This window comes from Saccharopolyspora erythraea (assembly GCF_018141105.1).
GTDB lineage: Bacteria > Actinomycetota > Actinomycetes > Mycobacteriales > Pseudonocardiaceae > Saccharopolyspora_D > Saccharopolyspora_D erythraea_A.
This window is the reverse complement of the sequence record NZ_CP054839.1, coordinates 1,997,719-2,054,311: the sequence shown is the minus strand read 5'-3', so window position 1 is coordinate 2,054,311 and position 56,593 is coordinate 1,997,719. Positions and strand designations below refer to the sequence as shown.

Below are 56,593 nucleotides of genomic sequence, written 5' to 3'. Positions count from 1 at the left end.
GTCCCGCACGGCGGCACCGCCGCGTACCCGGCCGACCTCGACGCAGTCGGTGTGCCTTGCCGAGTGGGAGGACTTCCGCCAACCGGTGGGGCGCAACGTCATTCGCGATTCTCCATTTCCTCTGCACACGCACCGAGCACCTGAAGTGACTCGGGTTGGCTCATCGCCACGGTGCGGAGGTTATCGCGAGCCTGTTGGTAGGCCTGCACATCCCTTGCGCCATACAGAAAGGCGGCGGAACTGTAATGCTCCAGATGGACTATCGGAGCCGCTTTCGGGAATTCGAAGAGGACGAACGGCCCGGCGTGACCGGCGTGCAGCGAACGCGCCCCGGAGGGCAGTACCCGGACCTCGACGTTGGGCCTGCGGGCCATCTCGGCGACGAACCCGAGCTGCTCGGCCATGACCCCGGGGCCGCCGATCGGCTCGCGTAACGCCGCCTCCAGCACGAACGCGGTCAGCCGCGGGGCGTCGCCGCGGGTTAGCACGTCGCGACGGCCGACGCGCAGCATCACGCGCTTCTCGACCTCGCCAGGCGGCAGGTCGGTCATCAGCGCGCGGGCGTAGTCGGCGGTCTGCAGCAGCCCCGGGATCAGCATGGGGGACAGGTTGGTGATCTCGGTGGCGGTGCGCTCGAACTCGATCAGCGTCGTCAGCTCCGGCCGCACCCCGGGCACCCGGCAGGTCAGCCAGCTCGGTTCGCCGACCTCGCGGGCCAGCCGCAGGATGCGTTCGCGCTCGCCGCCCTTGACACCGGCGGCGGTGAGGTAGCCGGCCACCTCGTCGGCCGCGGGCACGCTGGTTCCGCTCTCGTAGCGGGCGACCCGCACGTGCGCGATGCCCAGCCGCCGCGCCAGCGCACGCACGGTCATGCCGGCCTTGTCCCGGCATTCCCGCAGTTCAGCCCCGAGCGCTCGAGCTTTCGGGCTCCCGGCGCCACTTCTGACCATGCAGGAATCTTAGAAAGGGTTCCCCCGCCCGGGCATCACCCGTAGCGGTAATTGACCAATGTTTCATGAAACGGCAGAGTGAGAATCGTTCCACGGAACAAGGCGAAATCACGGTCCGTTCAGTTCTGCGTACCAGCGCGCCCGCAGTCGGTGCGCCGGTCGGTTCTGCCGGTACCGATCCAGGCTCGCGTGCAGGCGGTGATCGAGCGTGCCCCACCCGTTCCATTGGCAACCAGGCGACGGGCTGCGCCATGCGACTCTCCAGAGCCGCCCCCGCGGCGGGTTCACCGACGAAACGCGCGTCAACACCCTGTGCGGCACGTCCATCAAAGTGGACGATTCCGAGCACGCCTGGCTGTGGAACACCTGCCGCGAGTGCAACAAGGTCGCCCGCGTCCTCGCCGGCATCCAATGACCCACGCGCTCGCGTGGGTCGAATGACCCGCGCGCTCGTACGCACCCGGTGACCGGCGAGCTCGCCGGCATCCGGCGTCCGCGCACCTGATCCGGCACATCACCGCCGCACCGGTCCATTTCGGACCCGCCGCCCCGGAATCCGCGATGTGCGACGGTCTTGGCTTTCCGGTGTCCTCCTGCGTACTGTGACGACGCTCATCAGTTCGATGTTCGTCGTCGGATCGGCGACGACGCTCGGAGGCCCCCATGCCCGAGTACGCGACCGCCCAGGCCGAGCGCCACCGGCTTCCGATGCGCAAGCTCGTCGCGGCGAGCATCGGCAATGCGATCGAGTGGTACGACTGGACCGTCTACACGGCGTTCAGCGTGTACTTCGCCGCCGCGTTCTTCCCCGGCGAACTCGCGCTGATCAACACGCTGGCGACCTTCGCGCTCGCGTTCTTCTTCCGCCCGCTGGGTGGCTGGCTGCTCGGCCGGTTCGCCGACCTGCGAGGGCGCAAACCGGCCATGCTGCTGACCATCGGCCTGATGGCCGGCGGCTCGCTGATCATCGGGCTGCTGCCGAGCTTCCACGTGATCGGGTGGGCGGCGCCGATCCTGCTGGTGCTGGCCAGGATCGGGCAGGGCGTCTCGCTCGGGGGCGAGGTCTCCAACGCCTCGGCCTACCTCGCCGAGATCGCGCCGCCGGACCGCCGCGGCCGCTACTCGTCGTTCTTCTACATCTCCACCGGCACCGCGCTGCTGGTGGCCTCGCTGCTGGGCTACCTGCTGACCAGCGTGCTCACCGAGCAGCAGCTCACCGAGTTCGGGTGGCGCATCCCGTTCGTGCTCGGCGGTGTTCTCGGACTGGTCGGGATGTGGCTGCGCGGCGCGCTGGAGGAGACCGAGCAGTTCGAGGTGAACCAGCCCAAGGCCAAGGCGCTGAAGAACCCGCTGCTGCTGACGCTGACCGAGCACCCGAAGGCTGTCGGCCAGCTCATCGGGTTCAGCATGCTCTCGACGCTGTGCTACTACACGTTCTTCAGCGCGCTCACCCCGTTCGCGGTCAAGACCCGGCACGCCGACGCGACCGACGTTTTCCTCGCGCTCTCGGTGGCGACCGTGCTGTTCGTCGCGTTGCAGTACCCGATGGGCGTGCTCTCCGACCGCTACGGCCGCAAGCCGCAGCTGCTGGTGTGGTCGGCGGCCACCGCCGTGCTGATCGTGCCGCTGTCCACGCTGGTGCGGCCCGGGCTCGGTGGTCTGCTCGTCGTCTTCTGCGTCGGGATCGGGCTCTACACCGCGATGACCTCGATCGCGCCGGCGATCATGTCCGAGCTGTTCCCCACCGAGCTGCGCGGGCTGGGCATCGGCGCCTGGTACAACCTGACCGTGGCGATCTTCGGCGGCACCGCGCCGCTGGTGATCCAGGCGTTCGCGGCGTTCGACGCGTCCACCCTGTTCTTCTGGTACATCGCGACCGGTGCCGCGGTGGCGTTCCTGGTGATCCTCACCCTGCCGGAGACCCGCGGCACCGAGCTGCGCTGAGCGCTCACACCGCGAGCGAGCCACCGGGCACGGGCTTCCCGCGGCGGCCGACGTACGGGCTGCGCCGCACCACCCACGCGGCGCCCCGCACGATGGTCTCCTTGTAGCGGGCCGCGGTCCGGCCGGTGAGCACCGCGTTGCGCGGGGTGTCGTCGCCGTGCACGAACTGGATCAGGCCGTCCCGGCGCCCCAGGCTCATGCACAGGTTGTAGTAGCGGAAGCGCAGCGGTTTCGGGGTGTCGCCGGTCAGCTCGGCGATGATCGACCGGGCCGCCCGGCCCGCCATCGGCAGCCCCGCCGCGCACGACATCCGCAGCTCGGGTCCGCCGTGCGCCCGCGCCCTCGCCGCGTCGCCGACGGCGTAGACGTCGGGGTGCGAGACCGAGCGCATCGAGGCGTCGACCCGGATCCGGCCGCTGCCGTCGCATTCCAGACCGGCCTCGGTCGCGAACCCGGGAACGCGGAAGCCCGCGCTCCACAGCGTCGCGTCGACGTCGACGTCCGAGCCGTCGGCGAGCACGATCCGGTCCTCGCGGACCTCCGAAACCAGCGCGCCAGGCGTGGATTCGATGCCCAGCCGGTCGAACACCCGGCGCACGTGCGCCCTGCCCTTCGGCGACAACCAGCCCAGCGGTTCCGGTCCCGCCAGCAACCGGACCCGCAGGTCCGGATAGGTCTCGGCGAGTTCGGTGGCGGCCTCGATCCCGGTCGAGCCACCACCGACGATGCCGAGAACGCCACCGCGGGCGGCGAGCTCGGCCGCCCGCAGCCGGAGTTCCGCGGCGTCGGTCGCGGTCGCCACCGCCAGAGCGTGCCGCGCGACTCCGGGCACGCTCTCGACGTCCGCGTGGCTGCCCAGCGCGTAGACCAGCTTGTCGTAGCCGAGGACGTGGCCTCCGTCGACCACGACCTCGCGCCGCTCCGCGTCGACGCCGGTGACCCGGCCCACGACCAGCTCGATTCCCGCCTCGCGCACGATGTCTTCCAGCGGCCAGCGGTTCAGCCGCTGTCCGGCGGCGGCCTGGTGCAGGCGCACCCGTTCCACGAACTCGTCGGCGGCGTTGACCAGCGTGACCCGCGCGTCGACGCCGTCGGCGATCCGGCGGGCGGCCAGCAGTCCCGCGTAACCCGCGCCCAGCACCACGATCCGGTGAGTCATCGTCCATCCCCGTTCTGCCCAGTCGATGTCACTCCCTGAACCGGGCAGCACGCAGTTCCATGACGGAACCGGACGTGTCCTCGATCACCTGCCTCCAGTTGCGCGCGACCAGCCCGCACTGCGCGGCGAGGAACCGCAGCTTGTCGGGGTTGAGGACGTTGTAGATGCGTCGCACGCGGTCATCGCCGGCCTCGACGACCGTCACGCTGATCAAGGCGTCGCCGACCACGGCGAGCATTCCCGGCTGGCCGTTGAGCTCCACGACCCGCAACTCCAGCCCAGGCAGCGGCACGTCCAGCAAACCGGCGAAGTAGCGCGCGACCCGGCTCGCGCCGCGGATGGCGTTGCGCGCCGCGCCCGCCACGCCACCGCCGTCGGCGGAGGACACGACGTCGTCGGCGAGCAGGCGTTCCAGCGCCGGTAGGTCGCCACCGCGGGCGGCGTCGAGGAACAGTTCGGCGATCCGGCGCTGCTGATCGCCCGAGGCGTCGAAGCGCGGCCGCTCCCGCAGGTGCGCCTGTGCACGGCGGTGGACCTGCTGCGAGTTCGACTCGGTGATGTCGAGGATCTCGGCGATCTCGCGGTGCCGGTAGCCGAACGCCTCGCGCAGCACGAAGACCGCGCGTTCGGCCGGGGTCAGCTTCTCCAGCAGCACCAGCATCGCCAGCGACACCGACTCGCGCCGCTCAGCGGTGTCCAGTGGGCCGAGCGCGGAGTCGTCGGTCATGACCGGCTCCGGGAGCCAGATCCCGATGTAGTCCTCGCGCCGGGACCGCGCCGACGCGAGCCGGTTGAGGCACAGGTTGGTCAGCACCTTCGTCAGCCACGCCGCGGGCGTGCGGATGACGTCGCGATCGGCGTCGTTCCAGCGCAGGAAGGTCTCCTGCACCAGGTCCTCGGCCTCGGCCGCCGACCCGAGCAGGCGGTAGCCGACAGCGAAAAGCCTCGGCCGGTGCGCTTCGAACTCCGCGACGTGATCGCTGGCCATGGCCAGAGCATACGGAGCGCGGGCGGGCCACCGGCCGGCGTCGCGGCCGGGTCTCAGCGCAACGGCACCAGGTCGTCGGCGTGCACGACCTCGCGGCGCTGTTCGGGAGGCAGCTCGTGGCTGGAGCGCCCGATCAGCGCGGGCAGTTCCTCGGCGTCGTAGGCAACCACGCCCCTGGCCGTCACCGTCCCCGACGGATCGACCAGCTCGACGACGTCACCGCCGTCGAACGCGCCCTCGACGGCGGTGATGCCCGCCGCCAGCAGCGACCGGCGCCGCTTGACCACCGCCGACACCGCGCCGTCGTCCAGCCACAGCCTGCCGCTGGCGTCGGCGGCGTGGGCCAGCCAGAAGCGGCGGGCCGACAGCCGCGAACCCGTCGCGGCGAAGGCGGTTCCCACGTCGGCGTCGCCGAGCGCGCGGTCGGCCAGCGCCGCGGAGGTCAGCAGCACCGGGATGCCCGCGGACGACGCCACCCGCGCGGCCTCGACCTTCGAGGCCATCCCACCGGTGCCCAGCCCGGACGAGCCGGTGCTGCCCGCCTCCACGCCCAGCATGTCCTCGGCGCCGTTGACCTCCAGGATCGCCGACGCGCCGCCCCGGCGGGGATCTCCGTCGTAGAGGGCGTCCACATCGGACAGCAGGACCAGGGCGTCGGCGCCGACCAGGTGCGAGACCAGCGCGGCGAGGCGGTCGTTGTCGCCGAAGCGGATCTCGGTGGTGGCCACCGTGTCGTTCTCGTTGACCACCGGCACCGCGCCCAGCGTGAGCAGCCGGTTCAGGGTGCGCTGCGCGTTGCGGTAGTGCGAGCGCCGGACCACGTCGTCGGCGGTGAGCAGGACCTGGCCCACGGTCAGCGAGTAGCGGGCGAAGGACTCGGCGTAGGCGTGGGCCAGCGCCTGCTGCCCGACGCTGGCAGCGGCCTGCTGGCTGGCCAGGTCGCGGGGTCTGCGGCCCAGGCCGAGCGGGGTGATGCCGGCGGCGATGGCCCCGGAGGAGACCAGCACCACCTGTCCCCCGGCACAGACCCGCCGCGCCACCGTGTCGACCAGCCCGGCCAGCCTGGCGTGGTCGAGGCCACCCTTCGCCCTGGTCAGCGAGGACGAGCCGACCTTCACCACGATGCGCTGCGCCGCAGCGATCAACCGCCTGGTCGGCGACAGCTCACTCACCGACGTAGCCGCCCTCCTCGTCGAGCGAGGTCCGGCGCGCCTTCTTGGCCGCCTTGCGCTCGTGGGCCGAGATCCGCTCGTCCTGGTCCAGCCGCAGGTCGCTTCCGCGTCCGCCCAGCACACCGGCGACCCCGGCCGGCGTCGAGGGCTCCCAGTCGAAGGTCACCGCGCCGATGGTGACCTGGCTGCCGGGCTTGGCGCCCTGCTTGGCCAGCGCCTCCTCCACGCCCAGCTTCGCCAGCCGGTCGGCGAGGAAGCCCACCGCCTCGTCGTTGTCGAACTGGGTCTGGCGCACCCACCGCTCGGGTTTTTCCCCCCTCACGATGAAGGCGTCCTCGAAGTCCGGGTCGGGCTCGACGGTGAAGCCGGTGTCGCCGACGCCCAACGGCCGCACGATCGTGCGGGCCGGTTCCGGTTCCGGCTGCTCGGCCCGGTACTCCTCGACCGCCTCGGCCAGCGCGAAACGCAGCTCGCGCAGGCCCTCGTGGCTGGCGGTGGAGACCTCGAAGACCGGCCAGCCGCGCTGCGCCAGCTCGGGCCGGACCAGCTCGGCCAGCTCCCTGGCCTCGGGCACGTCCATCTTGTTGAGCACCACCAGGCGCGGCCGGGACTCCAGGTCTCCGGCGCCGTGCTCGGTCTTCAGCGCGGGCGTGTAGCGCGCGAGCTCCTCCTCCAGCGCGTCCACATCGGACAGCGGGTCGCGGCCGGGTTCCTGGGTGGCGCAGTCCACGACGTGCACCAGAACCGCGCAGCGCTCGATGTGGCGCAGGAAGTCAAGCCCTAGACCGCGCCCCTCACTGGCACCGGGGATGAGCCCCGGCACGTCGGCGACGGTGAACACGGTGTCACCGGCGGTGACCACGCCGAGGTTGGGCACCAGGGTGGTGAAGGGGTAGTCGGCGATCTTCGGCTTGGCCGCCGACAGCACCGAGATCAGCGACGACTTGCCCGCCGAGGGGAAGCCGACCAGGCCGGCGTCGGCGACCGACTTCAGCTCCAGGACCAGGTCGTGCTCCCCGCCCGGCTCACCGAGCAGCGCGAAACCGGGCGCCCTGCGGGCCTTGGACGACAGCGCCGCGTTGCCGAGGCCGCCACGTCCGCCCTCCGCCGCCACGAAGGTCGTGCCCGCGCCCACCAGGTCGGCAAGGACCTCGCCGTCCGGGGTGAGCACCACGGTGCCCTCCGGCACCGACAGCACGAGGTCCTCGCCGATCGCACCGTTGCGCATGCTCCCCCGGCCCTGCTTGCCGTTGGAGGCACGCGCGTGCGGGCGGTGGTGGAAGTCCAGCAGCGTGTGCACGCCCGGGTCGACGACCAGCCGGACGTCACCGCCCCGGCCGCCGTTGCCGCCGTCGGGTCCGCCGAGCGGTTTGTACTTCTCCCGATGCACCGATGCGCAACCGTTACCGCCGTCGCCAGCGGCGACGTGGATGGTCACGCGGTCGACGAACCGCGACACGAATGCCTCCAAGGACAAGAAAACGAGGGGCAGGACCGGCTAGGCCGGACCCGCCCCTCGTCGGGAAAAACGTGTGCCGAGAGCCGGGTCAGGCCTCGGCCGGCACGATGCTGACGGTCTTGCGGTTGCGCGTGCTACCGAACTCGACGGTGCCCGCGGAAAGCGCGAAGAGGGTGTCGTCCCCACCGCGGCCGACGTTCAGGCCCGGGTGGAACTTGGTGCCGCGCTGGCGGACGATGATCTCACCGGCCTTGACGACCTGACCACCGAATCGCTTGACCCCGAGGTACTTCGGGTTCGAGTCGCGGCCGTTCCGAGAGCTGGATGCGCCCTTCTTGTGTGCCATGACTAGTCAGGTCCTCACTTGGTGATGCCGGTGACCTCAACGCGGGTCAGCTTCTGCCGGTGACCCTGGCGCTTGTGGTAGCCGGTCTTGTTCTTGAACTTGTGGATGCGGATCTTGGGGCCCTTGGTCTGCTCGACCAGCTTGCCGGTCACCGAAACCTTCGCCAGCGCGTCGGCGTCGGCGGTGACATCGGAGCCGTCGACGAGCAGAAGCGCCGGGAAGGTGACATCGGTGCCCGGCTCGCCTTCGAGCTTCTCGACCTCGACGACATCCCCGACAGCCACCTTGTACTGCTTGCCGCCGGTCTTGACGATCGCGTACATGAGTCGGAAGTCTCCTGCTGCTCGGTTTCCCTGTTGACGCCCTCTCCGACCAAGCCGGAGATTCCTACCACCCGGCGGCGCCGGATCTCGGTGGGTTCCCGCTTCGTCGCCCCGGTCCCCCAGCTGAGGTCGCACTCGGGCTCTGCGGGCGTTTATCCTCTCCGCCCGTCCGGCGGCGAGAAGTTCCCACCCATCATACAGACAGGCACGAAAGGCCCGATCGACAGGCCCCCGCGCCGACGGCGAGGGGTGGACTCCGCATCGCATCCGGATCACGCGGAGGAAGTCCGGCTCGTCCGCGGACGAGCCGAGCCAGGCTAAATGGGCGTTTCCAGCACGGTCAAATCGGAGCCCGGGAGGGGCGAAGATCACCCGTGGAAAAGTTTCGCCAATCCCGCGGAACCGCCGATCAGCGCCCCGACCGCTTGCTACCGTGAGTCGCCGCTCCAAGGTGAGAGTCTTTCGCCTCCACCGGCGGCCGCCCGGCTCGCAGGCGGCCCGGAGCCGCCCGCGCCGGCCGGAGACCGGCAGCTCGACACGGGGTGCCTGCCCGGAGCAGGTCCGCAGGAACACGGGGAACTCAGCGTGACCGACATCGCACCGGACGCCGGCTCGCGGCGGGACGGTAGCGCGCCCGAGGAGGAGCGCGCGTCCGAGCACCAGCCCGAAGCCGCACGGCCCGGTCCGCTGCGGCGGCTGCGCGATGGGCGGCTCGGCCCGGTGCTGCTCGGCCTGCTGTCGGTCGTGCCGCCGCTGATGATGCTGCGCGAGGTGCTGCGGTACCCGCAGATGCACTTCTTCGACTACTGGTGGGTGCTGCTCGACATCACCCGCGACGACGGCTCGCTGCGGCCGGAGGCGCTGTTCGGGTTCCGCAACGAGCACCCCTTCGTGCTGCCGAGCCTGCTGTTCTGGCTCAGCGCCCGCTACGGCCACGGCCTCAACCAGCCGCTGGGCCTGCTGATCATCGCCTTCGGCGCCGGCTGCGTGCTGCTCGTGTGGGCGATGCTGCCGAGGTCGCTGGGCAGGTGGCAGCGGGCGGCGCTGGTCGTGGCGGCCTCGACGCTGGTGTTCAACCCGCACGGCATCCACAACTACGTGCGTTCGATGAGCGGGGCGTCCTGGATCCTGGCGCTGTTGCTGGTCCTCGGGGCGCTGCTGGCGATGCAGCGCGGGCGCCCGGTGCCCGCTGTCGTCGCCGGGCTGCTCGCCTCGATCAGCTACGGGACGTCGTTCGCGGTGTGGCCCGCGCTGGCGCTGGTCGCCTGGATGCGCGGCGACCGGCGGGCCCGGGTGGTGACGCCGCTGGTCGTCGGATTCGCCGTGGTCGCGGCGTGGCTGGTGCTGCGGGGCCCGCAGGGCGGTGGCGGCGGTTCGCCGACCGACGACCCGGCGCAGGCGATGCTGGCAGGCCTGAGCATGCTCGGCATGGTCTGGACGGGCACCGAGCCCGCGATGGCGCTGCTGGCGGGCGTGGCCGGGCTCGCCGTCCTGGCCCTGCACGCCCGGGTGGCACCGGAGCACCGCGCGGCCAGTGCGGGGTGGTGGGGGCTGGCGGTCTACGCGGTCGGCTGCGCGGTGATGATCTCCGGTTCGCGCGCGGCCTTCGGCGAGTCGGCCGGCCTGCAGAGCCGGTACAACAGCATGACCGCGGCCCTGTGGATCGCGGTGCTGGTCATCGTGGTCGCCTGGGGCCGGTGGCCGAACCTGCGCAACGTCGTGGTGGGCGTCACGGTGCTGGCCACCGTCGCGCTCGGCGCCCCGATGGCCCAGTCGGTGCGCGACGACGCGCCGAACCAGCGGCTGCTCGCGGTGGCCGCACGCGTCGGCGCGCCCGACGCCTTCACCGATCGCTTCCCGGAGCCCGGGCGGCTCATCCCCCGGCTCCAGGCGCTGGGCCACTACCCCTTCTCGCCGGAGTTCACGCTGGGCTGCGGCGGAGGCGTGGAAATCGGTTCGCGGGTGGACACCTCGACCTGGCGGACACCCAGCATCGGCAGCTTCCGCGAACCGCGACCGCAGGGCTGGGACGTGATCCTCAACGTCGAGACCGACCAGGTCACCGGCGGCGCCCGGATGCTCAAGGGCTGGGCGATCTCCGGCATCGAGCGCGCCAGGTGCGTCGCGGTGCTCGACCAGAACGGGACCGTCGTGGGCGGCGGGGTGGTCGACATCCCGCGCGCGGACGCCGAGTCCCAGACGGTCGGCATCGAGATCGGCCTGGGCTTCCGCGCGGTCGCCCCGGCGGCGCCCGGGCCGCTGCGGGTCGCGTTCGGCTTCCCCGACGGCTGGTGGATCCGGCCCCTCACGGAAAGTCCGCAGAAGTCATGAGCGAGCGCCGGCCCTCCGCGCCCGAGGTGTCACTGCTGGCCCCGGCCAAGAACGAGGCCGAGAGCCTGCCCCTGCTGTTCGCCGAGATCCGCACCGCGATGGAGTCCCAGCACCGCACGTGGGAGCTGCTGGTCGTCGACGACGGCAGCACCGACGAGAGCTGGCGGGTGATCGCCGAGCAGGCCGCGGCCGACCCCCGCTTCCGGGGCATCCGGCTGCGCCGCAACTTCGGCAAGGCCGCCGCGCTGGCGGCCGGGGTCGCCGAGGTCCGGGGCGCGCTGCTGGTGACCATCGACGCCGACCTGCAGGACGACCCGGCCGAGATTCCGCGGCTGCTCGACGAGCTCGACGACGGCGCCGACCTGGTCAGCGGGCACAAGGCGCAGCGCAAGGACCCGCTGGGCAAGCGGCTGCCGTCGAAGTTCTTCAACTGGATGACCGGGATGATCACCGGCCTACGGCTGGCGGACCACAACTGCGGCCTCAAGGCCGCGCGCACCGAGGTCTACCGGCGGGTGCCGCTTTACGGCGAGCTGCACCGCTACATCCCGGCGCTCGCGTACCAGCTCGGCTACCGGGTGCGGGAGCGCGCGGTGAACCACCGGCCGAGGCTGCACGGCAGGTCCAAGTACGGCTTCGAGCGCTACGTCCGCGGCGCGCTGGACCTGCTGACGGTCGTGGCGCTCACCCGCTACGGGCGCAGGCCCGCCCACCTGTTCGGCGGGCTGGGCCTGCTCCTCGGCACGATCGGCACGCTGATCCTGCTGTACCTGACCGGTGTGTGGGTCTTCACCGAGCAGTCCATCGGGACCCGTCCGCTGCTGACGCTGGGGATGCTGCTGGAGATCTTCGCGGTGCAGATGGTCTCGCTCGGGCTGCTCGCCGAACTCGTGCTGCACCGCACCGGCCGCGACCGCGACGTCACCGTGCTGGTCGCCGACCACACCCACGACCAGTCCCGGGTGGCATGAGAAGGCTCAGCCGACGACGTGTCTGATCCCGGGGAGCCGCAGGTAGAGCTGGCTGCCCACGTTGAGCAGGACGACCGCGCCGATCCACATGGCGGTGGTGACGGCCGGGACGACGTCGACGGGCAGCGTGTAGGCCATCACGACCTTCACCGCCGCGAACACGATCAGCGCGACGCCCCACGCGAGCGTGAGCACCCGCCACACCCGCCGGAACGACGCCGAACACCGCCACCGGTCGTCCCAGTCCGCGGCGCTGTGGCCGGAGCGGGCCAAGAGCATCCGGCCGAGGGTGAACACGACCGGCCTGCGCCACAGCGTCACGAGGGCGGCCGCCCCGCACGCGGCCATCAGCCACCCGTCCCTGGCCAGCAGCGCGCGCGGGCTCCCGCTGACCAGGAACAGCACCAGGCTCACCAGCACCATCGCCAGCACGAAGACCGCGACGGGGTCGACGCGCCGCCGGGCCACGAGGCCGTAGCCGACGCGCGCCACGGGGACCACCGCGCATGCGAGCAGCGCCGGGACCTCGCCGATCCCGGCCGAACGCAGTCCGTAGTAGATGACCAGCGGCAGGACCAGGTCGGCCAGCGCGGAGATCAGCAGGTTCACCGCAGCTTCTCCCAGAAGTCCAGGCGGTGCCCGGCGGCGAAGTCGGTCCGGCCGGTCCGCCCGGGTGCCAGCGCCTGCACGTACGGGTCGGCGGGGTCGAAGCGGCCCCACGCCGGCAGGTCCGGCGAGCCGGGATCGCCGCTGCGCGCGAAGTTCGCCCAGTAGGCGTTGATCTGCTCGGCGAGACGCCACTGCTCGCTGCTCAGCGCCGCGGGCTCGCCGAGGTCGAACTGGTAGGCCACCTCGGCCGAGTGGTGCGCCCCGGGCGGGAAGCCCTCCGGGAACGGCACGATCGGCGGAGCGTCGCGGTCGGCGAACTCGTAGCAGTAGGTCGGTGTGTGCGCCGCGAGCGCGTGCGCGAGGTCCCAGGTGGCCCGCGCCCACGCCCGGTCCTCGGCGACCTGCGCCCACGCCAGGCTCGGGGTGTCGTAGTCGCTCAGCGGGTACTCACGCTCGACCTGCGCGGCCTGCCCTCCGAACGCCTCGCCGAGCAGTTGTGCGTAGCGCTCGGCGGTGACCGGCTGTCCCGCGAGGTCGAAGAACAGCGCGACGAACAGCCTGGCCTCGTCGCGGGTGCCGCCGACCACGGTCGGGACCCGGTTGAACCGGCCCGCCCGCACGGCCTCGTCCGGGGACTCCGGCAGCACGGCGTTGCCGTACGCGGGGCGGGTGAAGTACGGCGACAGCTCCAGCAGCTCGCCGACCGGGACGCGCCGCAGCTGCTCGACGGCGGTCAACTCGCGGCCCGCGTCCAGCCAGCCGCTCTGCTCGACGAAGTGCGCCGCGAGCCCGTCCAGCTCGGCGGTGGACAACCACATCGTCGGCAGGGCGGGAGTACCGGGCATCCAGGTGCCGGCCGGCGCGTCCATCAGGGTGAAGCCGCTCTGCACGACGGCGCGGTGGAACAGCCCACTCGACGACGGCGACGCCAGGTGCGCGCCGATGTTGAACGCTCCGTAGGACTCGCCGAACAGCGTGACGTTGCCCGGGTCGCCGCCGAAGGCCGCGATGTTGCGGCGCACCCAGCGCAGCGCGGCCTGCTGGTCCTCGATGCCGAAGCCGCCGCTGCCCTCCAGTCCGGGGTAGCCGAAGTAGCCGAAGATGCCCAGCCGCGAGTTCGGCGTCACCACGACGACGTCCTCCCGCACCGCGAGGCGGTGGGCGTCGAAGATCGCGCCCTCGCCGTTGGCCCCGCCACCGCCGTGCAGCCACACCATGACCGGTTTGGGGCCGGGGGTGTCCGGTGTCGTGACGTTGAGGTTCAGGCAGTCCTCGTCCAGGCTCTCGATCGCGGCGAAGACCTGCGCCGTCTGCGGGCACGGGCTGCCCGGCTCGGTGGCGTCCAGGACGTCGGCCCACGGCTGCACGGGCTGCGGCGAGCGCCAGCGCAGGCCGCCGACCGGCGGCGCCGCGTACGGGATGCCCTGGAACACCCGGTGGTCGTCGAGCACGCGGCCGCGCGCACGCCCGGAGTCCAGTTCCACGATCGCGTCGTTCATCGGCTTTCCTTCCTCGTGGCCAGGTCGAACAGGGTCACCAGCTCGCCGGCGTAGACGTCCGGGTCGGTGCCGGGCTCGACGCCGAGGTGCAGCGCCACGCCGTCGAGCGCGTGCCGCAGCGCCACCGCCATCACCCGCGGGGAGAAGTCCCGGAAGTCGCCGGCACGCTGGCCTTCGCGGAACATCTCCTCGAGCGATTCCAGCTCCTGCCGGTGCGGAGGCGCGGTGCTCTCGTCCTCGCCGCGACTGCCGAGCCACACCTCGGTCAGCGCGCGCATGTGACGGTGGTGGGTGCGGTAGAACTCGACGCTTCCCTCGATGAAGGCGCGGAGCTGCGCGGGCGGGTCGCCTGCCTGGTCGATCCGGGAGCCGACCACCTCCAGCGCGACCGCGTAGACGTCGCTGACGACCTGCCGCATCAGCTCTGCCTTGTTGCGGAAGTGGTAGGAGATCATCCCGGTGCTGCTCAGACCGGCCCTCTTGGCGATCTGCCCGAACGAGGTCTTGGCGTAACCGAGCTCGACGATGGTGTCGATCGCCGCGTCGACGATCTGCGCCCTGCGGCGCTCCTCCGTGAACGACCGCTCTTGCTTGGTCGAGCTGCCTTTTGCTCGCATGAGCAAAACCTAGCACAGACGAGCAAGGACTGTCGGCGCGATGGCGCATCATGGGTCCCGTGCAGCGCTACCTGGAACGTGCTCCCCGGCCCGAGCTCGCCGGGCTCCTGCACTGCGTCTGGACGCTGGAGTCCACCGAGGGCCGCCTCCAGCGGGTCATCCCGGACGGCTGCATCGACCTGATCTGGATCAACGGCGAGCTCCAGATGGTCGGGCCGGACACCGCGGCCAGGGTGGTGGAGCTGCCGCCCGGCACCGGCGTGGCCGGGGTCCGGATGCTGCCCGGAGCGGCCCGGCTGCTGCTCGGGGAGGTCCCGACCTCGGAACTGCTCGACCTGCAGGTTTCGCTGCCGCAGCTGTGGGGCCGGCACGGGAGGGTGTTGGCCGACCGGCTTGCCGAGGCGGAGTCACCGGCCGACACGGCCCTGCGCCTGGAGCGTTTCGCGGTGGACATGCTGCCCGGTTTCGAACGCGACCGGGCCATCGAAGCGGCGGTCGCCGCGCTCGACGGCCCGCGGCCGCCTTCGGTGCCCGAGCTGGCCGACGCGCTCGGGCTGTCCGAGCGGCACCTCCGGCGCCGCTTCACATCGGTCGTCGGCTACGGGCCGAAGACGCTGGCCGGGGTGTTGCGGATGCGGCGGGCGATGCGGCTGGACACCGGCGCCCCGGGCGGGCTGGCGGGGGTCGCCGGGGCCGTCGGCTACGCCGACCAGGCCCACATGAACCGGGAGTTCCGCCGGTTGTCCGGCCTGACCCCCGCCGACCTCCTGGGCAGCTGAGAGCCTGCTTCGACCTTCGAAGCGTCGCGGCCGCTTGGCCCACCGCCGCCACCGGCACCGCCACGCAAGGTGAGTCAAAGCGCTCAGTCGTGGGCCCGCAACGTGAGCAGGGCTTCGATGGCAACGCGCGGCCGGGCCTCGAGGTGCGCGCCGGGCGCCCACTCCCGCCACCGGACGGGCCAGCCGCCGTCCTCCTCCTGCTGGTCGGCGAGGTGGTCCAGGCCCCGCGCCAGCTCGGCGCCGGAGAACCACGAGCAGCCCAGGCTCTCCGGTGTCCTGGCGTAGTCGTACACGTGGTGCAGTTCGCCGGGTGCGTATCCCGGAGCGACCCGCGCGTCCTCGGGGCGGGCGGGGTCCAGCACGACGAGTCGCTGCTCGCGGACCAGCGTGCCGAGGCGCTGGGCAGCCGATGCCGCGCGCTGCCGTTCCGGCACGTGGTCGAGGAAGTGCAAGGCGGCCTGCACCTCGTACGGGTGCGTCTCACCGAGCGCGTCGATCCGGTCCCAGCAGAACGCCCCGGCGCGGTCCAGCCACGGGTGCTCGATCTTGTTCCGGTGCAGCGTCCCGGCGAGCAGCGCCGTCGTCAGCAGCGCGCCCGGCGGCTCGTCGTCGATGGGCATCCACGGTGCGTGCGGGTACGGGCGCAGGCTCGGGTCCACACCCGGCACGCCACCGTCCGGCCGGGTGATCGACACCAGGTAGTCGATGGCGCCGGACACCACCGGGCCCTCAGCGGCATCGATCTCGGTGAGCATCTCCAGCGCGGTCCAGGTGTGCAGTGGCTGGCTCACCGGACCCCGCGAGTCCGGCTCCAGCGCGTAGCCGAACCCGCCGTCCGCGCAGCGGTAGGGGTCGAGGGCGGCGCGCACGGCTTCCGCGCTGCCCTCGGCGAACAGGTACTCGAAGCGGCGCTGCTCGACGACCCGGGCGGTCAGCCAGACCAGCCGCGCGGTCGCGGCGACGCGATCAGCGGTGAAGCGGTTCATGCGGCGACCGTAAAGCGGAATGGCCGATCCGTTCTTGAACGAATCGGCCATTCCGCACCGGTCTACGGCTCAGGACGTCAGCTCTCGGCGGACGCTCCCGTGCTCTCGCCGCTCTCCTCCGACGTGCTCGCGGCACCGTCGGCCGCGGCGTCGGACTGCTGGCTCTGGCCGCCGTCGACAGGCGGCCCGGCCGGACGCGACGCCGCACGGCCCCGGCGCCGCGACACCGCCGCCGCGGCCGGCGGCGGCGTGCTCGGCACACCGTTGTCCTGGGAATCGGCAGGCTTCGCCGGCACGGACACCACCACCGGCGCCGCCGGTGCGCCCGCGCTGCCCGCGGGCCTGCTCACCTTGCGCCGACGTGAGCGGCCGTTGACGGCGGGCTCCGACGGCTCCGCCGCGGCCGGCTCGGGCTCCGAAGCGGGGGCCGACTCGGCAGCAGGCGTGGCCGGCTCGGGCTGCGAAGCGCTGACCGGCTCAGCGGCAGGCACGACCGCCTCGGGCTGCTCGACGACCTTCGGCGCGGCCGCCGTCACCTGCTCAGCAGGCTCCGCAGGCCGCTCGGCCTCGACGGGCTGCTCCGCCTTCGCCGGTTCGGCGGCCTTGCCAGCCTGAACCGGCTGCTTCGGCTGCTCCGACGTGGCGGCCGGTTCGCGCTCCGGCTTCTCGTGCTTCTGCGGCTTTTCCCGCTTCTCCTGCTTCGGCGCCTCGGCGGCCGGCTCGGCCTTCGCCTCCGGCTCGGCGGCGGGGGCAGTCTCCACGACCGGCGTCTCCGGCTCCTGCGACCTGCCCCGGTGGCGGTTGCGACGGCCACCGCCACCGCCACCGCCGCCACCGCTGCCGTTGGTGTGGGCGTGGGTGACCGGGTCGGTCGACACCAGCAGCCCGCGCCCGCGGCAGTGCTCGCAGGTGCTGCTGTAGGCCTCCAGCAGGCCGGTGCCGACCCGCTTGCGGGTCATCTGCACCAGGCCCAGCGAGGTCACCTCGGCGACCTGGTGCCGGGTGCGGTCGCGGCCCAGGCACTCGGTCAGCCTGCGCAGCACCAGGTCGCGGTTGGACTCCAGCACCATGTCGATGAAGTCGATGACGATGATGCCGCCGATGTCGCGCAACCGGAGCTGGCGCACGATCTCCTCGGCCGCCTCCAGGTTGTTGCGGGTGACCGTCTCCTCCAGGTTGCCCCCGGAACCGGTGAACTTGCCGGTGTTGACGTCGATCACCGTCATCGCCTCGGTGCGGTCGATGACCAGGTAGCCGCCGGAGGGCAGCCAGACCTTGCGGTCCAGCGCCTTGGCGATCTGCTCGTTGATCCGCTGCTCGGTGAACACGTCGTTCTTGGCGACGTGCTTGCTGAGCCGTCCGGCCAGGTCGGGCGCGACGTGCTTGACGTAGGCCTCGATGGTTTCCCATGCCTCGTTGCCCTGCACCGTCATGGCCGAGAAGTCCTCGGTGAACAGGTCGCGGACGACCTTGATCAGCAGGTCGGGCTCCTCGTAGAGCAGCTGCGGGGCCTGCGCCTTCGGCGAGTCGGCCTTCTCCTTGATGACCTCCCACTGGGCCTGCAGGCGGCGGACGTCGCGGTCCAGCGCCTCCTCGCTGGTGCCCTCGGAGGCGGTCCGGATGATCACGCCTGCGTTCTCCGGCACGATCCGCTTGAGGATCTCCTTGAGGCGCTTGCGCTCGTTGTCGGGCAGCTTGCGGCTGATGCCGGTGGCGCCGCCGCCCGGCACGTAGACCAGGAAGCGCCCGGGCAGGCTGATCTGCGTGGTCAGCCGCGCGCCCTTGTGGCCGACCGGGTCCTTGGTGACCTGCACCAGCACGCTGTCACCGGTGGACAGCGCCTGCTCGATGCGGCGCGCCTTGCCCGCCAGGCCGGCCGCGTCCCAGTCGACCTCACCGGCGTAGAGCACGGCGTTGCGGCCGCGGCCGATGTCGACGAAGGCCGCCTCCATGCTGGGCAGCACGTTCTGCACGCGGCCCAGGTAGACGTTGCCGACCAGGGAGCCGCTGCCCGAGGAGGTCACGAAGTTCTCGACGAGGACGTTGTCCTCCAGCACCGCGATCTGGGTCTGGTCGCCGTTCTCGCGGACGACCATCCTGCGGTCCACCGACTCACGGCGGGCCAGGAACTCCGACTCCGACAGCACCGGGGCGCGCCTGCGGCCGGCCTCCCGGCCGTCCCGGCGGCGCTGGCGCTTGGCCTCCAGCCGCGTCGACCCCTTGACCGCGCGCACCTCGTCGTCGCTGCTGTCCTGGCGGCCCTCGGGCGCGGACTCGCGGACGTGCACGACGGTGTTCGGCGGGTCGTCGTCGCGGGCACCGCTCTCGTCGTCCCCGGAGCCCTTGCGGCGGCGGCGACGGCGACGGCGGCGGTTGCCCTCCGCGGAGTCACCCTCGGTATCGGCGTCCTCGGCGGCTTCGTCGGCCTGCTGCTCGGTCGCCGGCTCGGTCTGCTCGGCCTTGCCGTCCTGGTCGGTGGTGTCGGACTCGGACGCGTCGCCCTGCTCGCCCTCGGCCCCGCGGCCACGGCCCCGGCCGCGGCGGCCGCGGCGGCGACGGCGGCGGCCACCCTGGTCGCCGTCGTCCTCGCCGGTGTCGGCGGACTCGGACTGCTGGGGCGCCTCGGTCTCGGTCTCCTGCTGCTCCTCGGCCTGGGCCTGCTTCTGCTCAGGCTGGGTCTGCTTCTGCTCAGGCTGGGCCTGCTTCTGCTCCGGCTCGGGCTTGGCGGGCGCGGTCTGCGGATCCGGGGCCAGGAACATCGCCTGCGGCGCGGCGAACACCGGGGTCAGGCCGGGTGCGCCGCTGCGGGTGGGCTCGGGGTCCTGGGCGGCGAGGAAGCCCGGGGCAGGCGCCTTGACCGGCGCGGCCCCGGCCGACTCGTCCCCGGCGGACTTGGTCTCAGCGGACTTGCTCTCGGCGGCAGTTCCCGCGGCCTTGCCTTCGCCGGACTCCTCCTGGCGCGCGGGCTGGGCCTGCTGCTTCTCGGACTCGGCTCCCGCCTGCGCCTGCTGCCCGGCGGCAGCCTGGGCGGGCTCCTCCGGCTTGCCGGTGGCCTTCTGCCGGGGAGTCTCCTCGGACTCCTCCGCGGCACCCCCGGCGTCCTGCTCCGGCTCGGCGATCTGTTCGGGATGCAGGGTCCGGACGACCTGCATCGCGACCTCGCGGGTGATGTTCGACTGCGCGCTTCGCACCGACTCGCCGAGCGACTCCAGCGTCGTGATGATCTCGCGGCTGCTCGCTCCGAGCAGCTTGGCCAGCGCGTGCACCCGCAGCTTCGCGGGCAGTTCGAAGGTCCCCTGATCTTCCTGGGTAGGTGTGGGCGATGGCCCGCTGGCGCTTCCAGCGGGCGTATCCATGTTCAACATCCAGCTCCTCCGCCCCCGGGCGCGTCCCGCGACGCGGCCGCACAGAGGCATGTGCGATCTTTTCGTTTCCGCCGCCCTCGGGCGACGGCAATTCTGTTGGTCCCCCCGCCCCGGATCTCGGTGAGCCGGGAAGTCACACGGCGGGTCCGACGACGTCCGCGCCGTCCGTCACCCCGCCGCGGGCTCCCCCGCTGGACTCCGGTCGCCGCCTGAGTCCTTGGCCAACGGGTCGGCAAGCCCTCCGGAGTCGTCGAGCCTGCCTTGCGCCAGCCGGGTCGCTCTCGCGGCGGCCGACGGCGTCAGACCGGCGACGACCTGAAGGGCGCTCAGTACGTCGTCGGGTCGTACGACCGGTGTTGTCTGCCGCACGACCGTTACAAGTATCCCATACGGTCCGGGCGCGCTCGGCCAATCGTCCACCTGGGCGGTGACGGAACGAATCCGGTCACTCAGCGCAGTCGGATCGGAACGGTCCAGCACCGCGGCGTCGATCAGCGCGGCCCGTGCGTCGATGCTGCGGCGGCCGTCCTTGGTCATCCGCTCCACCTCGACGCTGTCGGCCGCGAGCAGCTTCGCCGCCGCCTCCCGCAGCTCGTCATCGCCAACCCCGGGTACCTCGATCAGCCAGCGGCTGACCTCCAGCCGCTCCGCGAGCGGACCGGGCGCCGCCTCGACCGCCTCCAGCAGGTCGACGCCGTCGGGCAGCGCCGCGTCCAGCTCGCGACGCAGCAGCTCGGGGTCGACCTGGCGGACGAGCTGGAGCTCGACGTACTCGGCCTCGCTCGACACGCCGGTGGGCACCGCGCCGGCCCACGACACCTTGGGGTGCGGGCTGAAGCCCTGGGAGTAGGCCATCGGCACGCCCGCGCGCCGCAGCGCGCGCTCGAAGGCCCTGGCCAGGTCGCGGTGCGAGGTGAAGCGCAGCCTGCCGCGCTTGGCGTAGCGCAGCCGCAGCTTCTGCACCGGCGGCGCAGAGGGGTTGGGATGATCTCGTCGACTCAGAATGCCCTCCCGCGCGTGTCGCCTACGGCCCTGGTTGGTCGTGGTCGGTGGTTGCCTTGACAACCGCAAGTGTGACAAGCCGCCCCTGCCTCGGGCCAGCAAGGTGGCGGGTGCCCAGGTCGGGCCGGGTTGGCTTGTGGGTCGAGCCCGGGCTGGCTAGCGTCCCGCCCGGGTCGGAGTGCGGGTGACCACGACCGGGGAGCACCGATGGGGGTCAGCAGGGCTGGGCGGGCGCTGCGGGGCGCGTGCCGGCTCCTCGTCGCCGCGATGCTGGCCGTGCTGTGCGCGCCGCCCGCGGCAGCCGCGCCTGACTGCGCGGAGCAGGGCCCCGCGTTGCGCTACGTGGTGCTGTTCGAGCCCGGGACCGCTGTCGGCACCGCCGGGCGGGATATGAGCGATCGCTGCGGGACGCTGGCGGCCTACTACCCGGCCATCGGCGTGGGCGTCGTCGACTCCGCCGACCCCCGCTTCGAGCAGCTCGTCGGCACCGACCGCGCCTACAGCGCGGAGGGCGAGCAGCGCGAGCGCGCGGCCGCCGACGGGCAGAGCACGGCCCCGCTCCCCGGCCCGGCGAACGCCCAGACCTGGCAAAGCCTGAGCGCACCGCTGGTCACCGCGATGGCGGGCACCGCAGGATCGGCCGCCGCAGCACCAAGCGCCGCAACACCGGTCACCCCGGCACCAGGCACCACGGGACCGGCCCCCGCTCCCGCCGGCGGCTGGAACACGGCGGCGGTGCGAGCCCCCGAGGCGCATGCGATCACCACGGTCGGCGCCGACATCGTCGTCGGGGTGCTCGACACGGGCGTGGACGGCACGCACCCCGAGCTCGCCGCGGCCTTCGACCCGTCCCGCTCCGCCGACTGCCTCTCCCCCGCCCGACCCGACCGCTCCCCCGGCGCCAGGAGCTCACCGCACGGCACCCACGTCGCGGGCATCGTCGCGGCGGCCGACGACGGGGCGGGCACCACCGGGGTCGCCCCGGGTGTGCGGGTCGCGTCGGTGCGGGTCGTGGACGAGGCCGGCTACGTCAACCCCGAGTACGCGGTTTGCGGATTCATGTGGGCTGCCGAGCACGGCATCCGCGTCGTCAACAGCAGCTTCCTCGTCGGCTCCGCGGCGCAGGGTTGCACCGGCGAGGGCTCCGCCGTCCCCCGCGAGGCAGTGCGCCGCGCCGTCGAGCACGCCACCTCGCGCGGTGTGCTGACCGTCGCCGCAGTGGGCAACGAGCGCCTCGACCTCTCCGCCGCCCGGCGCCCCGACTGCGACGCGGTGCCGGTCGGCCTGGACGACGTCGTCGCGGTCTCCGCCGTGGGACACGACGGGGTCAAGGCCGGATACAGCTCCTACGGCCTGGGCGAGGTCGACATCACAGCGCCCGGTGGCGAGAGCCGCGTCCCGGGCCGCGCGGGCTGCGTGCTGTCGACCGTGCCCGGCGCCGGCTACGACCGGGCCTGCGGCACGTCGATGGCCGCGCCGCACGTCTCGGGCGTGGCCGCCCTGCTGGCGTCGCGGCACCCGGACGCCGGGCCGCGCGAGCTCACCCGGATGCTGCTCGCGAGCACGACTCCGATGGGGTGCCCGAGCGACTACGACCTCAACTCCGACAGCGCCCAGGACGCGCTGTGCCGCGGTTACGCCGCCTACAACGGCTTCTACGGCCACGGCATGGTCGACGCTCGCCGGGCCGTCACCGGCTGAGCGCGCTCAGCCCTGCGAGAAGGCCTCGTTGGTCACCGGCGAGCCCTGACCGACCGGCGAGATCGGCAGCAGCTTGCGGCCGGTGGGACCGACCTCGATGTCGGTGCCCATCGTCGGGCACACGCCGCAGTCGAAGCACGGCGTCCAGCGGCAGTCGTCCTGCTCGCGGGCCTCGAGCGCGTCCTGCCAGTCGGCCCACAGCCACTCCTTGTCCAGACCGGAGTCGAGGTGGTCCCACGGCAGCACCTCGCCCTCGTGGCGCTCGCGGGTGGTGAACCAGTCCAGGTCCACGCCCAGCGGCTTCAGCTCGGCCTGCGCGCAGTCGACCCAGCGCTGGTAGGAGAAGTGCTCGTTCCAGCCGTCGAACCGGCCGCCCTCGCGCCACACCCGCTCGATCACGCGGCCGAGCCTTCGGTCGCCGCGCGAGAGCAGGCCCTCCACCAGCGACGGCTTGCCGTCGTGGTAGCGCATGCCGATGTTGCGGCCCAGGCTGCGGTCGGAGTTGACCGCCTGGCGAAGCTTGCGCAGCCGCTCGTCGACGGTGTCCGGGTCGCACTGGGACGCCCACTGGAACGGGGTGTGCGGCTTGGGCACGAACCCGCCGATGGAGATCGTGCAGCGGATGTCCTTGCGCCCGGACACCGCGCGCCCGGCGCGGATGACCTCCTTGGCCATCTCGGCGATCTGCAGCACGTCCTCGTCGGTCTCGGTCGGCAGGCCGCACATGAAGTACAGCTTGACCTGCCGCCAGCCGTTGGCGAAGGCCGCCGACACGGTGCGGATCAGGTCCTCCTCGGAGACCATCTTGTTGATCACGCGCCGGATCCGCTCGCTGCCGCCCTCGGGGGCGAAGGTCAGCCCGGAGCGGCGGCCGTTGCGGGACAGCTCGTTGGCTAGGTCGATGTTGAAGGCGTCCACCCGCGTCGACGGCAGCGAGAGACCGGTGCCGGTGCCCTCGTAGCGGTCGGCCAGGCCCTTGGTGATGTCGGCGATCTCGGAGTGGTCGGCGGAGCTGAGCGACAGCAGCCCGACCTCCTCGAAGCCGGTCGCTTCCAAGCCGCGCTGGACCATCTCGCCGATGCCCTCGATGGAGCGCTCGCGGACCGGCCGGGTGATCATGCCCGCCTGGCAGAAGCGGCAGCCGCGGGTGCAGCCGCGGAAGATCTCCACGCTCATCCGCTCGTGCACGCTCTCGGCCAGCGGCACCAGCGGCTTCTTCGGGTAGGGCCAGTCGTCGAGCTCCCTCGTGGTGCGCTTGAACACCCGGTAGGGCACGCGCTCCTCGTTCGGCACGACCGACTCGATGACGCCGTCGGCGCCGTAGGAGACGTCGTAGAACTTCGGCACGTACACGCCGCCGCTCTCGGCCAGCCGAAGCAGCAGCTCGTCCCGGCCGCCCGGCTCGCCCTCGGCCTTCCACTTCCGGATGGCCTCGGTGACCTCGAGGACCGCCTCCTCGCCGTCGCCGAGCACGGCGGCGTCCAGGAAGTCCGCGATCGGCTCGGGGTTGAACGCCGCGTGGCCGCCGGCCAGGACGATCGGGTGCTCGCCGGTGCGGTCGGCCGCGTGCAGCGGGATGCCCGCCAGGTCGAGCGCGCTGAGCAGGTTGGTGTAGCCGAGCTCGGTGGCGAAGCTGACGCCGAGCACGTCGAAGGCGCCGACGGGCCGGTGGTTGTCGACGGTGAACTGCGGGATGCCGTGCTCGCGCATGAGGGCCTCGAGGTCCGGCCACACCGAGTAGGTGCGCTCGGCGAGCACGTCGGGCTGCTCGTTGAGGATCTCGTAGAGGATCATGACGCCCTGGTTGGGCAGCCCGACCTCGTAGGCGTCCGGGTACATCAGACACCACCGCACGGAGGTGTCGTCCCAGTCCTTGGCGGTCGAGTTCAGCTCGCCGCCCACGTACTGCACGGGCTTGGAGACGCGCGGCAGCAGCGGCTCCAAGCGGTCGAAAACGGACTCCACGCTCACCGGTTCAGCGTACGTGCCGCGCTCTCGCGCCCGACGAAGGCGTACGGGTTCAGTGCGGTGCCGGAGCCCGCACCGAACCCCGCGAGCACCCGGCGCCCCGGCGGGCGGCCGAGCCGGGCGGCGAGGCCGCGGCGCGCACCGGACGCGCTGGTCAGACGTCCCGGGTGAACCAGATCCGGTCGCGGTCGTCGCCGTCGGCGACGCGGACCGACCGCTCCCAGCGGCCCGACACCGTCCAGCCCAGGCCGGTGTAGAAGCGCTCCAGGTCGTGTCCGCCGCGGGCCACGAGCTCGAGCTTCTCCAGCCCCAGCGCCTGGGCGTGCGCCACGGCGGCGTCGTGCAGCTTGCGGCCCCAGCCCTGCCCCTGCAGGTCGGGGTCGACCATGAGCAGCAGCAGCTCACCGGTGTGCCGCCGCACCGGGTAGCTACCCGGCACCAGCACCGCGACGCCGACGAGCACGTGCTCACGTCCGATGGTCAGCAGGTGCGCGCGCTTGCCCGCGACGTCGTCGACGACCGACTGGGCCGCCTCGCGCACCTCCTCCACCGGGTCGGCGGGGGTGAAGCCGACGCCGCCGCCCGCCACCGTGACCCGGCCCCAGAGGTCGGCCAGGCCGTCGACGAGGCCGGGGTGCGGCGTGTCCACCCGGTGCGGACCGGTGATGAACACGTCCTCGCCCACGCGGCTCAGAGCTCCGGGAACCAGAGCTTGATCTCGCGCTCGGCGGACTCCACGGAGTCCGAGCCGTGCACCAGGTTGTACTGGACCTCCAGGCCGTAGTCGCCGCGGATGCTGCCCGGGGCGGCCTTGTCCACCGGGTCGGTGCCGCCGGCGAGCTGGCGGAACGCCGAGATCGCCCGCGGGCCCTCCACGACGGCGGCCACGACCGGGCCGGAGGTGATGAACTCGAGCAGGCTGCCGAAGAACGGCTTGCCGTCGTGCTCGGCGTAGTGCTGCTCGGCGAGCTGCTGCTCGACCTGGCGCAGCTCCAGGGCGACCAGCTTCAGGCCCTTGCGCTCGATGCGGCCGATGACCTCGCCGACCAGTCCCCGCTCGACCCCGTCGGGCTTCACCAGGACCAGGGTGCGCTCGCTCACGAGTGTTTCTCCTTCTGTGCCGGGGCGGCGGTGTGCGTCCGGCCACCTACGCCCGATTTGCCGCCAGGGTATCGATTCCGGTGGTCCCGGCCGTGCCCGGGGAGACCCGGGTGGCCGCGATGAGCCACTGGTGCGTGCGAGGTCAGGGGTGACGCCCGGCGCCCGCTCGCCGCCCGGCCGGCCGGTGCCGGGCAGCGAGCCGTCTCTCCGGGCGCTCGCGCCTGCGGTCAGCGCCGCGGGTCGAGCGTGGTCGACCACAGGGACTTGCCCGCGGCGTCGCGCAGGTCCACGGTCAGCCTCCGGGACCGGGAGTCGATGTTGACCTCGCCGAAGTGCTGGAAGCCCTCCAGCGGCGACGCTCCCTGGCGGGTCGGCGCGCTGACGAAGACCTGCTCGGGGCCGAAGGTCGGGTCCAGCTCGCTCGGGCCGAAGGCACCGGCGTGCAGCGGTCCGGAGACGAACTCCCAGAACGGGTCGAAGCCGTCGAAGGCCGCGCGCTCCGGCGAGTAGCGGATGGCCGCCGAGTAGTGCACGTCGGCGGTCAGCCAGACGACGTTGCGGACCTGGCGGCGGGCGGTCTCGGCGAGCACCCAGGCCAGCTCAGCCTCCCGGCCGTTGGGCGCGCCGGGCAGGCCGTTGGCGACGGCCTCGATCTTGTCGCCGTCGGGCACGATGATGCCGATCGGCATGTCCGAGGCGATGACCTTCCAGGTCGCGCGGGACCGGGACAGCTCGTCGACCAGCCACCGCGCCTGCCGCTCGCCGAGGATGCGCTCCGCCCGCGTGCCCTCCGAGTTCGGGTCGCGGTAGCTGCGCATGTCGAGCACGAAGACGTCGAGCAGCGGGCCGTGCCCGACCTTGCGGTAGACCCGGCCGTCCACGGCGTCCTGCCGCCGCACCGGCTGCCACTCGTGGAAGGCCTGGAACGCGCGCTGGGCGAGCACGTCGACCCGCTTCTCGGTGTACTCGGGCTTGTCGAGGATCTCGCCGGGGTACCAGTTGTTGGTGACCTCGTGGTCGTCCCACTGCACCAGTTGCGGGACGTGGGCGGCGAAGCGCCGCACGTTCTCGTCCAGCAGGTTGTAGGCGAACTGGCCGCGGTATTCGGCCAGCGTCTCGGCGACCTTCGACTTTTCCGGGGTGACGACGTTGCGCCACACCCGTCCGTCAGGCAACGTCACCGACTCCTTCAGCGGCCCATCGGCGTAGACGGTGTCGCCGCTGTGCAGGAAGAAGTCCGGGTTGCGCGCGGCCATCGCGGAGTAGATCGTCATGCCGCCGATGTCGGGGTTGATGCCCCAGCCCTGGCCGACCACGTCACCGGACCACAGGAACCGCACGTCGCGCGGCTGCCGGGGCACGGTGCGGAAGCTGCCCGCCAGCGGCTCGCTGCCCACACGCCCGTCGAGGTCCTCGGCGACGACGCGGTAGTGGAACTGCCGGCCGGGCGGGAGGCCCCGCAGCAGGACCTCGCCGGTGCCGTCGGTCTCCGGTGTGAGCAGCGGGCCCGGGACGCGCCGGGCGTCGGCGAACCCGGGGTCCTGGCTGATCTCGACGAACATCCGCGACGGGCGGTCCGCCCGGGTCCAGACCACGGCGCCGTCCGGGCGCGGGTCGCCGAGCTGCACGCCGTGGGTCAGCAGCGGCCGGTCGGGGCGGGCGAAGGCGGGCGCGGCGCCTGCCGCGCGCGGCAGGAGCAGGCCGGCGGCGAGGGCTCCGGCGCCGGCCGCGGAGCCGCGCAGCAGCGCGCGGCGGTTGAGGCGGTGGGAGGCAGATTCGGGGTGCATGCGGTCGTTCTAATCGTGCTCGGCGGCCGGTCCGCCACCGGAAGTTGACGAACAGCTGAACTCCCGGGGCGGATGTGCCGTGCCGCCCATCGCGGGGTCTCCGGGGGCATCCCGCCCGGGAGACCGTGCGTCCGCACGCGGCATGGCTCGTGCGACGTCCACTTCGAGCGTTCCGCACTTCAACGAATCCGATATTCCCGGGCGGGCGGCATTTCCCGCGCACGACACAACGCCGGCCCGGCGCGTCGTTGCGCCGGGCCGGGCGTCATGGCTCCACTGCGAGTGCCAGGAGGTGCGGAACTACCGGATCAGTCCTCGTCTTCCTGCGACGCGTCCTGGTCCTGCTCGGTGCCGTTGTCGTTCTCCGACGCGGACCAGTTCTGGGCGCTCTGGTCCCCGCCCTTGCCACCAACGACCCACTGGGCCTGGTTGATCTCCTGGCCGGTCTTGTTGCTCTGGTCGGTCTTGTTGTCCTGGTCCTGGTCCTGCACCTGGACCGTGTCGTCGCCCTTCTTGCCGTGCTTGTGACCGTGGTCGCCGTCGGCGAGCGCCATGCCGGAAGCTCCGAACAGCACCGGCAGTGCCAGAGCAGTGGCAGCGACGAGGCGCGTGGCAGTCCGCATAACTAGTATCCCCTTCACATCTCCGAATATTGCAGAGAACACCCGCAAGAATTCCGCGACGAAGGCCGCCCGCTGCGGACCAACACCTCGGTTTCCCTTCGGGATTCCATTTAAAGACCCGCCATTTGCGGATCAACTAGAAGATATCGCCGCGGACCTGGCACGCCGCAACCCGAACCATTGTCGATCACCTCATGTGATGATGAACATCCAGTGGATCACATAATTCCCCCAACCCTGATTACGACCGGACGAGTTACAACACTGCGGAGCGCAGCGAACCCGGCCGCACCGCCCGCCCTCCGACTACACGAACGAGCAAGCCGAAACCTCTCGGGGCAAGATGCGATCACGGCCCGTTCCGAAGTTCGCGAATCGACGTCGGGTTGCAAACCTCGCGATCAAGGAAACCCGCCAAATCCCTGGCTGGAGAGATCAACAATTCCCCAATGGAACCCCGCGGCCCCGGGCGATCATCCGCCTACCGGGCGACTCATGTCGACGGAGTGTCACGAAAACATCCGATAAAGCCCCTTATTGGGTTGATCGCTTCCGAGTGCACCCCCCACAGGGATTCGGACAATCCCGGACCGTCGCGTAGCGGACAGTAGCTACTACCGTTCCGAGGTACCCCGACAGGTGATCGTTTTCCGCTCGCACGGAAAGATCGATCCGACTGCGGTACTGGTAGCAGAGGATCTATTTCCGCGTGGGACGGAAGGAAGACAGGCAATGACCGCTCAAAGGCCCCTCGGACGCGCAGTCGCGTGCATCGCGCTCGCGGCAGCGGCACTGGCCCCCGGGATCGCATCGGCGGCAGCCGACGCCAGAGATGCGCGGAGCACGATCACGCTGACCGTGACCGAACACCAGAAGCCGCACAGCGTGACCCTCGACTGCGAGCCCGCCGGGGGCGACCACCCGAAGGCCGCGGCCGCCTGCGCCGACCTGCTGACGGTCGACGGGAACTTCGAGGACCTCCACGCGGTCCGCCCCGAGCTCGAACGGTCCGGTTGCACCAAGGACAACCGGAACATCCGCGCGTCCGCCAAGGGCACCTGGCGCGGTACGCAGATCGCCCACGAGACGTCCGTTGCGAACCGGTGCGTGCTGAAGCAGCAGACGGGAGCCGTATTCGACTTCTGAGCACACCCGGCTCCCCAACGCCCCGAGTTTCCATTCGAAGGGCCCACCGAACTGCCCGGTGGGCCCTTCTTGCTATTTCAATACCGCTTCCATCACATGATCCAATTCACGGCATCCGACGAAAACTCCGCCTTTATGCCACCATTGGTCCCAATCGGCAGACGGTCGAGCGCACTTTCTTGATCTTTATCCCGATAGTTCCACGAAACAGTGCCCACAAACCGTGATCAATTGTTCCGGACCTCACTCAACTCCATCTGATCAGCCGCCCCGGGAAAATCGGTCGCGCGCAACTGGGACAACAGCGCGTAATCGCAAACCCGGCAGTGTGACGGTTGATTCTCTTTGGTGGTGCAGGACAACGCAGAGAGCCGTGAACAATGCGACCGTTTAATTGCCAGCCGGAAGCCCTCCCAACTCGCGTGGGTCGGGAGTCACGCCGCTTGGCGCTGGATATCACGATGATAGGAGATGAAGGAATGCGTAAGTCCATTCGTCTGCTCGCCGTTACCACCGCGGCCGCCGCCATGCTCGCCGTGGGTTCCCCCGCTTTCGCCGGGGGCGGCTCCGATGACGACACGAAGCAGACCGCTACCGCCACCGGCGGCAACGGTGAAGGCGGCAACGGCGGCCTCGGTGTCAACGTGCTCTGCGGCATCGGCGTCGGCGTCCTCGGCGAGGGCACCGGCTCGTGCAGCGCCGCCAACGGTGGCAACGGCACCGGCGGCAACGCCGAAGCCGAGAACGAGGACGACAGCGACAACTGACACCAAGGCTGACGTCAGGCTCTGACGCCAGCTCGCTCCCTCCTCGGGTGTGTGCCGACCAATGCGGGACCGGTCGGCACACACCCTTTTTCTGCGCGGCCCGCGGTGCACTCCGCCCTTGGCCACGGCGCACCTCCACGCGTGCCGGAGACGCGGAGGTCCCACCTTCGGGTGGTCCCGTGATCTCTTCCGCATGTCGGTCAGTGCCAAACCTGCGCCTCCGATGAAAAGGTCCACGCAGTGATCGGCACGGCCGCCCCGCTTCCCGGGCGACGCGGCACCGATCCTCATCTGAAACCAGCCAAGATCGGAGTATGGAGTGCGCACTTCGGTTCGCGTTCTCTTCGCCGGCGTCGTCGCGACCGGGCTGTTCGCAGCCGGTTCGTCGACCGCTCTGGCGGCCAAGGACGACAAGACTTCCGACGACGACACGACCCAGACCGCGGCCGCCGAGGGCGGCGAGGGCGGCAAGGCCGGCGACGGCGGACTGGGACTCAACGTCTGCCCGTCCATCGCGCTGCTCGCACCGGCGAGTGCGAAGTGCAACGCCGCCAACGGCGGCAGCGCCAACGGCGGCGACGCGGAAGCGTCCACGGAGGACGACAGCAGGGACAGGGAGTACCGCAAGAGCAAGGACTGAGCAGTCCCAGGGGGAATGCCACTGCCACGCGCGGAAAACGTGCCGGCCTCCCATCCGGGAGGCCGGCACGACGCGTTCTTCGGGGCGGGTGGTGGCGGGAAGACCGCGTCAGGTGGATCGCGCGACCTTCCCGCACGTCGACGGTAACCCCGTCTTCTCACCGGCTCTCGGCGAAGCCGGGAACATACCTACATCAGGCGACCTCGGAGCGCGGCTGTGCCCCAGGCAGTCCGACGATCACGTTGCCGCACATGGACTCTCGCCCTGCGACCGCACCGCGGACGCCGGCGAGTCCGCCGACGACTGTGCCGATCCCGCCAGGGGACCGGCACAGTCCGGATCTCAGTCCTCCTCGTCGTTCCCGTCGTAGTGCGACGTTTCCGACTCCCCGTCGGAGCTGGTCCCGTTCTGGGCGCCCGAGATCGTGCACTCGAGCGAGATCGCGCCCAGCGCCGGGTTGCCCGGCCGGCAGTTCTCGAACTTGATCGGCCCCGACGTGAAGGGGCCGGCGTCGTCCGGGCTCGGCGCGGTGTCGGAGCTCGCCGCCTGGGCGGAGTTTCCGACCGCCAGCAGGCCCGCGGCGACCGCGGTGGCGCCGAGGATGCGGACAGAGGTTTTCACTGGTACTCCAATCCAAAAGTTGTGTGCGAGGCACAGATCCCGCATATGGAGCATGCCGGTCCGACGGACCGGCATGCTTGGGACGATCCGCCGGACCGGCCGGCGGGGAGCAGGTCGGCCCTCAGTCGTCGTCGGACGAGTAGGTCTCGCTGCTGTCGTCCTCCGCGTACGCTTCCGCGTCGCCGCCGTTTGCGTTGCCGCCATTGCCGCCGGAGCAGTTGGCCTCGGCCTTGGCTAGCACACCGATCGCCGGGCAGAAGTTGATGGCGATGCCGCCGTCTCCGGCGTACCCGCCGTCGCCGCCCTCGGCGGCCGCGGTCTGGGTCGTGTCGTCGTCGGACTTCTTCTTGTCGTCCTTGGCGGCGAACGCGGTGGACGAACCCGCGATGAGCAACCCGGCCGTGACTGCGCCTGCGAAGAGCGCGCGTGCAGAACTACGCACCTCAGACTCCGATCTTGAATGTTCCTGACTGCGTCGCCGGCTGCCGGGCCGGGAATTGCGGGCCCGAGCGCCGAGATCGACTGCGCAAACCTTCCACCGCGGCTCCGCGTTGGCACGGCAACACGCCAGAAACCACGCCGGGTCACCCGTTGGTGCAAGCCGAAGGACGCGAACCGGCCCGGCAGCGCGGGCCGCCGGGCCGGTGGTGCCGTCCTCGCGGAGGAGCTCAGTCCTCGTCCTGCTCCTGGTAGTCGGACTGCTCGCTCTCGTTGTAGTTGTTCTGGTTCGTCCACGTCATGGCCGACTGCTCGCCCTTGGAGCCGATGCTGACCTGGTTCACCGGCGAGACGTTGATGTTGTTCTGCACGGTGTTGTTGGCCGTGGCCTGGTTCTGGTCCTGGATCAGGCCGGAAGCCTTCGGGACCTTCTTCCCGCCGGCGGCCAGCGCGGCGTCGCCCGCCCCGAACAGCAGCGGCAACACCAGAGCAGCAGCCGCGGTCAGCCGCTTCGCATTACGCATGAACCGTTCCCTTCCTAGATCTGGGCGCAAGCCGCGGAAGCCGGATCTCCGCCGGATTTCCGGGAGTTCCCGCGCGGCATGTGGAACCTACCGGTGCGCTTTGGTTCAAGGGCAAGCAAGAAACACCGCTGATCACACCATGTGGTGATCAACGCGACCTGCGACTGGACTTCCTCTGTGGACTTCCCGGCCCGGGCGGGGAACCCGCCCGGATGCGGCAAGGCCCGGTGCCGCGGCGATGGGGCAGGGCCGAGCGCCGCCGGCGGCGTCGCGACGTGGTTGAAAGATCCCTCGAACAGTTCAATAATCCCGGGCCAGAGGGCATCTCTCCGCCGCCCGGCAGGACCCGGTGGACCCAGGTTGAAAGGGAGTTCCGGATGCGCGCAGCCGTGCACACCGCCGCGAACGAGCCGATGCGGATCGAGGAGCTGGCCGATCCGCACCCGCGGGCGGGCGAGATCGCCATCGACGTGACGTCCTGCGGTGCCTGCCACACGGACCTGCACGTCCTCAAGGGCGAGCTGCCGTTCCCGGTGCCCGCCGTGCTTGGGCACGAGGTCGCTGGGGTGGTGTCCGAGGTCGGCCCGGAGGTCACCGGCTTCTCCGTCGGCGACCGGGTCGTCACCAGCTTCATCATGCCGTGCGGCCAGTGCCCCCAGTGCGCCCGCGGCAACGAGGAGATCTGCGAGAAGTTCTTCGCCTACAACCGGGGGAAGGGCCAGCTCTACGACGGCGAGACCCGGCTGTTCCGGCCCGGCGGCGAGCCGGTGTGGATGTACTCGATGGGCGGGCTCGCCGAGCGCTCGGTGACCCCGGCCACCGCGGCGTACCGGGTGCCCGACGGCGTGGAGCTCGCAGACGTCGCCTCCGTCGGCTGCTCGACGATGACCGCCTACGGCGCGCTGCGCCACGCGGCCGACGTGCGGGTCGGAGACACCGTCGCCGTGGTCGCCGCCGGTGGCGTCGGCTCGGCGCTGATCCAGCTCGCGGGGTCGTTCGGGGCGTCGGTGGTCGTCGCCGTGGACATCAGCGAGGACAAGCTCGCCAACGCCCGCACCCTGGGCGCCACCCACACCGTGAACTCCGCCGAGGTCGACGCGCCCGCGGCGATCCGCGAGATCACCGGCGGGCGCGGCGTCGACGTCGCCTTCGAGGCGCTCGGCGGCGTGCCGACGTTCGAGGCGGCACGGGACTCGGTGGTCGAGGGCGGGCAGGTCGTGGTCGTCGGCATCGCGCCGAGGGGTACTACCGGCGAGTTCGACCTGGCCACGATCGCCCGGCGCAAGCTGCAGATCAAGGGCTCCTACGGCGCCAAGCCGCGCCGCGACATGCCGGTGCTGCTGGACCTGGTGGCCCGCGGGCTGCTCCGCCCGCAGGACGCCATCAGCCGCCGCTACTCGTTCGAGCAGGTGCAGGACGCCTACGACGCGCTCCGGCGCGGCGAGACCGTCGGCCGCGCGGTCGTCGACATCGGCTAGTCACCGGACCGCCGCGACCTCGCCGCGCCGGGTGCCCGACCGCGCGAACAGCACCCCGGCGATGACCAGCGCACCGCCCGCCACCGTGTTCCAGCCGAGCGGTTCTGAGAGCAGCAGCGCACCGAGGATCGTCGACCACAGCGGCGTCACGTATGTGACGGTCGAGGCGATCGTCGAGCCCGCGGCCCGGATCACCCGCATGTTGAGCAGGAAGGCCATCCCGGTACCGACCGCGCCCAGCAGCACCAGGCACGCGGCGGGCAGCAGGCCGGGCCAGCCGGGTGCGCCGCCGAGCAGCGGGGCGACCAGGAGCAGCTCCAGCGTGGCGAAGGTGAGCTGCAGGATGATCAGCGCGCTCGCCGACTCCGAGCGGCCGGAGAAGAACCGCCTGGTGTAGGTGAAGCCCGCGCCGTAGCAGGTGGTCGCGGCCAGGCAGGCGAGGCTGCCGGCCAGCACTCCGCCCTCGACGCCGCGCCACACGCCGAGCACGACCAGCACCCCGGCGAAGCCGGCGAGCAGACCGGCCAGCCTCCGCGGCGTCGGGTGCTCCGACGGCAGCAGGAACAGCACGAACAGCAGCGTCGCCAGCGGGGTCGTGGCGTTCCAGACCCCGGCCAGCACCGAGCTGATGTGGGTCTCGCCGTAGGCGAACAGGGTGAACGGCACCGCGTTGTGCAGGGCGGCGACCACGGCGGCGTGCCCCCACGTGCGCGGGTCGCGCGGGATCGAAGGGCGGGCCGCACCCGAGGCGAGCCACACCGCCCACAGCGCGAGCGCGCCGAACAGGCACCGCCACAGCGCCACCCACACCGGGGCGACGCCCGCGTCGACCGCGACCTTGATCAGCACGAAGCTCGATCCCCAGATCGCCGACAGCAGGACGAATCCCGGTACCCAGCGCGCCGTCGGTTCTTCCATGTCCACCACCAAACCCCGTCACCGCCGCACCTTTCCGGCGGCTTTCGGCCATCACGTTCGGCGATGCGGCATGATGAGTCAAACAAGTTTCATCGCGCCACCGATGAGGGTTGCTCATGAACAACGTGAACCTCGCACAACTGCGCGCCTTCCTCGCCGTGGTCGACGCGGGCGGCTTCGGCGCGGCATCGGAGGCCCTGGACATCAGCCAGTCGGCGGTCTCGCACGCGGTGGCCGCTATGGAGCGCACCGTCGGGTGCCGCGTGCTGGTCCGGCAGGGCAGGCCGCGGCCGACCGCGTTCGGCGAGCGCATCCTCTGCCACGCCCGCACCGCCGTGTCGGCGGCCGACTCGATCGCCGAGCTGGCCGCGCGGCGCGACGGGCTGCCCACCGGGACGCTGCGGCTGGCCGCGCCGCCGACGGTCTGCCAGGGCTTGCTGCCGGAGCTGCTGACCGGATGGCGGCACGACTACCCGCGGCTCGCGGTCCACGTCTTCGAGGGCGAGGACGACGAGGTGGCGGACTGGCTGGCCGGAGCCGCGGTGGACGTGGCGGTGCTGGTCGACCCGCCGGGCGGCGAGGGCGTGCGCGTCGGCTCGGATGTCTTCCAGGCGCTGTTACCGCACGACCACCCGCTCGCGGGCGAGGACGTCATCGACGTCACCGACCTCGACGACGATCCGTTCCTGCTGTCCTGCGGTGGGTGCGAACGGCACCTGCGCGAGGTCTACCGGCTGGGGAAGGCACAGCTGGCCCCCGCGCACCGCATCCGCGAGATGGGCACGCTGCTGGCCATGGTCGCCGCAGGCATGGGCGTCACGGTCGTGCCGGGCCTGGCGGCGGCGATGCTCGACCCGAGGCTCGTGCTGGTGCCGCTGCGCCAGCGCGTGACGCGCGAGCTGGTGCTGACCGGGCCACCCGGCCGGCCCTGGCACCCGGCGGTCACCGCCCTGGTCGAGGCCGTCGCGCAGCGTTCCCCGGCTCAGGCCCTCTCCGGCGGGTAGCCGGGCGGGTGGCCGAGCTGGTCGTAGAGCTGGCCGTGCCGCATCCGCTTCGCCACGTCTCGCCGGAGGTGGACGATGTAGGCCCAGACGACCACGAACACCAGCGCCATCAGCCCGATCGCCGGGTGCACGAAGAAGCACGCCACCAGCGCGACCTGCAACACCAGCGCGAAGCCGAGCCCCCACTTGCGCCGCTGCACGAACCCGGCGACCAGCAGCAGGACCGACAGCACCGCCACGAACACGAAGCCCGCGCTGGACACGCCCCCGGCGAACTGCCACACGACCGGCAGCGCGAGCGCGAAGACGATGAACTCCAGGATGAGGGTGGCTGCCATGATGCCGCGCAGGCCCTTCCACGGGTCGCGCACGCCTTCCGGCGGCACCGGCAGGCCGTACTGGTCCTCCGGCAGCGAGGCGTCCCCGGCCCGGTCGCCCGAGGCGACGTCGGCGGGGTTGTCGTCGCGCGGGGTGCTCGATTCGTCGGTCACGCCGGCTCCTTACCGAACAGCGCTCGTGCTTCGCCCGCCGTCACCACGGACCCGGTGATCACCACGCCGCCGCCGGAGACCGACTCGCTCGGGTCGGTGGTCTCCTCGGCCATCTGGATCGCGGTCTCCACGGCGTCGTCGAGCCGGGGTTCCACGACGATGCGGTCGGGTCCGAAGATGTCCTTGGCGATGCTCGCCAGCTCGTCGGGGTCCATCGCGCGCGGCGAGGAGTTCCTGGTCAGCACCACTTCCTCGACCACCGGCTCCAGCTCGGCGAGCACGCCTCGCACGTCCTTGTCGCCGAGGACGCCGACCACCGCCACCAGGCGGCGGAACGAGAACTCCGAGCTCAGCGCCTCCGCCAGGGCGCGGGCGCCGTGCGGGTTGTGCGCGGCGTCCACCAGCACCGACGGCGCCGCCCGCACGCGCTCCAGGCGGCCGGGGGTGATGACCCCGGCGAAGGCGTCGCGGACCGCTTCGACGTCGAGCTGGTGCTCGGCGCCCGCACCGAAGAACGCCTCGACCGCGGCCAGCGCGAGCGCGGCGTTGCGGGCCTGGTGTTCGCCGTGCAGCGGCAGGAAGATCTCGTCGTAGACCCCGCCGAGCCCCTGCAGCCGCAGCATCTGGCCACCGACGGCGACGGTGCGCGACAGCACGCCGAACTCGTGGCCCTCGCGGGCCACCGTGGCGTCGACCTCGGCGATCCGGTCCATGATCGGCTTCTGCGCCTCGGCCTGCTGGGCGGCCATCACCACCACCGAGCCGGGCTTGATGACCCCGGCCTTCTCCGTGGCGATCCCAGCGAGGTCGTTGCCGAGGAACTCGGCGTGGTCCATGGCGACCGGGCAGATCACCGCGATGCGGGCGTCGGCGACGTTGGTGGCGTCCCAGCTGCCGCCCATGCCGACCTCCAGCACCGCCGCCTCCACCGGGGCGTCGGCGAACGCGGCGAAGGCCATCCCGGTCAGCACCTCGAACTTGCTCATCGGGACATCGCTGCGCGAATCCACGATGGACACGTACGGCGCGACGTCGCGGTAGGCCTCGACGTAGGCGGCGGGGCTGATCGGCCCTCCGTCGATGCTGATGCGCTCGGTGGCCAGCTGCAGGTGCGGGCTGGTGTAGCGGCCGACGCGCAGGCCGATCCGGCCGAGCAGCGCGTCGATCATCCGCGAGGTCGAGGACTTGCCGTTGGTGCCCGCCACGTGCACGACCGGATAGCTGTGCTGCGGCTCGGCCAGCAGGTCGGTGAGCGCGCGGATCCGGTCGAGCGACGGCTCGATCTTGGTCTCCGGCCAGCGCTCGTTGAGCTCGGCCTCCACGACGCGCAGTTCCTGCAACGCGCCCGGATCGGTGTCGGACAAGTCCTTCACTCCCTGTGCCCCGACGACGAATGTCGAGGTCAAAGTCTACGTGGGAAGGTGAGGACGGCTTCAGCCCGACCTGCCCCGGCCCTCACGACCCCAGCGGCCGACCGGGCAGGGGTGGCCCTACCGCCTAAAGAGGAGCCTCAGCTCTCATCCCGTCGACCTGGCGCCAGCCCGATCAGGCCGGGTCAAGGGGGCGCCCTCGCTCCCGACCGCAGGATGCCTCGAAAACCGCCCCCTTGACGCGGTCTGATAGCCCTTGTGGAGGTCGGCGGGATGGGAACCAGGCTCCGAACGAACCGCCGCCCGCGAGCAAGGCTTTCATCCCGGAGACCTGCCGGGGCCTGGGGGTGGCGAGCGCCCCAGAAACCCCGCTCGCCGCAAGCCGCAAGGCCAGGGTGACTTCGTCGAGAACCCACGCACTCCCGTACTCAAAGCGCCCCGCCAGCCCCACTGGATGCGTCGAAAAGCCCGCGCTCCCGCACTCAAAGCGACCCGCCAGGCCAAGCCGCCCACCGGAAATCCCACGCACCCCCACTCCCAAAGCGACCCGCCAGGCCCGCCGCCACCCCTCAGCCCCCGGGATACCCTCGCCTCGTGGCCGAGTGGATCGAAGACGAGGTGCTGCGCGGACAGGACCTCTACGCCGAGGAGCTCGTCGGGCGCGCGTACCTCCGGTGCGAGTTCCACGACTGCGATCTGAGCGAGGCCGCGACCCGCAACGCGGTCTTCGAGGAGTGCTCGTTCACCGGCGTGCGGTTCAACGTCTCCCGCCACACCGACACCGCGTTCCTGCGGTGCTCGTTCGACCGCTGCGACTTCTTCGACGCCGAGTTCACCGGCTGCAAGCTCACCGGCAGCCGGTTCCGCGGGTCGGCGCTGGGCTCGGTGCGGGTGCTCGGCGGCGACTGGTCGTTCGTCTCGCTGGCCGACGCCGACCTGCGGCGCAGCTCCTTCCGAGACGCCCGGATGCGCGAGGCCGACCTGACCGCGGCCGACTGCCGGGACGCGGCGCTGACCGACAGCGACCTCTCCGGCGCGCAGTTCGACCGGGCCCGCCTCGCGCGGTGCGATCTGCGCGGCAGCGACCTGACCGCGCTCGACCCGCTGTCGGCGGAGGTTTCGGGTGCGGTCATCGACGCGCCGCAGGCCGTCGTGCTCGCTCACGCTCTCGGTTTGCAGGTGCGGTGAGTCAGTCCACCTCCCGTCGGAGGCCCGGCGCCGTCAGCTGCTCGGCTGTGACCGATGGCCGGTCAGCCGACTGATGGTCAGCCGACCTTCACGTAGAGCTGCATCCCCATCTGCCGGTGGTCGCCGACCGGGCACCAGAAGTCGTAGACGCCGGGACGCAGCGTCACGGTGACCTCGGTGACCTCGCCGGACTGAACGACGGCCGTGCGCGCGTTGGAGACGTCCGGCCCGGCGATCTCCACCGCGTGCGGGTGCTGTCCGGCGTTGAAGGCCTTGAAGGTGTAGGTGCCAGGCGGCAGGAAGGCCGGCTGCAACAGCCGGTAGTCGACCATCTTGACCACCACGACGGCAGGCCCGCCGTCGGCTGCCGGAATCACCGCCGGCGCCGGTGTCGTCGCTGCGGAGGCCGACGCGCCGGTCAGCACCGTCGCCGCCAGCGCGAGCACCGCGAGCAGCACTCCCACCAGCCGCGGTCCGGTCTTCGCGGGTCTGCTCCTGCACGTCCTGCGTTCGTCCACTTCGATCAGCATCGCTCAACCCCCCGCGGAACTCGCCCACGCACCATCGGAAGACACGTGGGAAGAATGGAGAAAACCATTACCGCCCAGCGATTTCCCGCTGGAATTCGGTGAAATCAGAGTAGGACCGCGAGCCTTCCGGCTGGTGTCGCGAGTTTCTGGTGTGACGCGGGGAGCGCCAGTGCAGACTCTTGCAGAAGAACAAGCTGCGCCAGCAGTGACAGACGCCCCGGCTTCCCCCGACACACCGAAGCGGGCCGTTGCGTACAACGACCCGCTCCCGTGCGGTATGCGATCTGCCCCTCGGACGACCCTGCTGCCAGCCCCGCGATCAGCTCTCGGGCAACGCGGAAAGCCGGGCGTTGATGCGCTCGATGTCGGCCAGCGCGGTGTCCCGGCGAACCTTGATCTTGTCGACCACCTCGGCCGGGGCCTTGTCGGTGAACGCGGGGTTGCCGAGCTTCTTCTCGGTGCCCGCGAGCTCCTTCTCGGCCGCCGCGAGGTCCTTGGTCAGCCGCTTGCGCTCGGCGACGACGTCGATCGCCCCGGAGAGGTCGAGCTCGACGGTCACGATGCCGCCGCGCAGGCCGACCTCGATGGACGCCGACGAGGTGAAGCCGTCGGCGGGCTCGGTGACCCTGGCCAGCGCCCGCACCGCGGGCACGTGGCCGTCCAGGCCGAGCTCGCTCACCCCGCCCAGCTTCGCCGCGACCCGCTGCCCCGGCTTGAGGCCCTGGTCGGAGCGGAACCGGCGGATCTCGGTGATCAGCTTCTGGGTGGCCTCGACCCGCTCGGCAGCACCGGTGTCGACCGGCTGGCCCGCCGGCGCAGGCCACTCGGCGACGACGACCGAGTCGCGCCCGGTCAACGTGGTCCACAGCGTCTCGGTGATGTACGGGATCGTCGGGTGCAGCAGCCGCAGCAGCACGTCGAGCACGTGGCCGAGCACGTCGCGCGTGCGTTCCGCCCGGTCGCCCTGCTCGTCGAGCTGGACCTTGGACAGCTCCAGGTACCAGTCGCAGAACTCGTCCCACGTGAAGTGGTAGAGGGCCTCGGTGGCCTTGGCGAACTGGAAGTCCTCCAGCAGCTCGTCCACTTCGGACACGACGCGGTCGGCGCGGTCCAGGATCCACCGGTCGGCGTCGGTGAGCTCGTCGCGCGCGGGCAGCGCCGCGGGCACCCGCGCACCGTTCATCATCGCGAACTTGGTGGCGTTGAACAGCTTCGTGCAGAAGCTGCGCGAGCCCGCGACCCACTCCTCGCTGATCGGCGAGTCCGCGCCCGGGTTGGCGCCGCGCGCCAGCGTGAACCGCAGCGCGTCGGTGCCGTAGTTGTCCATCCACTCCAGCGGGTCGACGGTGTTGCCCGCCGACTTCGACATCTTCTTGCCGTGGGGGTCGCGCACCATCCCGTGCAGCGCGATCACCTTGAACGGCTCGACCCCGTCCATCGCGTAGAGGCCGAACATCATCATCCGGGCGACCCAGAAGAAGAGGATGTCGTAGCCGGTGACCAGCACGCTGGTCGGGTAGTACTTGCGCAGGTCCTCGGTGTCGTCCGGCCACCCCATGGTCGAGAACGGCCACAGGCCCGAGGAGAACCAGGTGTCGAGGACGTCCTCGTCCTGGTGCCAGCCCTCGCCGCTGGGCGGCTCCTCGTCGGGTCCGACGCAGACGACCTCGCCGCCCGGCCCGTACCAGATCGGGATGCGGTGGCCCCACCACAGCTGACGCGAGATGTTCCAGTCGTGCAGGTTGTCGACCCAGTCGAAGTAGCGCTTGGCCATCTCCGGCGGGTGCACCGCGACCCGGCCGTCGCGCACCGCGTCGCCCGCGGCCTTGGCCAGCGGACCGACCTTGACGTACCACTGCAGCGACAGCCGCGGCTCGATCGGCTCCTTGGACCGCGAGCTGTGGCCGACGCTGTGCACGTACGGCCGCTTCTCGGCGACGATCCGGCCCTCTTCGCGCAGCGCCTCGCGGACCGCGACCCGCGCCTCGAACCGGTCCATGCCGTCGAAGCGGGTACCGCTGCGGGCGATCCGGCCGCGCTCGTCCATGATCGTCAGCATCGGCAGGTCGTGGCGCTGGCCGATCTCGAAGTCGTTCGGGTCGTGGGCCGGGGTGACCTTCACCGCGCCGCTGCCGAACTCGGGGTCGACGCGGGTGTCGGCCACGATCGGGATCGTCCGGCCGGTCAGCGGCAGCTCGATGCTGGTGCCGACCAGGTGCCGGTAGCGGTCGTCGTCGGGGTGGACCGCGACGGCGGTGTCGCCGAGCATGGTCTCGACCCGGGTGGTGGCCACCACGATCGAGGCGTCCCCGTGGCCGTAGCGCATGGAGACCAGCTCGCCCTCGACCTCCTTGTGCTCGACCTCGATGTCGGAGATCGCCGAGCGCATCTCCGGCGACCAGTTGACCAGCCGCTCGGCGCGGTAGATCAGGCCGTCGTCGTAGAGCTTCTTGAAGATCGTCTGGACGGCGCGGGACAGGCCGTCGTCCATGGTGAAGCGCTCACGGGTCCAGTCGACGCTGTCGCCGAGGCGGCGCATCTGCGACAGGATCGCCCCGCCGTGCTTCTCCTTCCACTCCCACACCCGGTCCAGGAAGCCCTCGCGGCCAAGCTCGCGGTGGTCGATGCCCTCGTCGCGGAGCTGCTTCTCGACCATGGCCTGCACTGCGATGCTGGCGTGGTCCATGCCGGGCAGCCACAGCGCGTCGTAGCCCTGCATCCGCCTGCGGCGGGTGAGGACGTCCATCAGGGTGTGCTCGAACGCGTGTCCGATGTGCAGGCTGCCGGTGACGTTCGGCGGCGGGATCACGATCGAGAACGGCGGCTTGTCACCGGCCGGGTCGGCGGTGAAGTACCCGGCGGCTACCCAGCGCTGGTACAGCTCGGCCTCTACGTCGGCCGGGTTCCAGGTCGACGGAAGTTCACGGGGCTGTGCGGCTTGGGTCTGTGTCACATCGCAGAGTGTACGAAGCTCTCAGGTTCACCTTGACAACCGTCCCGGGTCGGTGCTGGGGACCTCGCCGGACCCCAGGGCAACGCCGGTGTCCGCCGTGCGGTTGTAAGGCGTTGCCCCACGGGGCAGCGTGCAGCACCCTTTGGATCATGTCGCGTGGAGCCCCTGAGCAGGACATCGACGAGTCGGCCCTGGAGGTCGGCGCCCCGAAGCCGGCGGCGGCCGGGGTCAAGGGCGTGCTGGTGTCGTTGCAGCGCAGCTGGGAACAGATGGGCCTGGCCCGGACGGTGAAGACCCTGCCGCTGCTGAACCAGCGCGCCGGGTTCGACTGCCCGGGCTGTGCCTGGCCCGACCCCCGCGAGGCCGACGGGGACAGGCGCAAGCTGGCCGAGTTCTGCGAGAACGGCGCGAAGGCGGTGGCCGAGGAGGCCACCACCCGCCGCGTCGGGCCGGACTTCTTCGCCGCGCACCCGGTGGCCGAGCTGGCCGAACGCACCGACTACTGGCTGGGCCAGCAAGGGCGGCTGACGCAGCCGATGATCCTGCGCGAGGGCGACACCCATTACCGGCCGATCGGCTGGGACGAGGCCTTCGGAGTGATCGCCGACGAGTTGCGTGGGCTGGAGAGCCCGGATGAGGCCGTCTTCTACACCTCGGGTCGCACCAGCAACGAGGCCGCGTTCCTCTACCAGCTCATGGTCCGCGGCTTCGGCACGAACAACCTGCCGGACTGCTCCAACATGTGCCACGAGTCCTCCGGCGCGGCGTTGACCGAGACGATCGGGATCGGCAAGGGCTCGGTGTCGCTGGCCGATCTCGAGCAATCCGATCTGGTGTTGGTCGTCGGGCAGAACCCGGGCACCAACCACCCGCGGATGTTGTCGTCGCTGGAGAAGGTCAAGCAGCGTGGCGGCAGGATCATCGCGGTGAACCCGTTGCCGGAGACCGGCCTGATGCGGTTCAAGAACCCGCAGAACGCCCGCGGTGTCCTCGGCGGCGGCACGGCGCTGGCCGACGAGTTCGCCCAGATCCGCATCGGTGGTGACCTGGCGCTGTTCCGGGCGGTCAATGCGCTGGTGCTGGCCGAGGGTGCGGTCGACCAGGAGTTCGTCGAGTCCTGCACCCACGGCTTCGAGGAGTTCCGGGCCCAGGCCGCCGACCTCGATTGGGACGAGGTGCGGGCCGCGACGGGGTTGGAGCGGGCGCAGGTCGAGCGGATCGCGCGGATGGTGATCGACTCCGAGCGGACGGTTGCCTGCTGGGCGATGGGGCTGACCCAGCAGCGTCAGGCGGTGGCCACCATCCGGGAGGTGGTCAACCTGCTGCTGATGCGCGGGATGATCGGCAAGCCGGGGGCCGGGGTGTGCCCGGTGCGCGGGCACTCCAACGTCCAGGGCGACCGGACGATGGGCATCTGGGAGAAGATGCCCGAGAAGTTCCTGGCCGCTCTCGAGGCCGAGTTCGCCATCCCGGTTCCGCGCCACCACGGACTGGACACCGTCGACTCGATCAGGGCCATGTGCTCCGGGCGGGTGCGGGCGTTCGTGGGGATGGGCGGCAACTTCGTCTCCGCCACCCCCGACACCGCCGCCACCGAACGGGCGCTGCGCGGATGCGAGCTGACCGTGCAGATCTCGACCAAACTCAACCGCTCCCACGTGGTGCCCGGCCGCACCGCGCTGATCCTGCCGACGCTGGGGCGCACCGAGCGCGACACCCAGGCAGGCGGCCCGCAGTTCGTCACCGTCGAGGACTCGATGTCGGTCGTGCACTCTTCCCGCGGCCGGCTGGCACCGGCCTCCGAGCACCTGCTCTCCGAGGTCGCCATCGTCTCCCGCCTGGCCCGCCGCCTGCTCGGACCGGAGCATCCAGTGCGGTGGGAGGAGTTCGAGACCGACTACGACACCGTCCGCGAGCACATCGCCCACGTGGTGCCCGGCTGTGAGGACTACAACCAGCGGGTACGCGAGTCCGACGGGTTCGTGCTGCCGCACCCGCCGCGGGATGCCCGCCGCTTCCCCACCGCGACCGGCAAGGCGAACTTCACCGTCAACACTCCCGAGCCGATCACCGTGGGCGAAGGACGGCTGCTGCTGCAGACCCTGCGCAGCCACGACCAGTACAACACCACCATCTACGGCCTGTCGGACCGCTACCGCGGCATCGAGGACGCCCGCCGGGTGGTGATGGTCCACCCCGACGACATCGCGGCGCTGGGTCACACCGACGGCGACGTCGTCGACCTCGTCTCCGAATGGTCCACCGAGGACGGCACCGTCGAAGAGCGCCGCGCCGAGCGCTTCCGCATCGTCGCCTACCCCACCGCCCCCGGCTGCGCCGCCGCCTACTACCCCGAAGCCAACCCGCTGGTCCCGCTGGGATCAGTGGCCGAGAAGTCCAACACGCCGGTCTCGAAGGCGATCATCGTCCGGCTCGAATGCCGCTGATCCCAGTGTCCTGACCTGAGAAAACGGGGCCACCCGCCACGCCGCGCTGGGGAACGCCCCAGCGCGATCCGGGGGCTCGGCGCACTCGGATGGCGGGTCTGCACCATCGTTTCGGGCCGGCGCCGCTGGCAACCTTCTCGTGCAGCCCAAACCGGGCGTATCGGACAGCGAGAAGGAGAGACTCGATGCACGACCACGGACGATCGACCGCCGCTCCAGGCGAGGGGCCGACCGGCCACAACACGGCCCGCACCCCGCGACCCAAGTTCACGATCACCGTCGCGGCGGTGCTCGCCCTCGGACTCGCCGGCGGCGCGGCGTGGGCGCTCATGCCCGGCCGGACCCCGGTCCGGCAGGTCAGCATGGAGTCCAGCTCCTCCCCCGGGGACACCCCGTTCGTCGCCCCCATCAGCGACAACGGCGCCGACACTTCCTCCTGCGACGCGAACTACCTGATCAGCGACCTGGAGGCCGACCCCGACAAGGCACGGGCTTGGGCCGAGGTCTTCCGCATGAGCGCCGAGGAGATCCCCGGGTTCGTCAGCAAGCTGACCCCGGAGCAGCTCACCTCCGACACCCCGGTGACCAGCCACGGCTACAAGGACGGCCGGTTCGACGCCCGCCCGACCGTGTTGCAGACGGGCACGGCCGTGTTCGTCGACGACAAGGGCGAGCCGACGGTCAAGTGCCTCAACGGCAACCCACTGACCAAGGACGAGTCCGAGAAGGTCGCCGGCTCCGGCTCCGGTGACCAGGGCGGGACCTACGGCCAGTCCGGTTCCGCCACCGGCGGCCAGGTCCCCGGCGGGGGCTCAGGCGGCAGTGGCGACAACGGCTCCGGCGGTGGTGGTGGCACCAAGACGCCGACCGAGAAGGAGCTGAAGGACGCGGCGGACAAGGCCTACATCGCCCACGAGAAGGCCAAGGAGAACCTGCACAAGGCGATGGATGTCAGGGATAAGGCCTGGTCCGCGGCCGATGCCGCCAAGCGCGAACTCGATGAGCTCATCAAGGCGGGCGCGACGCCGCAGGAGATCCAGAAGGCGAAGGACCGCTACGACGCCGCGCTGAAGGAGGCCAAGAAGGCCGACGAGGACGTTCTCAAGGCCGAGAAGGAACGGCAGAGGGCCGAGAAGGAGCAGCAGAGGACTCAGGAGGCGTACGAGGAGCACACCGGTAAGCCGTACGAGCCGCCGGTCACTCCGAAGCACCCGAAGGCCCCGAAGGACGTCGAGCCTCAGGAGGACAAGACCAACGACAAGCCAGAGGCGGACGTCCAGGTCGAGCCCGAGACCGAGGTGACCGAGGAGACGACCGAGGAGAAGCCGGTCGACGAGGGCACCGACACCCAGGAGTCCGAGCAGAAGCCGCAGGAGGAGAACTCTCCCCCGCAGGGGGTGACCACGGGCGCTGAGGCCGAGTCCACCCAGTGATCGAAGAAGAGCGACGTGAGCGGTGTTGCCGGTACCCACCGGCAGCACCGCTCACGTGCGTCACTTCAGCAGCAGGTCGACGACTCCGGTGCCGTCCTCGTCGCCGTGCCCGTCTGCGACGCGGCGCTCCATCAACGCCATGAACGGTGTCAGCAGTTCCGGGCTGACCCGCTGCTCCTCTGCCGTGCGCAGCAGCGTGGAGTTGCCCGCGACCTGCATGGCGAGGTTCGACACCACACCCTGCGTGTAGTCGCCGCTGGCCAGCTGCGCCGCGGTCTGGTGGGCGGCGGTCGCCATCGCGGTCAGCCAGGAGACGAGCAGCGACGCGAAGTTCGCCAGGTCGATGTCCTCCCGCTTCACCAGGGCGAAGGCCTGCAACATACCGGCGAACATGCCGTTCATGGCGCTCAGCAGCGCGACGTCGTGCAGCGCGGCGAACCCGGCGTCCTCGCCGACGTAGTTGGTGCCCGTCGGCACCGCCAGGGCCTCCCGATGCTCGTCGAACAGGGCGCGGGAACCGCTGTAGAAGACGTATCCACCGGACTCCGGCACCCCGATCATGGGTGGGACCGCCATGATCCCGCCGTCGAGGAACCGCGCACCTCGCTCCCGCGCCCACGCGGCGCGCTCCCGCGCCTGGTCGGGAGTGCCGGTGGTGAGGTTGACCAGGTCCTTGCCGGTCAGGTCGGCACCGGCGAGCGTGTCGCCGACGGAGGCGTCGTCGAGCAGGCAGGCCACGACCAGGCGGTTCGCCGCCACCGCCTCGGCGGCAGTCGCCGCCACCGTCGCGCCGTCGGCGGCCAGCGCCTCCGCACGGGCCGGGGTGCGGTTCCAGACGGTCAGGGAGTACCCGGCGGCGAGCCAAGTGCGGGCCAGGGCGGCGCCCATGGCGCCGAGGCCGAGAAGGGTGAGCGACTTGTTCGCGGAAGCGTTGTCGTGCATGCCGATTAGGCTTCTCGCAGGTCCAGGGGGCGGCAAGTACGCACTTCGAAGTGGGGGCTTACCCCGGGGATAGCGAGCAGGTGGGAGGGGCGGGCATGGCGACCACCAGGCGGCCGGGCGCGTACGTGTGCGGCATCGACGCGGCGATGGACGTGATCGGCGGCAAGTGGAAGGTCCTCATCCTCTGGGAGCTCAGCGTGAAGCCGTGCCGCTTCGGAGAGCTGCGCAGGGGCCTGCCGGGCGTGACCGAGAAGGTGCTCGCCTCGCACCTGCGGGAGCTGGAGGCGGACGGCATCGTGCACCGCGAGACCTACGACGAGGTGCCGCCGCGCGTGGAGTACTCGCTCACGCCTCGCGGCGCCTCGCTCAACACCGCGCTGGAGCCCCTCGGGCAGTGGGGACGGGCGAACGTCCTCGACGACTCGTACAAGCACGAGGCGGCGGGTTAGGACCAGACGCTAGCCGGTCGAGCCTGGTCCCGATGTGGCGGCATCCAGCGTGTTGAGATGGGTTCGGGTGGTTTCGGCGTCGGGATGCCCGAAGCTGTCGAGAATTGAGAGGGCGGCCTGCCAGGCTTCCCGAGCACCTTCGGCATCACCGCTTGCGTGCAGTACTTCGCCGAGCTTGTTGAGGCTGGTCGCCTCGCCCAGCTGGTGGCCGATGGCCCGGCGATGCTCCACGGCTTGGCGATAGGTGCGCACCGCGCTGTCGATGTCTTCCACACAGAGGTAAGCAGCTCCGAGGTTGCTCAATGCGTAGCCTCGTGCGAATCGATCAGTTACGTCGACGGCGTGACGGAGGTGGGCGAATGCCTCGGGCAAGTCGCCAATGTGGACCAATGCGAGCCCTAGAACTCCGTCGGCTACTCCCTCGTCTACCGCTGAGTCCCTGGTATTGCCCTGTATGTACAGGGCGCGTCGCGCTGAGGCCGCTGCGTCCGCGTAGCGCTTCAGATCGAGGAAGAGCGAACCAATCGCGGTGTAGGCACTGGCTGCCCACTGGTTTTCGCCTGTATCGGCGAACAGTTCGGCGGCAGATTGCTGATAGCGGATAGCTGCGTTGAGGTCTTGGTGAAAGTAGTGTGCCGTCGAGAGGTCGGTAAGAAGGCGAGCCTGGGCGGCGCGGTCTCCGGTGTCTTGTGCACCTTTGAGTCCAGCGGTACTACTGGCTTTCAACTCGTCGATCAGACCGCGCAGCTTCAACGGATATGTGGCCACGTGTGCCAACCAGGGGGCGCGGGGCATGCCGAGCGCTACTGCCTGCGGAATGCAGGCCAACACGCTGGCGTGCTCGGCATCCCACCACGTCAAGGCTTCTTCATAGGTGTCGAAGTTCCGCGACAACCGCTTGTCGGTGTGGTCCAGCTGGAACAGCGTTCGGTCCGGTGCCAGTCGTTGACTGGCGGCGTAGGTGGTGTAGAGGTAGTGGTCCAGCAGGCGTTGTAGTGCTGCGGTGCGTTCCTGTTCTGCGTCGTCGGCGTACGCGCGCTCGCGGGCATAGGCACGGAGCAAGTCGTGGAAGGCGTAGCGATCTCCCGTTCGGCGGGTGAGTACGTGGGCCCGGCAGAGTTCGCCGAGCGTCCGCCGGACGCGACGCGGGTCGGTGCCGGCCAGTGCTGCGGCCGCGCCGACACTGATATCCGGCGAGTTGGGCATACCGAGCAGGCGGAACAGCCGAGCTGCTTCCGGGGTCAGCGTGCGATACGACCAGGAGAACACCCCGCGTATGCCGGTCCGTCCGCCCACATCGAGGGCATCGAGTCGATCGCGTTCGTCGCGGAGGTCGGCCGCGAGGTCTGCCAGCGCGAGGTCCGGTTCGGCGGCGGCCTGGACGGCGACCAGAGTCAGCGCCAGCGGCAGTCCGGCGCAGTGGTCGAGCAGTGCCGCGACCGCCTCCGGCTCGTCGGCCATGCGCTCCGCGCCGACGTACCGCACCAGCAGCTGACGACCTTCGTCGCGCGTGAGCGTTGCCAGCGCAAGTCGCTGCGCGCCGTGGTGGGCAACGAGCCCGTCCAGTCGCTGGCGGCTGGTGACGACGACCAGGCATCCCGGCGATCCTGGCAGTAGCGGCAGCACTTGCTCGGTGTCGCGGGCATTGTCCAGCACGAGCAGGACCCGGCGCCCGTGCAGCAGTGTGCGGAAGTGCGCGGCCCTGGCTTCTTCCGCAGCCGGTAGCGCCTCCGGCGCCGCTCCCAGCGCGGTGAGGAAGCCACCCAGGGCCTCGGTCGAGGTCATCGGTTCGGCGGCTGGGTCGAAACCCCGTAGATTGACGTAGAGCTCGCCGTCGGCGAACCGCTCGCGGACCTGGTGGGCCCACTGGACGACCAGCGTCGACTTGCCCACCCCGGCGAGCCCGTCGATGGTCGACACCAGGACCGTTTGGTCACTGCCGGCGCCTTTGAGCAGTGTGGTCAACGCGTCCTGTTCGACGGTGCGGTTGATGAAGTGCCGCACCGTGGCGGGCAGCTGGCGCGGTACGACAAGCGGACTTGTCGAACTTGCGGGGTGAACGTGCACGCCCCCGTGTACGTGCTGCGCTTGGACCACGTTCTCGGCAGCCGACGCACTGTTGTGCGTCCCCCCAGGCTGAGACCCCAAACCGACCCTCTCTTACATCCTGTCGCAAATGATCAGTGTGAGGCTGACACGAGTACCGCCGAACCTCCACCGCCATCTGCGCGAGCCGAGCTGCAGACACGTGGGGTCTCTGAGCGACACGCGCCCGGAGACCCCAGAGGCCGCCTACCTCTCGAACCGGCCTTTCTTGACGGCTCGGATGAGTGCAGCGATGTCGGCCGACAGCCTCGGGCCATCCGGATCCTTCGAATCACGGATGAGCCCCCGTGGCACCGACAGCTCGACGCAGTTGCCGTTGGCACTCGTGTAGCTGGACTTCTGCCAGCGGTGCACCACCATTCTCACACCTTCCTTCCATCGGCGAGCGCGGCGACGAGGGACACCGACTCGGCAGGAGTCAACGCGATTCCACCGAGCCAGTCCACTGCCTTCTGATACTCGAGGACATCGTGCTCAGAAGGAATGAAAGCACCGGAACTGTGATGCTCGAAATGTACTACGGGCGAAGTATCCGGGAATTCGTACAGCACGAACGGCCCGGCAAGGCCGGGATGCCACCCCAGGCGCTGCGGAACGATCTGGATCGTGATGTTGGGGCGGGCCGCCCTCTCCACCAGTCGTTCCAGTTGTTCTCTCATCACCGCGCAGGACCCGATCTCGTCGTGCAGTGCGGCCTCTCCGATCAGGGCATGGAACCCGATCGGATCCCGGCGGGTGATGACTTCCGAACGACTCGCGCTCAGCATCACGCGCAGTTCGGTGTCGGCCTGCGAAAGCCCGCTCGCCCGCTTGATCTCGCGGGTGTACTCCAACGTCTGAAGAAGCCCTGGGACCAGCATGGGAGCCCACTCCACGATCGACTTCGCGGCGCGTTCGCACTCCACCACACCCGCCAGCTGTTGCGGGATGCCGTTCATGCCGACCGTGAGCCAGTTCGGCTCCCGGACGTTGCGGGCGAGGTCGAGTATCCGCTCCCGCTCCGCCGGGCTGACCCGGATGGCGGCGAGGATCATCGCCACCGTCTCGATGTTGGGTACCCGCGATCCGGTTTCCCAGTTGGAGATCTGCACGTGTGAGAGTTCGAGCCGGCGGGCCAGCGCGCGGACCCCGATACCGCTCGAGATCCGGGCTTCTCGCAGTGCCGCGGAAAGAGCCCTGGCGCGTGGCGTACCCGCGGTAGCGGCCATGTGACACGTCCCATCGATGATCGCGCTAGCAAGATCACCTGAACAGGGCCCTAGTGGCACGGTGACGCTACCAGCGACGGTGGCTTCAACAACAGCGATCAATCGACTGCTACTTGGAGGCAGAGGCCCATGCACAGCTCGGAAGCGTGGCCCCGCTGGTTGCCATCGCCGGGTTTGTCGGGCGTTCTCGAAACACATTCCGCACCCGGGCCCGGCCTGCCTGCCGAGTGCGGTGCGGAAGTGATGTGGGCCGAGCCCGGCCATCCGACGACTGAGCGTCCTCGTTGCGTCGAATGTACCCGCATCGTCAAATCGTTTGCACGCCAGGTGATCCACCGATACCCGGGCTCGCGCCGCGCACCGGACCGGCGCGCGCCCGCGCCCGGTCACCGCATCGGCAACGCGGGATGCGTCGCGAACTCCCGCGCGGTGACCGGGCATTCCAAACCAGGAGACGAAAAGGAGTCCACATAGGACTTCGATCCGAGCCCGGACCGACGTGGTACCGCCCTCCCCCGCACGTCGGTCCGCCCGGTCGGGCCGGGCGCGATGGAGCCCCCGGACGCGCCCGGCCCGACGCCCGCACACCGTCGGCCCCACCGTCCGTGCTGGGGAACGCCCCAGTGCGGACGGAGGGTGGACGCGGTCGATTGGAGGGTCCGCACCATTCTTCGCGCCTCCTCTCGGTGCCAGCCTTTTCGCAAGGGACCTGAAGTGGTCCATGAGCGAAAGCACCTGAGGAGGTCCGGACATGAACGGTCGCGGGCAGAACCCCCACCCCGAAGAGACGCACGTGAGCGTGTCGACCGTGTACCGGTCCGGACGTTCCAGGCTGCGCCTCGCAGTGGCCGCGGCGGTCGCACTCGGCCTCGCGGGCACCACCGCGTGGGCGCTGCTGCCGGGCGGGACCGCCACCAAGGAGGTACGCCTGGAGCCCACGTCCGCCCAGGACCGGGGCACCGCGACCGGTGAGCCGGACTGCGACGCGAACCGGCTGCTGGCCGACCTCCAGGCGGACCCGGGCAGGTCCACCGCGTGGGCCGGGGTGTTCGGCATGGCTCCCGAGGAGATCCCGGCTTTCGTCGGCGGCCTGACCCCGGCGCTGCTGCCGTCGGACACCGCGGTGACCAGCCACGACTACGAGTCCGGCACCTACGTGGCGCATCCGGCGGTGTTGCAGGCGGGCACGTCGGTGTTCGTCGGCGGCACGGGAGAGCCCGCGGTCAAGTGCGTCACCGGCGACCCGCTGACCAGCGGCGAGATCGACGCGGGCGCGAACTTCACCGGACAGGGCTGGTACTCCTTCCAGCCCGGATCGGTCACCGGCGGCACCGGCGGCACCGGTAGCACCGGTGGCAGCGGTGGTACCGGGGGCGGCAGCGGTCCGGTGGACCCGGGGCCGTCGAAGGAGGAGATCGAGAAGTTCCGCAAGAAGGCCCAGGACGCCCACGACAAGGCCGTGGAGGCGCGCAAGATCGCCGAGGACGCCCGGTTCAAGGCCAACGACAAGCGGGCCGAGGCCAACATCTTCGCCGCGCGCGTCAACGAGCTCATCGCGAGGGGCGCACCGCAGGCCGAGATCGACGCCGCCCGCGAGGAGGCCGCGAGCAAGGACCGGCAGGCCAAGCAGGCCGAGCAGGCGGCCAAGGACGCCGAAGCCGTGCAGAAGGTCGCCGAGGGCGTGGCGGACAAGGCGGCGAAGGAGTTCCAGAAGACCACCGGCAAGCCCTTCCAGCCGCGCAAGACCACCGAGAAGGGCACGCCGGAGAAGAAGGCTCCCCAACTCGCCGAGCAGCACGACGACGAGGACGTCGTCAAGCAGGAGCCCGCCGAGGACGAGCCCCAGGCCGAGGAGCAGGCCGAGGAGAACGAGAAGGTCGAGCCGAAGCCGAAGTCCGGGAACGGCACCGGTGGCGAGCAGAAGGGCAACACCTCGCAGAGCCGCGGCACCGGCTCCGCGCAGACCGAGAACGGCTCGTAACAGCGGGCAGTGGAAAGTTGGGCGGTATCGCAGGGCAACCGGCGATACCGCCCAACGCTGTCCGGGCGAGGTGGCCGGAGCCGGGACGGCTGAGGACGAGTCGTCCATGAGGGACAAGGGAAACCGGCGTCAAATCCTGAGGAGACTCCGATGTCACCTCGATGTCGCTTTTGGACCATTGAGCGCCTTCCGGCGGAAACCGGCCATTCACGGGAAGTTCGCCCGACCACCAACCAAAGGAGGTGGTTACCCGAACCGGTCGGCTGCGAAAGTCACCGTCGGTATCCAGGCGGTGACACCGAGGAGCTGACAACAGGCCATGCTGATGTCCGCAGACAATCCCGCCGTCCCCTTCGTGGACGTGTTCGACCGGAATTTCGGCTACGACTCCGACACCCTCGCCGCGGCGCGTGAGCGGCACTGGTACGCACGAATCCCCAACGGACTGATGCTCCTCGGCCACGAGGAGGTGAACGACCTCCTGCGCGATCCCCGTCTGGTGTCCGACGGCAAGCGGTACCTGGAGATGCACGGCGTCACCTCCGGTCCGCTCTACGACTGGTTCGTGCCGATGATCCTGCACCGGGAAGGGCAGGACCACGCCCGCCTGCGCAGCGTCGTGCGCAGGACCTTCACCCCTCGCGTAATCGAGGGCCTGCGGCCCTACATGCGCGAGACCGTCGGCCGGATCGCCGACGGGATCGCCGAGACCGGGGAATGCGAGTTCGTCGAGACGCTCGCCAACCCATTCCCGGTCATGGTCATGGGCCGGTTGCTCGGCGTGCCACCGCAGGACCACGAGCTGTTCCACGGCTGGAGCACCGACGTCGGCCTGGTGTTCTCGCTCGCCTACGGCGGAGACGTCCGGGAGCGAGTGGAGCGCGCGGTCAGCGAGCTGGGCGACTACTTCGACGGGCTGATCGAGCGTCGGCGGGCCGAACCCGCCGACGACCTGATCTCCAGCATGATCGCCGCGCAGACCGAGGAAGAGGTGATCAGCGGCGAGGAGCTCCGCAACCTGCTGGTCGCCCTGGTCTCCGCCGGGCACGACACGACGCGCCACCAGTTCGGCTCGGCGATGCTGACCCTCTGCCGGAACCCGGAGCAGTGGACGGCGTTCCGCGACGATCCCGGTCGGGCGGTCGAGGAGATCCTTCGCTGGTGCCCGGCCGCGCCGGTCCTCTTCCGGTTCGCGCAGGAGGACATCACCTACCGGGACACCACGATCCCCGCGGGCACCTTCGTGATGCTGTGCGTGCACACCGCCAACCGGGACCCGAAGCGCTTCGACCGCGCCGAGTTCTTCGACACCACGGCGAGCAGGCAGACGCCCCACCTCACCCTCAGCGCGGGACCGCACTTCTGCCTTGGCGCCGCAGCCGCACGTGCCGAGCTGGCCGAAGCCTTCACCGTGCTCAGCACCCGCTTCGGCCCACCGCGGATCGCGGGGGAGGTCACCTGGCGCAATCCCATCGGCATCTTCGGCCCGGAGACGCTGCCGGTGAGATTCGCCTGACAGCACGGGAAATCCGCACCGGCGCCACCTGAAAGCGTGAACTGGCCCGGGAAAGCTTGCTCTGCACCTTGCTCGAGGTTCTAAGTTGCCCTGGCAGACGGCGAACACGGGAGAAGTGGTGGCGAGCAACGCTGACGAGTGGCCCGAGGGGCTGAAGGTGGCGCAGGTGCGGATGGCCCGGCCGACCGACAAGCTGGCGGAGGTGGTCGAGTTCTACTCCGGCTGCCTCGGCCTGCCGGAGCTGTACGGCTTCAGCGGCCACGCCGGCTACGACGGCGTGATGCTCGGTCTTCCCGGCACGGACTACCACCTGGAGTTCACCTCGCGGGTGGACGGCAGTCCGTGTCCGGCACCGACCGCGGAAAACCTGCTGGTGCTGTACTTCGACGGGGACGCGCGGATGCACGAGGCGGTGCGACGCCTCGGGGAGGCCGGGCACGAGCCCGTGCCGATGGAGAACCCGTACTGGGCCGAGCACGGGGCGCTGGCCTTCGCCGACCCCGACGGGTGGCGCGTCGTGCTGGTACCCAAGCCGGTGTTCTAGGCGGGAGCCAGTGGCCTCGGCGGAGCGGCTGATCGGCCGCACTGCTGGGGGCCGCTGATCGGCCTCGGCTGCTCGGCTCGGGGATCGCGGTGCCGGCTACCGCGAACCCCTGGCCGCGCGGTCGTCAGCGCAGGGCTTCGACGACGATCCGCGCGGTGTCGGCGTGCAGCCTGTTGTCGTAGTCGCGTTCCGGCGCGCTCTTGGTGGTCAGGATCGCGATCACGATGGCATCGCCGGACTCGGTCCACGTGACGGCGATGTCGTTGGCGGTGCCGTAGTCACCGGAACCGGTCTTGTCGCCCGTGACCCAGTTCGGCGGGAGACCGGCACGGATGCGCTCCCCGCCGGTGGTGTTGGCGATCAGCCACTTCTTGAGCTGCTCGCGCTCCGCAGCGCCCAGCGCGTCGCCGACGACCATCGCGCGGTAGCCGGCCGCGATGCCCGCCGGGGTGGTGGTGTCCCGCTCGTCCCCCGGGATCGCCGTGTTCAGCTCGACCTCCCAGCGGTCCAGCCGGGTGGTGGGGTCGCCGATCGAACGCGCGAAGGGCGCGATCGCCGCCGGACCGCCGAGCTCGGCCAGCAGCAGATTGCCCGCCGCGTTGTCGCTGCGGGTGATGGCCGCCTCGCACAGCTCGGCGACGGTCATGCCGGTGTCCACGCGGGCCTCGGTCACCGGCGAGTTCCGCCGCAGGTCGGCCCGCGTGTAGCGGATCAGCTTTTCGAAATAGCCGCTGGCCAGCGGGTGCGCGGCCAGCAGCGCGCCCGCCGCGTAGGTCTTGAACGTCGAGCACATCGCGAACCGCTCGTCGGCGCGGTGCCTCAGCTCGCGCCCGGTCCGGACGTTGACCGCCGCCAGGCCCAGCCGCGCGTCGTATCGCCGTTCCAGCTCGGCCAGCGCCGGACCGAACCGGGCGGCGAGGTCGGGCGCCTGCGGAGCCGGGGCGGGGGTGCGCGGCGCGGCCGGCGCGGCGCACGCGCCCGCGACCGGCAGGGCGAGCAGGCCCGCCAGGACGGCACGGCGACCGACGCGTTTCTCGTTCTGGTGCAAGGGAATCTCCGTTGTTCCGCACTTACTTCCAACGCGGACCAATCAAGCACCGCGGCACGTGATCGCGCCAATCCGATGGGGCGCCGCGCCCGATATGCAAACGCTATGGAGGCTGTTCGCGGCCCGTCACGACCCGGTCGGGACAGCGGAAAAAAAGTCGGTCACAGCCGTCCGGAACGCAGATCGTTGACCGCGATCCGCGCGCAGTCGGCGATCGCCGCGTCGACCTTGGGCAGGAACGCGTCGGCCCGCGCCGCGAGGGTGAACACCGCGACCGCGACCGGGATCTCGCCCTCGAACTCCACCACCGAGACCTCGTTGCGGACCGCACCGACGGTCCCGGTCTTGCCCGCCACCTGGACTCCCCGCGACGGGAACCCGGCTCGCACGCGGTGCATCCACACCTGGTTCGACAGCAGCCGCCGGATGAACGCGCACTGCTCCGGCGAAGCCACCGCGTCGGACCAGACCAGGTCCAGCAGCCTGGTCATCTCGCGGGGCGTGGTCGCACTGGCGTAGGCGGGGTCGTAGGCGCTGACGGTGCGCGCGGCGTCGTTGTCGAAGAGCTCCGCGAACGCCTCCGCCGCCGTGGCCGCGCCGGTGTCCCGGACGAGCGAGGCGTGGCTGTCGGCGGTTCCCCCGACGACGCGGGTGCGCTCCAGGCCCAGCTCGGCAAGCGTTTCGGCGACCGCCTCCAGGCCGACCTCGCCGAGGATCACGTCGGCCGAGGTGTTGTCCGAGACGCCGATCATCGACGCGGCCATGTCGCGCCAGGACACCGTGACCGGGTCGAGGAAGGTCGCCAGGCCCGTCGGGCCGGGCGTGCAGGAGGGCGGGTCCAGCCGGACCCGCGCCCGCGGGTCGATGCGCCCGGCGTCGAACTCCCGGCACAGCGCCACCACCAGCGGGAGCTTGTAGACCGACGCCGTGACGACCAGGTCGTCGGCACCGATGCCGATCTCGCGCCTGGGCCCGGTCTCGCTCTCGGAGCGACCTTCGCGGCCCTGTCCCGCCTCGCGTCCGAGCTCGCCCGCCTCCGGCCCGCTCCCGGGCCACGCTTCGCGCGCGGGTCCGGCTTCGCGCGCCGGGGCGGAGGCCCGCGTCGTCGCACCGGTCAGCGGCATGGCGTGCACCCAGCCCTCGGCACCCGCGTCGCGCAGTACCTCGCGGA

51 protein-coding genes (2 of these 51 running past the window's edge) are annotated in these 56,593 nt (G+C 70.9%); 18 read left to right on the top strand and 33 right to left on the bottom strand.

Annotation, left to right across the window (positions count from 1 at the left end; genetic code table 11):
• Positions 1-102, bottom strand: partial view of a DUF397 domain-containing protein gene (locus HUO13_RS09475; protein ID WP_211901044.1) — the 5' portion only. Its footprint begins 93 nt before the window's first position; the window shows 102 of its 195 coding nt (coding positions 1-102); its start codon is at positions 100-102; its stop codon lies beyond the left edge, outside the window.
• The gene (locus HUO13_RS09470; protein WP_211901043.1) at positions 99-950 is read right to left on the bottom strand and encodes a helix-turn-helix domain-containing protein; all 852 of its coding nucleotides are present in this window, start codon (positions 948-950) and stop codon (positions 99-101) included. The genes HUO13_RS09475 and HUO13_RS09470 overlap by 4 nt, the downstream gene beginning before the upstream one ends.
• A gap of 208 nt (positions 951-1,158) precedes the next feature.
• Between HUO13_RS09470 and HUO13_RS09465 the strand changes: the two genes are divergently transcribed.
• Positions 1,159-1,365 (top strand): zinc finger protein, encoded by a 207-nt coding sequence (locus HUO13_RS09465; protein WP_211901042.1) that lies wholly within the window; start codon positions 1,159-1,161, stop codon positions 1,363-1,365.
• A 248-nt stretch (positions 1,366-1,613) separates the two neighbouring features.
• Positions 1,614-2,894, top strand: coding sequence for an MFS transporter (locus HUO13_RS09460; protein ID WP_211901041.1), 1,281 nt, complete (start codon positions 1,614-1,616; stop codon positions 2,892-2,894).
• 4 nt (positions 2,895-2,898) lie between these two features.
• Here the strand turns inward: HUO13_RS09460 and HUO13_RS09455 are convergent, their stop codons facing one another.
• The 6 genes from HUO13_RS09455 to rplU form a co-directional block, all read right to left on the bottom strand.
• The gene (locus HUO13_RS09455) at positions 2,899-4,053 is read right to left on the bottom strand and encodes an NAD(P)/FAD-dependent oxidoreductase (RefSeq protein WP_249124565.1); all 1,155 of its coding nucleotides are present in this window, start codon (positions 4,051-4,053) and stop codon (positions 2,899-2,901) included.
• Between the two features lie 28 nt (positions 4,054-4,081).
• Entirely contained in the window at positions 4,082-5,041 is a 960-nt protein-coding gene (locus HUO13_RS09450; RefSeq protein WP_211901040.1) for an RNA polymerase sigma-70 factor, read from the bottom strand.
• Between the two features lie 53 nt (positions 5,042-5,094).
• On the bottom strand, positions 5,095-6,213 hold the full coding sequence (gene proB, locus HUO13_RS09445; RefSeq protein WP_432757830.1) for a glutamate 5-kinase: 1,119 nt from the start codon (positions 6,211-6,213) through the stop codon (positions 5,095-5,097).
• Entirely contained in the window at positions 6,206-7,684 is a 1,479-nt protein-coding gene (obgE, locus tag HUO13_RS09440; RefSeq protein WP_211902766.1) for a GTPase ObgE, read from the bottom strand. The genes proB and obgE overlap by 8 nt, the downstream gene beginning before the upstream one ends.
• 76 nt (positions 7,685-7,760) lie before the next feature.
• Positions 7,761-8,018 carry a 50S ribosomal protein L27 gene (gene rpmA / locus HUO13_RS09435; RefSeq protein ID WP_211901039.1) on the bottom strand — a complete coding sequence of 86 codons (258 nt, stop codon included), beginning with the start codon at positions 8,016-8,018 and terminating at the stop codon, positions 7,761-7,763.
• 14 nt (positions 8,019-8,032) lie between these two features.
• Positions 8,033-8,341 carry a 50S ribosomal protein L21 gene (rplU, locus tag HUO13_RS09430; RefSeq protein ID WP_211901038.1) on the bottom strand — a complete coding sequence of 103 codons (309 nt, stop codon included), beginning with the start codon at positions 8,339-8,341 and terminating at the stop codon, positions 8,033-8,035.
• Positions 8,342-8,926: 585 nt separating this feature from the next.
• Here rplU and HUO13_RS09425 point away from each other — a divergent pair.
• Positions 8,927-10,672, top strand: a complete 1,746-nt coding sequence (locus HUO13_RS09425; protein WP_211901037.1) for a hypothetical protein — start codon at positions 8,927-8,929, stop codon at positions 10,670-10,672.
• Positions 10,669-11,643, top strand: a complete 975-nt coding sequence (locus tag HUO13_RS09420) for a glycosyltransferase family 2 protein (RefSeq protein WP_211901036.1) — start codon at positions 10,669-10,671, stop codon at positions 11,641-11,643. The genes HUO13_RS09425 and HUO13_RS09420 overlap by 4 nt, the downstream gene beginning before the upstream one ends.
• 6 nt (positions 11,644-11,649) lie before the next feature.
• Here HUO13_RS09420 and HUO13_RS09415 read toward each other — a convergent pair whose 3' ends face one another.
• The 3 genes from HUO13_RS09415 to HUO13_RS09405 are packed head-to-tail and all read right to left on the bottom strand — an operon-like array spanning position 11,650 to position 14,368.
• A complete protein-coding gene (locus HUO13_RS09415; RefSeq protein WP_211901035.1) occupies positions 11,650-12,252 on the bottom strand; it encodes a VC0807 family protein in 603 nt (200 codons plus the stop codon).
• Positions 12,249-13,751 carry a carboxylesterase/lipase family protein gene (locus HUO13_RS09410; RefSeq protein WP_211901034.1) on the bottom strand — a complete coding sequence of 501 codons (1,503 nt, stop codon included), beginning with the start codon at positions 13,749-13,751 and terminating at the stop codon, positions 12,249-12,251. The genes HUO13_RS09415 and HUO13_RS09410 overlap by 4 nt, the downstream gene beginning before the upstream one ends.
• Complete coding sequence (locus HUO13_RS09405) at positions 13,748-14,368, bottom strand: TetR/AcrR family transcriptional regulator (protein ID WP_211901033.1); 621 nt, start codon at positions 14,366-14,368, stop codon at positions 13,748-13,750. Before HUO13_RS09405 ends, HUO13_RS09410 begins: the two co-directional genes overlap by 4 nt.
• Before the next feature lie 50 nt (positions 14,369-14,418).
• Here HUO13_RS09405 and HUO13_RS09400 point away from each other — a divergent pair, with 50 nt between their 5' ends.
• Positions 14,419-15,147 (top strand): helix-turn-helix transcriptional regulator, encoded by a 729-nt coding sequence (locus HUO13_RS09400; RefSeq protein WP_211901032.1) that lies wholly within the window; start codon positions 14,419-14,421, stop codon positions 15,145-15,147.
• A gap of 83 nt (positions 15,148-15,230) precedes the next feature.
• Here HUO13_RS09400 and HUO13_RS09395 read toward each other — a convergent pair whose 3' ends face one another.
• The 3 genes from HUO13_RS09395 to HUO13_RS09385 all read right to left on the bottom strand — a co-directional run bounded on the left by HUO13_RS09395 (position 15,231) and on the right by HUO13_RS09385 (position 20,461).
• Positions 15,231-16,133 carry a hypothetical protein gene (locus HUO13_RS09395; RefSeq protein WP_211901031.1) on the bottom strand — a complete coding sequence of 301 codons (903 nt, stop codon included), beginning with the start codon at positions 16,131-16,133 and terminating at the stop codon, positions 15,231-15,233.
• Positions 16,134-16,210: 77 nt separating this feature from the next.
• A complete protein-coding gene (locus HUO13_RS09390) occupies positions 16,211-19,498 on the bottom strand; it encodes a translation initiation factor IF-2 N-terminal domain-containing protein (RefSeq protein WP_211901030.1) in 3,288 nt (1,095 codons plus the stop codon).
• Between the two features lie 168 nt (positions 19,499-19,666).
• Complete coding sequence (locus tag HUO13_RS09385) at positions 19,667-20,461, bottom strand: TIGR03936 family radical SAM-associated protein (protein WP_211901029.1); 795 nt, start codon at positions 20,459-20,461, stop codon at positions 19,667-19,669.
• 246 nt (positions 20,462-20,707) lie between these two features.
• Here HUO13_RS09385 and HUO13_RS09380 point away from each other — a divergent pair, with 246 nt between their 5' ends.
• Positions 20,708-22,201: a S8 family peptidase gene (locus HUO13_RS09380; RefSeq protein WP_211901028.1), complete on the top strand. Its 1,494-nt coding sequence runs from the start codon at positions 20,708-20,710 to the stop codon at positions 22,199-22,201.
• 6 nt (positions 22,202-22,207) lie between these two features.
• Here HUO13_RS09380 and HUO13_RS09375 read toward each other — a convergent pair whose 3' ends face one another.
• The 5 genes from HUO13_RS09375 to HUO13_RS09355 form a co-directional block, all read right to left on the bottom strand.
• Positions 22,208-24,172 carry a TIGR03960 family B12-binding radical SAM protein gene (locus HUO13_RS09375; RefSeq protein ID WP_211901027.1) on the bottom strand — a complete coding sequence of 655 codons (1,965 nt, stop codon included), beginning with the start codon at positions 24,170-24,172 and terminating at the stop codon, positions 22,208-22,210.
• A 151-nt stretch (positions 24,173-24,323) separates the two neighbouring features.
• Positions 24,324-24,854: a GNAT family N-acetyltransferase gene (locus HUO13_RS09370; protein WP_211901026.1), complete on the bottom strand. Its 531-nt coding sequence runs from the start codon at positions 24,852-24,854 to the stop codon at positions 24,324-24,326.
• A gap of 5 nt (positions 24,855-24,859) precedes the next feature.
• Positions 24,860-25,270 (bottom strand): nucleoside-diphosphate kinase, encoded by a 411-nt coding sequence (gene ndk / locus HUO13_RS09365; protein WP_211901025.1) that lies wholly within the window; start codon positions 25,268-25,270, stop codon positions 24,860-24,862.
• A 227-nt stretch (positions 25,271-25,497) separates the two neighbouring features.
• On the bottom strand, positions 25,498-27,057 hold the full coding sequence (locus HUO13_RS09360; protein ID WP_211901024.1) for an alkaline phosphatase D family protein: 1,560 nt from the start codon (positions 27,055-27,057) through the stop codon (positions 25,498-25,500).
• 308 nt (positions 27,058-27,365) lie between these two features.
• The gene (locus tag HUO13_RS09355; protein WP_211901023.1) at positions 27,366-27,680 is read right to left on the bottom strand and encodes a hypothetical protein; all 315 of its coding nucleotides are present in this window, start codon (positions 27,678-27,680) and stop codon (positions 27,366-27,368) included.
• Between the two features lie 732 nt (positions 27,681-28,412).
• Between HUO13_RS09355 and HUO13_RS09350 the strand changes: the two genes are divergently transcribed.
• From HUO13_RS09350 to HUO13_RS09340, 3 genes are all read left to right on the top strand, one after another.
• Entirely contained in the window at positions 28,413-28,826 is a 414-nt protein-coding gene (locus HUO13_RS09350) for a subtilase-type protease inhibitor (RefSeq protein WP_211901022.1), read from the top strand.
• A 479-nt stretch (positions 28,827-29,305) separates the two neighbouring features.
• Positions 29,306-29,593 (top strand): hypothetical protein, encoded by a 288-nt coding sequence (locus tag HUO13_RS09345; RefSeq protein WP_211901021.1) that lies wholly within the window; start codon positions 29,306-29,308, stop codon positions 29,591-29,593.
• 319 nt (positions 29,594-29,912) lie between these two features.
• A complete protein-coding gene (locus HUO13_RS09340) occupies positions 29,913-30,233 on the top strand; it encodes a hypothetical protein (protein WP_211901020.1) in 321 nt (106 codons plus the stop codon).
• 342 nt (positions 30,234-30,575) lie between these two features.
• Here HUO13_RS09340 and HUO13_RS09335 read toward each other — a convergent pair whose 3' ends face one another.
• From HUO13_RS09335 to HUO13_RS09325, 3 genes are all read right to left on the bottom strand, one after another.
• On the bottom strand, positions 30,576-30,854 hold the full coding sequence (locus tag HUO13_RS09335) for a hypothetical protein (protein WP_211901019.1): 279 nt from the start codon (positions 30,852-30,854) through the stop codon (positions 30,576-30,578).
• A gap of 121 nt (positions 30,855-30,975) precedes the next feature.
• On the bottom strand, positions 30,976-31,296 hold the full coding sequence (locus HUO13_RS09330; RefSeq protein WP_249124564.1) for a hypothetical protein: 321 nt from the start codon (positions 31,294-31,296) through the stop codon (positions 30,976-30,978).
• Between the two features lie 226 nt (positions 31,297-31,522).
• Positions 31,523-31,816 (bottom strand): hypothetical protein, encoded by a 294-nt coding sequence (locus tag HUO13_RS09325; RefSeq protein ID WP_211901018.1) that lies wholly within the window; start codon positions 31,814-31,816, stop codon positions 31,523-31,525.
• A gap of 377 nt (positions 31,817-32,193) precedes the next feature.
• Between HUO13_RS09325 and HUO13_RS09320 the strand changes: the two genes are divergently transcribed.
• Positions 32,194-33,294, top strand: a complete 1,101-nt coding sequence (locus HUO13_RS09320) for a zinc-binding dehydrogenase (RefSeq protein ID WP_211901017.1) — start codon at positions 32,194-32,196, stop codon at positions 33,292-33,294.
• Here the strand turns inward: HUO13_RS09320 and HUO13_RS09315 are convergent, their stop codons facing one another.
• On the bottom strand, positions 33,295-34,212 hold the full coding sequence (locus HUO13_RS09315) for a DMT family transporter (protein ID WP_211901016.1): 918 nt from the start codon (positions 34,210-34,212) through the stop codon (positions 33,295-33,297).
• 116 nt (positions 34,213-34,328) lie between these two features.
• On the opposite strand from HUO13_RS09315, the gene HUO13_RS09310 reads away from it, so the two are divergent.
• A complete protein-coding gene (locus HUO13_RS09310) occupies positions 34,329-35,216 on the top strand; it encodes a LysR family transcriptional regulator (protein WP_211901015.1) in 888 nt (295 codons plus the stop codon).
• On the opposite strand, the gene HUO13_RS09305 is transcribed toward HUO13_RS09310, so the two are convergent.
• Together HUO13_RS09305 and folC are read right to left on the bottom strand one after the other, a co-directional pair.
• Positions 35,195-35,707 carry a DUF4233 domain-containing protein gene (locus HUO13_RS09305; RefSeq protein ID WP_211901014.1) on the bottom strand — a complete coding sequence of 171 codons (513 nt, stop codon included), beginning with the start codon at positions 35,705-35,707 and terminating at the stop codon, positions 35,195-35,197. The two genes, HUO13_RS09310 and HUO13_RS09305, sit on opposite strands and share 22 nt — an antisense overlap.
• Complete coding sequence (gene folC, locus HUO13_RS09300; protein WP_211901013.1) at positions 35,704-37,071, bottom strand: bifunctional tetrahydrofolate synthase/dihydrofolate synthase; 1,368 nt, start codon at positions 37,069-37,071, stop codon at positions 35,704-35,706. Before folC ends, HUO13_RS09305 begins: the two co-directional genes overlap by 4 nt.
• Positions 37,072-37,671: 600 nt before the next feature.
• Between folC and HUO13_RS09295 the strand changes: the two genes are divergently transcribed.
• Positions 37,672-38,265 carry a pentapeptide repeat-containing protein gene (locus HUO13_RS09295; RefSeq protein WP_211901012.1) on the top strand — a complete coding sequence of 198 codons (594 nt, stop codon included), beginning with the start codon at positions 37,672-37,674 and terminating at the stop codon, positions 38,263-38,265.
• Positions 38,266-38,342: 77 nt separating this feature from the next.
• Here HUO13_RS09295 and HUO13_RS09290 read toward each other — a convergent pair whose 3' ends face one another.
• Both HUO13_RS09290 and HUO13_RS09285 read right to left on the bottom strand, forming a co-directional pair.
• Positions 38,343-38,795: a plastocyanin/azurin family copper-binding protein gene (locus HUO13_RS09290; RefSeq protein WP_249124563.1), complete on the bottom strand. Its 453-nt coding sequence runs from the start codon at positions 38,793-38,795 to the stop codon at positions 38,343-38,345.
• 319 nt (positions 38,796-39,114) lie between these two features.
• Complete coding sequence (locus HUO13_RS09285) at positions 39,115-41,748, bottom strand: valine--tRNA ligase (RefSeq protein WP_211901011.1); 2,634 nt, start codon at positions 41,746-41,748, stop codon at positions 39,115-39,117.
• A gap of 149 nt (positions 41,749-41,897) precedes the next feature.
• Between HUO13_RS09285 and HUO13_RS09280 the strand changes: the two genes are divergently transcribed.
• Both HUO13_RS09280 and HUO13_RS09275 read left to right on the top strand, forming a co-directional pair.
• Positions 41,898-44,195, top strand: coding sequence for an FdhF/YdeP family oxidoreductase (locus tag HUO13_RS09280; RefSeq protein ID WP_211901010.1), 2,298 nt, complete (start codon positions 41,898-41,900; stop codon positions 44,193-44,195).
• Positions 44,196-44,380: 185 nt separating this feature from the next.
• A complete protein-coding gene (locus tag HUO13_RS09275; RefSeq protein ID WP_211901009.1) occupies positions 44,381-45,628 on the top strand; it encodes a DUF6777 domain-containing protein in 1,248 nt (415 codons plus the stop codon).
• A 60-nt stretch (positions 45,629-45,688) separates the two neighbouring features.
• Here HUO13_RS09275 and HUO13_RS09270 read toward each other — a convergent pair whose 3' ends face one another.
• Positions 45,689-46,570, bottom strand: coding sequence for an NAD(P)-dependent oxidoreductase (locus HUO13_RS09270; protein ID WP_211901008.1), 882 nt, complete (start codon positions 46,568-46,570; stop codon positions 45,689-45,691).
• A 95-nt stretch (positions 46,571-46,665) separates the two neighbouring features.
• Between HUO13_RS09270 and HUO13_RS09265 the strand changes: the two genes are divergently transcribed.
• Positions 46,666-47,019 (top strand): winged helix-turn-helix transcriptional regulator, encoded by a 354-nt coding sequence (locus HUO13_RS09265; RefSeq protein ID WP_211901007.1) that lies wholly within the window; start codon positions 46,666-46,668, stop codon positions 47,017-47,019.
• A 9-nt stretch (positions 47,020-47,028) separates the two neighbouring features.
• Here the strand turns inward: HUO13_RS09265 and HUO13_RS09260 are convergent, their stop codons facing one another.
• From HUO13_RS09260 to HUO13_RS09250, 3 genes are all read right to left on the bottom strand, one after another.
• On the bottom strand, positions 47,029-49,023 hold the full coding sequence (locus HUO13_RS09260) for an ATP-binding protein (RefSeq protein ID WP_249124562.1): 1,995 nt from the start codon (positions 49,021-49,023) through the stop codon (positions 47,029-47,031).
• 288 nt (positions 49,024-49,311) lie between these two features.
• Complete coding sequence (locus HUO13_RS09255) at positions 49,312-49,485, bottom strand: DUF397 domain-containing protein (RefSeq protein WP_211901006.1); 174 nt, start codon at positions 49,483-49,485, stop codon at positions 49,312-49,314.
• Between the two features lie 2 nt (positions 49,486-49,487).
• The gene (locus HUO13_RS09250; RefSeq protein WP_211901005.1) at positions 49,488-50,333 is read right to left on the bottom strand and encodes a helix-turn-helix domain-containing protein; all 846 of its coding nucleotides are present in this window, start codon (positions 50,331-50,333) and stop codon (positions 49,488-49,490) included.
• Between the two features lie 751 nt (positions 50,334-51,084).
• Between HUO13_RS09250 and HUO13_RS09245 the strand changes: the two genes are divergently transcribed.
• The 3 genes from HUO13_RS09245 to HUO13_RS09235 all read left to right on the top strand — a co-directional run bounded on the left by HUO13_RS09245 (position 51,085) and on the right by HUO13_RS09235 (position 54,374).
• Entirely contained in the window at positions 51,085-52,314 is a 1,230-nt protein-coding gene (locus HUO13_RS09245) for a DUF6777 domain-containing protein (RefSeq protein ID WP_211901004.1), read from the top strand.
• Between the two features lie 319 nt (positions 52,315-52,633).
• Positions 52,634-53,830: a cytochrome P450 gene (locus tag HUO13_RS09240; protein WP_211901003.1), complete on the top strand. Its 1,197-nt coding sequence runs from the start codon at positions 52,634-52,636 to the stop codon at positions 53,828-53,830.
• A gap of 118 nt (positions 53,831-53,948) precedes the next feature.
• Positions 53,949-54,374 carry a VOC family protein gene (locus HUO13_RS09235; protein WP_249124561.1) on the top strand — a complete coding sequence of 142 codons (426 nt, stop codon included), beginning with the start codon at positions 53,949-53,951 and terminating at the stop codon, positions 54,372-54,374.
• 124 nt (positions 54,375-54,498) lie between these two features.
• Here HUO13_RS09235 and bla read toward each other — a convergent pair whose 3' ends face one another.
• Positions 54,499-55,422, bottom strand: coding sequence for a class A beta-lactamase (gene bla, locus HUO13_RS09230; RefSeq protein ID WP_211901002.1), 924 nt, complete (start codon positions 55,420-55,422; stop codon positions 54,499-54,501).
• A gap of 161 nt (positions 55,423-55,583) precedes the next feature.
• On the bottom strand, positions 55,584-56,593 hold the 3' portion of the coding sequence (locus tag HUO13_RS09225) for a serine hydrolase (protein WP_211901001.1). It continues 22 nt past the right edge of the window; 1,010 of the gene's 1,032 nt are visible here — the last part of the coding sequence; its start codon lies off the right edge, out of view; its stop codon occupies positions 55,584-55,586.

What these genes read in the sequence shown, in the direction of transcription:
- HUO13_RS09470 (WP_211901043.1), bottom strand. Translation starts at nt 950, where the DNA reads ATGGTCAGAAGTGGCGCCGGGAGCCCGAAAGCTCGAGCGCTCGGGGCT.
- HUO13_RS09460 (WP_211901041.1), top strand. Translation starts at nt 1,614, where the DNA reads ATGCCCGAGTACGCGACCGCCCAGGCCGAGCGCCACCGGCTTCCGATG.
- HUO13_RS09455 (WP_249124565.1), bottom strand. Translation starts at nt 4,053, where the DNA reads ATGACTCACCGGATCGTGGTGCTGGGCGCGGGTTACGCGGGACTGCTG.
- HUO13_RS09450 (WP_211901040.1), bottom strand. Translation starts at nt 5,041, where the DNA reads ATGGCCAGCGATCACGTCGCGGAGTTCGAAGCGCACCGGCCGAGGCTT.
- rpmA (WP_211901039.1), bottom strand. Translation starts at nt 8,018, where the DNA reads ATGGCACACAAGAAGGGCGCATCCAGCTCTCGGAACGGCCGCGACTCG.
- rplU (WP_211901038.1), bottom strand. Translation starts at nt 8,341, where the DNA reads ATGTACGCGATCGTCAAGACCGGCGGCAAGCAGTACAAGGTGGCTGTC.
- HUO13_RS09420 (WP_211901036.1), top strand. Translation starts at nt 10,669, where the DNA reads ATGAGCGAGCGCCGGCCCTCCGCGCCCGAGGTGTCACTGCTGGCCCCG.
- HUO13_RS09410 (WP_211901034.1), bottom strand. Translation starts at nt 13,751, where the DNA reads ATGAACGACGCGATCGTGGAACTGGACTCCGGGCGTGCGCGCGGCCGC.
- HUO13_RS09405 (WP_211901033.1), bottom strand. Translation starts at nt 14,368, where the DNA reads ATGCGAGCAAAAGGCAGCTCGACCAAGCAAGAGCGGTCGTTCACGGAG.
- HUO13_RS09400 (WP_211901032.1), top strand. Translation starts at nt 14,419, where the DNA reads ATGGGTCCCGTGCAGCGCTACCTGGAACGTGCTCCCCGGCCCGAGCTC.
- HUO13_RS09395 (WP_211901031.1), bottom strand. Translation starts at nt 16,133, where the DNA reads ATGAACCGCTTCACCGCTGATCGCGTCGCCGCGACCGCGCGGCTGGTC.
- HUO13_RS09390 (WP_211901030.1), bottom strand. Translation starts at nt 19,498, where the DNA reads ATGTTGAACATGGATACGCCCGCTGGAAGCGCCAGCGGGCCATCGCCC.
- HUO13_RS09380 (WP_211901028.1), top strand. Translation starts at nt 20,708, where the DNA reads ATGGGGGTCAGCAGGGCTGGGCGGGCGCTGCGGGGCGCGTGCCGGCTC.
- HUO13_RS09360 (WP_211901024.1), bottom strand. Translation starts at nt 27,057, where the DNA reads ATGCACCCCGAATCTGCCTCCCACCGCCTCAACCGCCGCGCGCTGCTG.
- HUO13_RS09355 (WP_211901023.1), bottom strand. Translation starts at nt 27,680, where the DNA reads ATGCGGACTGCCACGCGCCTCGTCGCTGCCACTGCTCTGGCACTGCCG.
- HUO13_RS09350 (WP_211901022.1), top strand. Translation starts at nt 28,413, where the DNA reads ATGACCGCTCAAAGGCCCCTCGGACGCGCAGTCGCGTGCATCGCGCTC.
- HUO13_RS09345 (WP_211901021.1), top strand. Translation starts at nt 29,306, where the DNA reads ATGCGTAAGTCCATTCGTCTGCTCGCCGTTACCACCGCGGCCGCCGCC.
- HUO13_RS09325 (WP_211901018.1), bottom strand. Translation starts at nt 31,816, where the DNA reads ATGCGTAATGCGAAGCGGCTGACCGCGGCTGCTGCTCTGGTGTTGCCG.
- HUO13_RS09320 (WP_211901017.1), top strand. Translation starts at nt 32,194, where the DNA reads ATGCGCGCAGCCGTGCACACCGCCGCGAACGAGCCGATGCGGATCGAG.
- HUO13_RS09315 (WP_211901016.1), bottom strand. Translation starts at nt 34,212, where the DNA reads ATGGAAGAACCGACGGCGCGCTGGGTACCGGGATTCGTCCTGCTGTCG.
- HUO13_RS09310 (WP_211901015.1), top strand. Translation starts at nt 34,329, where the DNA reads ATGAACAACGTGAACCTCGCACAACTGCGCGCCTTCCTCGCCGTGGTC.
- HUO13_RS09290 (WP_249124563.1), bottom strand. Translation starts at nt 38,795, where the DNA reads ATGCTGATCGAAGTGGACGAACGCAGGACGTGCAGGAGCAGACCCGCG.
- HUO13_RS09280 (WP_211901010.1), top strand. Translation starts at nt 41,898, where the DNA reads ATGTCGCGTGGAGCCCCTGAGCAGGACATCGACGAGTCGGCCCTGGAG.
- HUO13_RS09275 (WP_211901009.1), top strand. Translation starts at nt 44,381, where the DNA reads ATGCACGACCACGGACGATCGACCGCCGCTCCAGGCGAGGGGCCGACC.
- HUO13_RS09270 (WP_211901008.1), bottom strand. Translation starts at nt 46,570, where the DNA reads ATGCACGACAACGCTTCCGCGAACAAGTCGCTCACCCTTCTCGGCCTC.
- HUO13_RS09265 (WP_211901007.1), top strand. Translation starts at nt 46,666, where the DNA reads ATGGCGACCACCAGGCGGCCGGGCGCGTACGTGTGCGGCATCGACGCG.
- HUO13_RS09255 (WP_211901006.1), bottom strand. Translation starts at nt 49,485, where the DNA reads ATGGTGGTGCACCGCTGGCAGAAGTCCAGCTACACGAGTGCCAACGGC.
- HUO13_RS09250 (WP_211901005.1), bottom strand. Translation starts at nt 50,333, where the DNA reads ATGGCCGCTACCGCGGGTACGCCACGCGCCAGGGCTCTTTCCGCGGCA.
- HUO13_RS09245 (WP_211901004.1), top strand. Translation starts at nt 51,085, where the DNA reads ATGAACGGTCGCGGGCAGAACCCCCACCCCGAAGAGACGCACGTGAGC.
- HUO13_RS09240 (WP_211901003.1), top strand. Translation starts at nt 52,634, where the DNA reads ATGCTGATGTCCGCAGACAATCCCGCCGTCCCCTTCGTGGACGTGTTC.